The sequence below is a fragment of the Candidatus Acetatifactor stercoripullorum genome (assembly GCF_944382095.1).
Lineage (GTDB): Bacteria > Bacillota > Clostridia > Lachnospirales > Lachnospiraceae > Acetatifactor > Acetatifactor stercoripullorum.
In genome coordinates this window covers 57672-102916 of record NZ_CALWMU010000004.1, presented here as the reverse complement: position 1 = coordinate 102916, position 45245 = coordinate 57672, and the positions used below count along the sequence as shown (strand labels likewise).

General features: G+C 49.4%; 39 protein-coding genes (1 of these 39 only partly in view). 3 read left to right on the top strand and 36 right to left on the bottom strand.

Annotated elements, in window-relative coordinates; translation table 11 throughout:
* Nucleotides 1-135 precede the first annotated feature (135 nt).
* Nucleotides 136-462 (top strand): ThiF family adenylyltransferase, encoded by a 327-nt coding sequence (locus SHK35_RS02335; RefSeq protein WP_318708386.1) that lies wholly within the window; start codon nt 136-138, stop codon nt 460-462.
* Here the strand turns inward: SHK35_RS02335 and SHK35_RS02330 are convergent.
* The 14 genes from SHK35_RS02330 to SHK35_RS02265 all read right to left on the bottom strand — a co-directional run bounded on the left by SHK35_RS02330 (nt 459) and on the right by SHK35_RS02265 (nt 12400).
* Nucleotides 459-818 carry an electron transporter RnfA gene (locus SHK35_RS02330; protein ID WP_318708385.1) on the bottom strand — a complete coding sequence of 120 codons (360 nt, stop codon included), beginning with the start codon at nt 816-818 and terminating at the stop codon, nt 459-461. The two genes, SHK35_RS02335 and SHK35_RS02330, sit on opposite strands and share 4 nt — an antisense overlap.
* Before the next feature lie 279 nt (nt 819-1097).
* Nucleotides 1098-1445: a type II toxin-antitoxin system RelE/ParE family toxin gene (locus SHK35_RS02325; protein WP_318708384.1), complete on the bottom strand. Its 348-nt coding sequence runs from the start codon at nt 1443-1445 to the stop codon at nt 1098-1100.
* A gap of 2 nt (nt 1446-1447) precedes the next feature.
* Nucleotides 1448-1702: a prevent-host-death protein gene (locus SHK35_RS02320; protein WP_318703086.1), complete on the bottom strand. Its 255-nt coding sequence runs from the start codon at nt 1700-1702 to the stop codon at nt 1448-1450.
* Nucleotides 1703-1842: 140 nt separating this feature from the next.
* The gene (locus SHK35_RS02315; protein WP_318703066.1) at nt 1843-2013 is read right to left on the bottom strand and encodes a hypothetical protein; all 171 of its coding nucleotides are present in this window, start codon (nt 2011-2013) and stop codon (nt 1843-1845) included.
* A gap of 290 nt (nt 2014-2303) precedes the next feature.
* Nucleotides 2304-2672, bottom strand: coding sequence for a hypothetical protein (locus SHK35_RS02310; protein WP_318703065.1), 369 nt, complete (start codon nt 2670-2672; stop codon nt 2304-2306).
* A 350-nt stretch (nt 2673-3022) separates the two neighbouring features.
* Nucleotides 3023-3646, bottom strand: coding sequence for a 4Fe-4S binding protein (locus SHK35_RS02305; protein WP_318708380.1), 624 nt, complete (start codon nt 3644-3646; stop codon nt 3023-3025).
* A gap of 115 nt (nt 3647-3761) precedes the next feature.
* Nucleotides 3762-4148 (bottom strand): nuclear transport factor 2 family protein, encoded by a 387-nt coding sequence (locus tag SHK35_RS02300; RefSeq protein ID WP_318708378.1) that lies wholly within the window; start codon nt 4146-4148, stop codon nt 3762-3764.
* Nucleotides 4149-4200: 52 nt separating this feature from the next.
* A complete protein-coding gene (locus SHK35_RS02295) occupies nt 4201-4419 on the bottom strand; it encodes a hypothetical protein (RefSeq protein WP_318703063.1) in 219 nt (72 codons plus the stop codon).
* A 142-nt stretch (nt 4420-4561) separates the two neighbouring features.
* The gene (locus tag SHK35_RS02290) at nt 4562-6583 is read right to left on the bottom strand and encodes a beta-galactosidase (protein ID WP_318708377.1); all 2022 of its coding nucleotides are present in this window, start codon (nt 6581-6583) and stop codon (nt 4562-4564) included.
* The gene (locus SHK35_RS02285; protein ID WP_318708375.1) at nt 6580-7581 is read right to left on the bottom strand and encodes an FAD-dependent oxidoreductase; all 1002 of its coding nucleotides are present in this window, start codon (nt 7579-7581) and stop codon (nt 6580-6582) included. The genes SHK35_RS02290 and SHK35_RS02285 overlap by 4 nt, the downstream gene beginning before the upstream one ends.
* 11 nt (nt 7582-7592) lie before the next feature.
* Nucleotides 7593-9146, bottom strand: a complete 1554-nt coding sequence (locus tag SHK35_RS02280) for an FAD-dependent oxidoreductase (protein ID WP_318703060.1) — start codon at nt 9144-9146, stop codon at nt 7593-7595.
* Nucleotides 9147-9202: 56 nt separating this feature from the next.
* Complete coding sequence (locus SHK35_RS02275; RefSeq protein WP_318703059.1) at nt 9203-10039, bottom strand: carbohydrate ABC transporter permease; 837 nt, start codon at nt 10037-10039, stop codon at nt 9203-9205.
* A gap of 44 nt (nt 10040-10083) precedes the next feature.
* Entirely contained in the window at nt 10084-10962 is an 879-nt protein-coding gene (locus tag SHK35_RS02270) for a carbohydrate ABC transporter permease (RefSeq protein ID WP_318703058.1), read from the bottom strand.
* A 25-nt stretch (nt 10963-10987) separates the two neighbouring features.
* Nucleotides 10988-12400, bottom strand: coding sequence for an ABC transporter substrate-binding protein (locus SHK35_RS02265; protein WP_318703057.1), 1413 nt, complete (start codon nt 12398-12400; stop codon nt 10988-10990).
* Nucleotides 12401-12568: 168 nt separating this feature from the next.
* Between SHK35_RS02265 and SHK35_RS02260 the strand changes: the two genes are divergently transcribed.
* Entirely contained in the window at nt 12569-13324 is a 756-nt protein-coding gene (locus tag SHK35_RS02260; protein WP_318708373.1) for a response regulator transcription factor, read from the top strand.
* Nucleotides 13311-15098, top strand: coding sequence for a cache domain-containing sensor histidine kinase (locus SHK35_RS02255; RefSeq protein WP_318708369.1), 1788 nt, complete (start codon nt 13311-13313; stop codon nt 15096-15098). The genes SHK35_RS02260 and SHK35_RS02255 overlap by 14 nt, the downstream gene beginning before the upstream one ends.
* Before the next feature lie 16 nt (nt 15099-15114).
* On the opposite strand, the gene SHK35_RS02250 is transcribed toward SHK35_RS02255, so the two are convergent.
* From SHK35_RS02250 to SHK35_RS02145, 22 genes are all read right to left on the bottom strand, one after another.
* Complete coding sequence (locus SHK35_RS02250; RefSeq protein WP_318708367.1) at nt 15115-17016, bottom strand: heavy metal translocating P-type ATPase; 1902 nt, start codon at nt 17014-17016, stop codon at nt 15115-15117.
* Nucleotides 17017-17235 (bottom strand): cation transporter, encoded by a 219-nt coding sequence (locus SHK35_RS02245; protein ID WP_318703052.1) that lies wholly within the window; start codon nt 17233-17235, stop codon nt 17017-17019.
* Between the two features lie 243 nt (nt 17236-17478).
* Nucleotides 17479-19002, bottom strand: a complete 1524-nt coding sequence (gene clpX, locus SHK35_RS02240; RefSeq protein WP_318703051.1) for an ATP-dependent Clp protease ATP-binding subunit ClpX — start codon at nt 19000-19002, stop codon at nt 17479-17481.
* 153 nt (nt 19003-19155) lie between these two features.
* Complete coding sequence (locus tag SHK35_RS02235) at nt 19156-20580, bottom strand: S1C family serine protease (protein WP_318708365.1); 1425 nt, start codon at nt 20578-20580, stop codon at nt 19156-19158.
* Nucleotides 20581-20690: 110 nt separating this feature from the next.
* Complete coding sequence (gene glmS, locus SHK35_RS02230) at nt 20691-22517, bottom strand: glutamine--fructose-6-phosphate transaminase (isomerizing) (RefSeq protein ID WP_318708363.1); 1827 nt, start codon at nt 22515-22517, stop codon at nt 20691-20693.
* 74 nt (nt 22518-22591) lie between these two features.
* Entirely contained in the window at nt 22592-23515 is a 924-nt protein-coding gene (locus SHK35_RS02225) for a glycosyltransferase (protein ID WP_318708362.1), read from the bottom strand.
* Nucleotides 23516-23673: 158 nt separating this feature from the next.
* On the bottom strand, nt 23674-24792 hold the full coding sequence (locus tag SHK35_RS02220) for an LCP family protein (protein WP_318703047.1): 1119 nt from the start codon (nt 24790-24792) through the stop codon (nt 23674-23676).
* A 27-nt stretch (nt 24793-24819) separates the two neighbouring features.
* The gene (locus SHK35_RS02215) at nt 24820-26226 is read right to left on the bottom strand and encodes an undecaprenyl-phosphate glucose phosphotransferase (RefSeq protein ID WP_318708361.1); all 1407 of its coding nucleotides are present in this window, start codon (nt 26224-26226) and stop codon (nt 24820-24822) included.
* A 73-nt stretch (nt 26227-26299) separates the two neighbouring features.
* A complete protein-coding gene (locus SHK35_RS02210) occupies nt 26300-27277 on the bottom strand; it encodes a glycosyltransferase family 2 protein (RefSeq protein WP_318708359.1) in 978 nt (325 codons plus the stop codon).
* Complete coding sequence (locus tag SHK35_RS02205) at nt 27274-28632, bottom strand: glycosyltransferase (protein ID WP_318708357.1); 1359 nt, start codon at nt 28630-28632, stop codon at nt 27274-27276. Before SHK35_RS02205 ends, SHK35_RS02210 begins: the two co-directional genes overlap by 4 nt.
* A gap of 31 nt (nt 28633-28663) precedes the next feature.
* Nucleotides 28664-30385 carry a phospho-sugar mutase gene (locus SHK35_RS02200; protein ID WP_318708355.1) on the bottom strand — a complete coding sequence of 574 codons (1722 nt, stop codon included), beginning with the start codon at nt 30383-30385 and terminating at the stop codon, nt 28664-28666.
* A 66-nt stretch (nt 30386-30451) separates the two neighbouring features.
* A complete protein-coding gene (locus SHK35_RS02195) occupies nt 30452-32560 on the bottom strand; it encodes a glycosyltransferase family 2 protein (RefSeq protein WP_318708353.1) in 2109 nt (702 codons plus the stop codon).
* A 20-nt stretch (nt 32561-32580) separates the two neighbouring features.
* Entirely contained in the window at nt 32581-34440 is a 1860-nt protein-coding gene (locus SHK35_RS02190) for a glycosyltransferase family 2 protein (RefSeq protein WP_318708351.1), read from the bottom strand.
* Nucleotides 34441-34462: 22 nt separating this feature from the next.
* Entirely contained in the window at nt 34463-36544 is a 2082-nt protein-coding gene (locus SHK35_RS02185; RefSeq protein ID WP_318708350.1) for a class I SAM-dependent methyltransferase, read from the bottom strand.
* A 15-nt stretch (nt 36545-36559) separates the two neighbouring features.
* Complete coding sequence (locus tag SHK35_RS02180) at nt 36560-37837, bottom strand: ABC transporter ATP-binding protein (protein WP_318703039.1); 1278 nt, start codon at nt 37835-37837, stop codon at nt 36560-36562.
* Nucleotides 37816-39360, bottom strand: coding sequence for a DUF6056 family protein (locus tag SHK35_RS02175; protein WP_318708349.1), 1545 nt, complete (start codon nt 39358-39360; stop codon nt 37816-37818). Before SHK35_RS02175 ends, SHK35_RS02180 begins: the two co-directional genes overlap by 22 nt.
* Before the next feature lie 23 nt (nt 39361-39383).
* Nucleotides 39384-40427: an ABC transporter permease gene (locus SHK35_RS02170; protein ID WP_318703037.1), complete on the bottom strand. Its 1044-nt coding sequence runs from the start codon at nt 40425-40427 to the stop codon at nt 39384-39386.
* A complete protein-coding gene (rfbC, locus tag SHK35_RS02165; RefSeq protein WP_318703036.1) occupies nt 40397-40948 on the bottom strand; it encodes a dTDP-4-dehydrorhamnose 3,5-epimerase in 552 nt (183 codons plus the stop codon). The genes SHK35_RS02170 and rfbC overlap by 31 nt, the downstream gene beginning before the upstream one ends.
* A 166-nt stretch (nt 40949-41114) precedes the next feature.
* Nucleotides 41115-42422 carry a glycoside hydrolase family 25 protein gene (locus tag SHK35_RS02160; protein WP_318708348.1) on the bottom strand — a complete coding sequence of 436 codons (1308 nt, stop codon included), beginning with the start codon at nt 42420-42422 and terminating at the stop codon, nt 41115-41117.
* Nucleotides 42412-43281: a glucose-1-phosphate thymidylyltransferase RfbA gene (gene rfbA / locus SHK35_RS02155; RefSeq protein WP_318703034.1), complete on the bottom strand. Its 870-nt coding sequence runs from the start codon at nt 43279-43281 to the stop codon at nt 42412-42414. Before rfbA ends, SHK35_RS02160 begins: the two co-directional genes overlap by 11 nt.
* A 103-nt stretch (nt 43282-43384) precedes the next feature.
* A complete protein-coding gene (rfbB, locus tag SHK35_RS02150) occupies nt 43385-44467 on the bottom strand; it encodes a dTDP-glucose 4,6-dehydratase (protein ID WP_318703032.1) in 1083 nt (360 codons plus the stop codon).
* An 80-nt stretch (nt 44468-44547) separates the two neighbouring features.
* Nucleotides 44548-45245: the end of a GH25 family lysozyme gene (locus tag SHK35_RS02145; protein WP_318708346.1), read on the bottom strand. Its footprint extends 2326 nt past the window's final position; the window shows 698 of its 3024 coding nt (coding positions 2327-3024); its start codon lies beyond the right edge, outside the window; its stop codon occupies nt 44548-44550.

Below are 45245 nucleotides of genomic sequence, written 5' to 3'. Positions count from 1 at the left end.
AAAAAAAGCAAGGGAAACCTTGCAAAATAAGAAAATATTTTATTTACTATTATTCATCAAGTGGCAAACTCGGGCGGTTTGAAATATATGCGGTTTTAAGCTATAATAGCCCTGAGCTTCGGAATGGAGGAAAAGATGGAAGAAAAATTTGTCAGAACAGGGCTTCTTTTGGGAGAAGACGGAGTGGAGACGCTGGCGCAAAAGCATGTGGCAGTGTTCGGTATCGGGGGCGTCGGCGGATATGTTGTGGAGGCGCTGGTCCGGAGCGGTATCGGGGAGATAACGATTGTAGATAAAGACGAGGTTGCGGAGTCGAACATCAACCCGAATACCATTTCCAAAAGGGCAAGTATCTTATCCCCCAATTTAAAAATATCCACTCAATTCTCACCTCTTTCCATCCATAAAGAGGACAGCATCCACTATCGCTGTCCTCTCTGTTTCGGATACCATTTTTCTTAGAAACCGAGGAATGTAAGAACCGTGGAGATGCCTGCCATCATAACCCCGGCTACAATACCCTTTAAAGCAGAGTTCATGGTAGAAGAATCCTGCTGCTGATAGGCTTGAGCAAACTCCATGACATTCTTTGCAAGGATAATGACGCCCACTGCACCGATAATAGCGATGATAAGGGTTTTTAAGTTATCGAGGGGCTGTGTAATGGCGCTGGTGCTTCCCCCCGCTGCAAATACGGTCACGGGCATGGCGTTCCATGCCATATATCCTGCACCGCAGGCTGCCACAACTGCTCTCTTTACTCTGGATAATCCTTTTGCTTCCTTCTGATTTGCTGTAGCTGCTTCTTTTTTACGCATAAGATATGATCTCCTTTTTTGTTTGGGACAGAAAACGGAGAGAAAGACGGAAAGGAATCTGTATCATTCCAATCCGGCTCATCTCCGAATGGAATGGTACACATCCCTGTCTGTCTTGTTATTTGTTATCTATATAAACGGGATATTCCCGCAAAAATGGTAAACCGGGCTTTCCCCGGTGCGTTTGTGCTTTAACCACCTCCTGAAAGGCACAAAAAAACACCAGGCCTGAACCAGCCTGATGTTGTTTTCTTTCCCGCTATTTTATTTTCATTTCTGTTAATCATCCCAATATTCAAGAGACTCCTGAGATATGGAACGGATACCAAACAGTTTATACATAAAGTCTTCCCTGTCATCGAACATCTCAACGATAATAATCCTGTCCTTCTCTATTCTGTAAAACAAGTAATTATGTCCTACATAAAGGTATCTGTAATCACAGTCAATATCATACATCGAAGATACAGCAACTCCTTTTTCTGCAAAATCTTCAAGCCCTCTTGCTGCATCTGTAATCCGCTTCAATGCTTTTTCTGCCGCTTCTGAACCAAATTCATCTGTCAGCCGCACCCTCAATGCTTTCAGCTTGCGCCTTACAACTTGTGAATATTCAAGTTTTTTCAACCCTATACCCCCAGTTCTGCTTCCAGCTCGTCAGCAGATACCGTTCCTTCCTCACGGATGGAGATTTCCGCCTCATTTAATTTGCTCATTAGCTGAAAAAGGGCTTTCTGTTTGTCAAGCTCATCTAATTCTTTCATATCTATGATAGCGCACTGTCCATGTCCGTTACGGGTTAAATAAACTCTGTTGCCATATGTGACCTCATTTATGACTGCTGTATAATTCCTCAAATCTGAAATAGGTTTAATATTCGGCATATCGATTCCTCCTTTTTCCATAATCATCTGCATTGCTTTATGGTAATTTTATTATACGCATTTACTGCAAATTATTCAATATATTTCATCGTGAATTTACAGCGCATATTTTCATGGGGTCATTTTCATAAGGCAAAACATTACTCCGCTGCTTTATTTTTTACCGCCCGATAAGTCCGTCTGATTTCCCTCATTTTCGCCACATCGGTTTCCGGGTAAAATACCGCCAGAATTCCTGCCTTTGTCATGCCGAGAGCCATCATTTTGTGAAGCTCCTCTTTCTGCTCTTTGGAATACTGCCACTGTGCCATACGGTTCCGGGCGAAAAAAAATAGGACTAAGTCAGCAAATCCAAAGAACAGCAGATACTGCTGCCCATACTTTGGTCGAAAGCTAATTTAGTCCTGTCTAAATTTACAATATTCAGTTTTTCAGGCACAAAATGCCTGCTGCCAAAAATCAAATATACTGCGTGTGAAATAAATGCAAGTTTGTTTTTCTGAATGATAAAATGAGCTCATCCTAACTCAAAATAACCATTGATCTGCCTTTTTTTCGTAGGACTAAATCAGCGGGAACCCTTGATTTTGCCGGGTTCTTACTAACTTGACATTATAATAACACGCTCCCCCGTGTCGATAATACAGACTACCACGCCCCTTCCCGTGAGGCTTAAGGGAGGCCTCTGAACCTGGGTGATGCCGCTTGCGATCAGGCTCCCCGGGTCGAACCCCTCCGCCACCCGTCCCTGCTGCATCAGCCCATAGAGCTTGGGGATGGTCTGATAGTCAAAAAAATATTCCTCGATATCGGGAATTCCGCTTCTGTTTAAATAGACCACATTGTACAATTTTTCGATGTCTGCATAGCAGAAGTCATACACTCTGTCCGTCTCCACCATGCCGATGGAATAATCCGTGATCACATCATAAAAATTATTGGAAAGAATCTTTTCCTTACAGTCCGCCACACTGCTTCTCCTTTTACGGGTCTGAAAACAGGCGATCCCAAAACTCAGATTTGTAAATAATGCTTTTAGTATGCAGCATATTTCATAAACAGACCCTTGCTGACCGCCGGTACTTGGGCTGCGTCCTTTGCAGCCTTAGGTACCGCTGCGGTCAGCTCGGAGCGGAAGCGTGTCTGTGTTGAAACATGCTGCATCCTCCAAAGCATTTTCTAAATCTTCCTTTTGCAGTCGCCTGGCCTTAAGACCCTGACTTTTCTTTTATAATATGCAGGAACAGAAAAAAAACAAACCTTCATTTCCTGCTGCTTTTCGATTTGCAAAATGTCACATACGCCTGTTCCTGCGTCATATCACCGACTCCGTTCAATGGCCCCTGCGGGACAGATTTCAAAGCAATTTCCACAGTGCAGGCAGTGTTCCTGTTGGATGGCAACGGGTTTTTTGGTAATATCAATGCACTTCTGGGGGCATTTGGAATAGCACAGTTTGCACCCAATGCACTTGTCCGTCACAAAGTAGCCGGTTTCCTTTGCCTGTGCGCCACCGAAGGAAATGCCTGCCCGTTCAATCGGCTGTTTGGAAAGGTCAAACCATTCGCCAGTCCCCTCGTAGATTTTGAACACAGTGAGGGCGCTGCGGGAGCGCTCGTCAGGATAAATCTTTGCCATGTAAGGGTTTTTGCGGAACAGATCGGGCAGCCTGTCCGGCCCGATTTCTTTTGCCCTGCCCTGCACCGACAGGGCCACACAGGAAAGAGTATCTTCTCCCTTCATGGCCGTAAAAGCAATGTTTTCATTGGCTTTCAGCCGTTCATAAAAATTCTTGCCCTTTGCGGTCAGAAAATAAAGGCCGCTTTCATCATAGTCCATAATGTCGATGGCGCAGGTAACGGGACGTCCCTCACCGTCCACGGTGGCAAATACGGCAGAGTGAATTTCTTCCACAATATATTTCAAATAATCTCTCCTCTGCATGATGAACCTCCTGCTCCCGCCTGCCCTTTCATATCGGGGCAAGCCGTTTATAAAGCAGCATGGTGACAATGCTGATACCGATTCCTTTTTATTTTGCAGACTGCCACTGCCGTCATTAAAACTTGCCGTTCTGATTCTGCCACGTGGACTCATCAGCGATGGTTTCCATCACATCCCAATGCTCTGCAATCTTGCCATTCTCCACGCGCCACAGGTCATAATAGCTGGTAGGCGCGCCGCCGAAGGTGCCCTCACTGACAGCCAGAACAAAGTTGCCCTGTGCCAGTACCTGATGGGTGGTAGTGTAAATCATCTGGATTCCCTGCTCGGCAAGAGCGGACAGCGCAGCGCCCAGCCCGGAAAGTCCATCGGCAATGCCCGTGTTGTGCTGAATGTAAATATCTCCCTCAAAGTAGTCGGCAGTTTTTTCGGGTCGCTTTCCCTGCATAACATCGTAGAGGAAATTCTTCACCAATTCGCGGTTTTCCTCAGTCTTATCCATATCCTTCAGTTCCTTCGTACCGTCGATCTGCGTCCGGCCAGAAGGATTCGGCTCAGCTTTCGCAGCCATCTTCAAAGGCCCGGATGTTATTAACAGTGGTTTTTACCGGCACAGAAGCCAGATAGGAAACAGAGCAGGCGAAAGCGTCGCGTCCGGTGCCATAGGCCAGGTTGTGCTGAATGTATCCTTCAGCCAGCAGGCTTTTCGCTTTTTCAGTGTCGCCATCAGCGAAGGTGTGAATGAGTTCGAGAGCTTTCCGAATATTTGTCATTTTGGTTTCCTCCTATTGATTGCATGATTGTTTACAATGAGCTTCGGTTCGGCCGCTCTCCTCAGCTCTTGTCTTTATTATAGGCAGGAAAGTTTCTTTCGTAAAATACGCACTTTTTTGTGCTGTAGACACCAAAATGATACTATTGCAGCTTCTGCTTTAAAATCACCGTTTCCAGCGGATCCATGCTTCCCTGTTCTCCCTTTGCTTCTCCTGTGCGCAGCATTTCTTCTCCCTCGGGCATTTCTACTGTGACAGGCTGCCCATTCCAGTTGGTATAAAAAAGATAGCGCTCTTTCTGGCCGCATCTTGTGCACAGAGTCACTCCCTTAGGCAGTCCGCCGGGAATATAGGCAGCGCCCGCTCTCTCAAGCAGCCTGCCGTACAAAAGAAACAAAAAGTCATTCTCCGCCCTTGCCGCCAGATACCAGACCTCCCCCTTTCCTATCCGGCGTCTTGTAAGGGCAGGCATTCCCGCATACCATCCGGAGGTATAGCATGCCTCCACATCCGCCTCTCTGGCGTGAATCACCTCGCAGTAATCCCTGCAGCTCCATCTGCCCTCCCCAGGCAGGCTTTCCCCAGTACAGCAAAAGCCTCCCCTTTCCTGGGGGTATAAAAGATCAAGCTCCTCCGCCCAGACTCCTGCCAATTCCCCAAGAGGGCCCGGAAAGCCTCCCTGAAAGCATAAATCGTTTTCATCTGTAATGCCGCTGAAATAGGTTAAGAGCAAGACCCCTCCCGCCTGCACAAACTGCATAAGCCGTTGCGGAAGCTCCTCCTTTACCAGATAAAGCATGGGAGCGGCAATCAGTCTGTAGCCCTCCAGGGACTGTTCCTCATCTATCACATCCACATTTACCCCATAGCGTCTAAGGGCCCGGTAATGCTCTCGTATGGTTTCTTCATAAAATTTGTCGCATCTGGGCCCTTTGGACCCTTCAATGGCCCATCTGTTGTTCCAATCGTATAAAAGAGCGGTCTGGGAAATGGTTTTGGTTCCTTCTATTTCCCCTAAGTTCTCCAGTATCTCGCCAAGCCTTGCCGTCTCCCGGAACACTCTGGTATGCTCATGGCCGCAGTGCCCTACTACGGCTCCGTGGAATTTTTCATAGCCGCCTCTGCTCTTTCTCCACTGAAAATACTGTACGCTGTCCGAGCCATGGGCGATGGCCTGCAGGCAGCCGGCCACATGGATGCCGGGGGCCTTTGGCTTTCCCACTGCCGGCCAGTTTGTCAAAGAAGGCGTAGTCTCCAGAAGCCAGAAGGGGCTTTTTTTCAGGGAGCGGGTCACATCGTACTCAAAGCCGGCGTCCATAGCGATTTCATAATCCGGGCCGCCGCCCCACTGAGGATAACAGTCCAGGGCCGCCACATCCAGCCAGGGCGCCATTTTGGGATAATCCACCTCGATAAAGCTGCCGATCATGTTAGTGGTCACAGGAACCGAAGGGGCATATGCTCTTACCGTTTCGATTTCCCGGCGCATAAAATCCACGGTCTGTTTTGTCACAAAACGCTTCCAATCAAGAGTCAGCCCCTGCAAGGCCATCTCTCCCCTTGAGGATGGGGATTCTATCTGCTCCCAGTCCGTAAAGGTCTTTGACCAAAAGCCGGTCCACCAGGCTTTGTTTAACGCCTCAAGGGCGCCGTATTTTTCTCTCAAAAATTCTCTGAAGGCATTCTGGCACAGGGGGCAGTGGCATTCCCCGTGGTATTCGTTGGAAATATGCCACGCCTTGAGCGCCGGATGGTTCCCATACCTTTTTGCCAGCCTTTCGTCGATTTCCCGCACCAGCCGTCTGTATGCCGGGGAGGTATAGCAATGATTCATGCGCATGCCGTAGAGATTACGTTTCCTGTCCTCCGAAACCCGAAGCACCTCAGGATACGCCTTTGCAAGCCACGCCGGTCTTGCTCCGCTGGGAGTGGCCAGTATAACGGATATATGATTTTCATAAAGTGTATCCATCATTTGATCCAGCCATGTGAAATCCCACACGCCCTCCTGCGGCTCCAGTGCCGACCAGGCAAAGACCCCCAGGGTCACCGTGTTGATATGCGCAAGCTTCATAAGCCGGATATCCTCCTTGAGAATATCCGGCCTGGAAAGCCATTGCTCCGGGTAATAGTCCGCTCCGTGCATCAGCCCTTTTCTTTTCATTTTCCCTCCTGTTCCTCTTTTTCCAGAAAATCCTGTACCAAGTCTGCACAAGCCACACCAGCCTCAATGGCTTTCTCATTGGTGTACTCCTCAAGACCTATGGAGAAAAGCCTTCCCCGTCTTTTTTCCGCAAACCTTCTTGTGCCATACCATTCTACCTGGGGCGCTATGTGAATAATCGAAGCCTTTTCAAATCCCTGCCTGGTTTTCCGCAAGGTATCCCTAAGCCTGTAAGCGTAACCTCGAAGAGCTATTTCCGCCCGGGACAGCGTAAAAATGGAGAAATCAGGCAGTGTTATGGGTACGCCTGCCATGATGGTTTCCCCGAAATCAGGGCTGTGAAAGCACCTGAAAGCCTCGGTTCCACAGATTATTCCATTCTTTTTCCAGGAAAATTCAGGCTGCAGCATTCCTATGAGAAAGCCCTCCCCGCATATGCTTCCCGGCTCCAGCGCCTCTGCAAGAGCCTGCGTGGGAATACCGTTCCACTTTATGGCGCCATAGGCCTTACTGCTGCCTGGCTGCCAGGGAATACCCGCCATTGCCAAGACAGCTCCATAGGGCTCTGCGTCCACCAGCGCCCTGCTGTGTATCTCCAAAGTTTCTGTCTTGCACTCTGCCAGACACACGATCTCCTCTTCCTCCTGTTTTACCTCAAACGGAAATATATGGCTGAGCACGGTGACGCCGGCCGCCTCTAACATCTGGGCCAGTACCAGCTTACAGCGCTGGTCATGGAATAAGGGTCCTTTTGTTCCCTCCGCTCTTCCCGCCTTTTCCAGCAGTTCTTCCGCATATGCAGCCGCTCTGGGCTCCTTTATCTTTTCACAAAAAAGACTTACCTCAAGCCCGCCTGTGGCCGCTCCGCCCAAAGAGCCTTCTCTCAGCGTAAGCAGTACCTTTCTCCCCGCCTTTGCCAGGGAAGCTGCCGCAATGCAGCCCTCCAGAGAGCCTCCCACAATCAGCACGTCTGTCTCTTGTCTTTCTGTCTGTTTCATTTTCCTTCCTCCTACACAGGGCTGCCTTCGGCAGGTCCCTTTTTCTTTTCCGCAAGTCCAAGCTCTTTTAGTCTTTCTTCCGTTCCCAGATATACGTTTTGGGAGAGCAGTTCCTCTTGGATTCCTTTCATATCCCTTGCAGCCAGCTCTCTTACGGTGACGCCTTCCTTTGCCGCAAGCCCCGCAGCAGCACCTGCCGCCTGTCCCAGGGACATACCCGCAGACTGATAGCGCAGCATGGTCTGGGGCACTGCGGATACACTTTTTCCGCTGGCCACAAGCAGATTATCCACCCCCTCCGGCAGCATAACGCCAAAGGGAATATCCACGGTAGCATTGCTCACAAACTCACCTGTCAGCTTAAAGTTCATCTGCCTTGGCCTGCAGGCGATTACATCCTGCTGATAAATGTCCTCTTCCTCAAAATCCTTTGACTTGGCATATTTTTCATCTCCCGTAAGATTACGAAGTATATTATACTCTATATCCGTGCCGTTTGCCGTAGGATCGTCCGAATGAATTTTTCCTGTTTTCTTTTGCTCATCCTTGTCAAAGGTCACATCACTCTCAATTCCCCTGCTCACCCGTATGGCCAGCTCATCCGATACCTGAGCCACATAGGCGTGCTCAAAGCCGGGAATATTTTTTATCATAAAGTCCGCCACATAATAAACCGCCTCATGAGCCCTTTCCTCTGCGTCAGAGAGTACAAAGGGGTCCAGGGAACGAATCCGCCACATCTGGGAGTTGATCACTGCCGTGTCAGATCCCTTCATCCCTATGATACAGCAGGAGTCCATGGAAAAAATATCTCCGATCTCCTTTTGAAATCGTCCCTCCTTTATGGCATCCTGAAACAAATCCCAATCCTCTCCTCCCGAATGGGGAAAATAAAGCACATCTCTGTTGAGCCATTCCTCCTCAAACTCCTTAAAGTCCTTCATGGCGTCAATCCCTATGGGAAAGGTTTCGGGATGCTTTTTAAAATGCTCATACAGCTCCTCCAGCCTTACGTTGGCAAACTTAAAGGTAAGGGTCGCCATGCCGCAGGCATACCGGGTAGGCGCACCGGCCTTCCAGGCCATGTCGCATTCTCCCGTGGTGTCCACCACCTGCTTTGCCCGGATCAGCGCCTTTCCGTCAGGAGTATTTACCCACACTCCTGTTATTTTTCCATCCTCAACCAGAGGCTTAAGGGCCATGGTGTGAAATAGAACCTCCACCCCGGCGTCCTCCATCATCTCGTCAAAAACCACCTTCATCTGCTCCGGGTCGTGCACCAGTCTTCCGTCAGGATAACGCCACTTGGAGGTGGCAGCTCCTCTTTTCTCCATGCGCTCCATCCACTCCAGGGGCGCTCCCTTCATGACCATCCGCCCGTCCCGGGTAATAAAATGATTGTATAGATTAGAGATCATACTGGAGCTGGCAATGCCTCCCAGAAATCCGTTTCTTTCCAGAAGAATCACCTTTGCTCCCGTCCTTCCGGCTCCCCAGGCCGCGCCGCAGCCCGAGCAGCCTCCGCCGCATACCAGCACATCTGTTTCTATTATTTTTTCGCCCATCTTCTCCTCCGTCCATTTTTTCAGGCTTTTTTCTAAAAAATTTTTTTCCTGCCTTCTCAGCTCTTGATTCCCGTGGTAGCGATTCCCTGTACGAAATATTTCTGCAAGCAGATAAACAAAACAATCACCGGCAGCATACTTACACAGGACATTGCAATGATACTGTTCCAATTTACCACCGAGTCCGCATCTATGGCCAGTCTCAGTCCCAGGGATACCGGATATTTGGTAACTCTGTCTATGTACAAAAGCGGGTTAAAGAAGTCATTCCAGGTCCACACGGTCTGAAACAGCGCCGCAGACACAATAGGAGCCTTGGAAAGCGGCAGAATCACCTTCACCAGAATCTGCCATTTTCCCGCTCCGTCAATATATGCGGCCTCATCCAGGTCCATGGGAATTCCCCGGAAAAACTGAATCAGCAGATAAGTGAAAAAAGGATTCACTGCAAATGCCGCCATGGCATAAAAGGGAATATAGCTGTTGAGCCAGTTAAAATCGTTAAATAAAATATACCTGGGTATCATGACCACTGTGTTTGGCAGCATCATGGTGGACAGCATGGCCATCATCAGTACTTTTCTGCCCTTAAACTCAAATCTGCAAAATCCATAGGCCACCAAAATAGCCGACGCCACTGTGAGAAGCACGGTGGGGATCACCAGCTTGCAGGAGTTGATCAAAAAGGTGGAAAAGGGCACTGCCGCCGTGGATTTCCAGCCGTTGATGAAGCCGTCCAGCGTAAAATTTTCGGGAAACAGCTTCACCGAGGTGAAAATTTCCGCATTTTCCTTGAAGGAAGAAAAAAAGAGCCACAACAGAGGATACCCCACTATTACCGCCGCTGCCGTTATCACAAGGTACAGCGCCGCCGTCTTCCATTTCCGTTTCATTTTTCCTCTCATTCCGCCGTTTCAACGGCCTTGTATTTTTACCTTCATCGCTCGTCACTGTAATACACCCATTTCCCCGACAAGGAAAAAAATACCAGGGTAAAGGTGATAATGATAGAGAACAAAATCCATGAAAGGGCGCTGGCATATCCCACCTTCATATCCCGGAAGGCAGTGTCATACAGATACAGGGAATACAGATAGGTACTCTTTACCGGCCCGCCCTTTGTAACCAGATATGCCGGCGTAAAAATCTGGATGATCTCAATGGTCTGCATGATGGCGTTGAAAAAGATAATGGGCGAAATCATGGGCAAGGTAATCTTCCAGAAGATACGAAAGGGGCCCGCCCCGTCAATTCTTGCAGCCTCCGTCAGGTCTGTGGGAACATTTTTTAACGCCGCCAGAAAAATCACCATAGGCGCCCCCATCTGCCAGAGGGGCAAAAGCATCATAACCGGAAGGGCCAAATCCGGATTTCCCAGCCAGTTCGGCCCCTCTATTCCAATTACGCCCAGAAGCAGATTCACCAGGCCGTCCTTTTTAAAAACGTATTTCCACAAGATTGCCAATGCAACGCTGGAGCCCAGTATGGAGGGAAGATAAAAGACCGTATAAAATACGCCTCTTCCCTTTCTGATTTTATTGAGCATAAGCGCCACCGTAAGCGCCATAGCCAGCTTGAGCGGAACCGACACTACCGTGTACAGCAGGGTTCTCCCCAAAGAATCCATGGCTGTATTGTCCGTGGTAAAAATCTCCATATAATTTTTAAGCCCCACAAAATCCATTTGGAACATATCATAGTCCGTAAAGGAGTATAAAAGAGAAACCACAAAGGGATACAGGGTCAACACAAAAAATCCTATCAGCCATGGCGCAATATAAAGATATCCCAGATATTTCTGCTTCCTGCTTTTCATCTGTCAAACCACCTATCTGCCGTTGTCAGCCGGCGCTTAATTCCTGCAATATTGCATTCAGATCAGTAATCATATTGGCAGAGGCTTCTTCCGGCGTCTCCACTCCGTAGATCACCATTTCCATATAGTCCACAAAGACGGATTTCACTGACGCATTCAGCTCATAGGCGCCATTTTTCAAGGACATTGTGTCATTGGAAATCTGAATGGCCTGTGACATGAGCTCACTTAACATATTGTTGCTTTCCAGTGCCTCCAGAGCGCTTGCGCTGGCAGGAACGCCTCTCTGGGTGCCCAAAATCAGGGACGCTTCCTCACTGTTTAAAAACCACTCCATAAACTCCGCCGCAGCCCTCTGATGGACTTCATCGGAATTTTTATTGATGGCAACCATCAGGGAAGGACAGCATTCCTGTCCGGAAATCTGGGCGTCCTCAAACATAGGCATTGCCGTTACGCCAAAGTCATAGTCCAGGCCTGCAATTTCCGTATCAATATTGGAAAAGAACAGGAAGATACCTCCGATTTTGCCGTTCAGCCACAAAGGATTGTTCTGCATGGAGTCATACAAAACCGCCTCATCATAGGGCTGGGAAACCTCTTCATTAAAAATCTCCAAAAAGCTGTTGAAGGCCTGGGTCATCTGCTCCTCATGAAAGCCCAGGGTGAAATCGTCCTGCACATCGATTTCATTGGTGATCTGCTCCAGCATAGGCTTTAACATATAGCGCAGATAGCCGTCCGTCACCGCTGTTGTCATATAAGCCTCCGGATCCTTTTCATGCAGCTCCTTCCCTATCTGGATAAAATCGTCCCAGGTGGACATCTGCAGATTGCCGTTCTCATCGCACCAGTCCGCCAGGAGCGTTTTGTTGTAAAGGAATACGGTTCCGTTGTAACCAAAGGGCAGTACCTGTACCTCTCCGTTAATGGTACAGTAGTCCGTCATCATGGATTCGGAAATCTGCGTCATATCCAAAATATCCGAATACTGGGACAAATCCGCAAAAGCGTCCCCTCTGGCCGACAGCTCCGCCACCCAGCCCTGATCCACCTGAAAGATGTCCGGGGCGTTGGAGGACGCCAGCTGCGTCACCAGCTTTTCATAGTATCCGGAAAAGCTGGAATATTCCGGTTCAATGGTCACGCCGGGATGGGCTGCCTCATATACCTCAATGGCCTCCAGGGTGGCTTCATGCCTGGAATCTCCTCCCCACCAGGAAAACCGAAGCACAATTTCTTCACCGTCTCCGGCCCCGGCAGTCTCCTGTGATGCCGAATCCGTTTCCGTACTGTCCGCAGATGCAGTTTCCGTTCCAGCAGTTTCCGTCCCAGAAGCCTCCGAAGAGGGCGCCGGCTCTTGCGCCGTCTGGCCACAGGCTGCCAGGCTTGCGGTCATAGCCGCTGCTGTCAGCAATGCAAATAACCTTTTTTTCATACCTTTCCTCCTTTATTTTGTACTTTGTTTGGTTGGTGGTTTGAGTATAGCATCTTAAGGCCAAATCCCATACCTACAGAGATTGACAAAAGCTCTCATCATATGCTAACCTTTTCTCATAGGTATCATTATATGACATATCGTTTCATAAGGAGGCCCAAGAAGAAGATGTATTCCTTGATTATCGTGGAAGATGATGATAGTATACGAAGTGGATTGGTACATTTATTCCCTTGGGAGGACTGCGGCTTTACCATTACCGGAGATTTTTCCAACGCAAGAAGCGCCTGGAATTTTTTAAAGGAGCATTCTTCTGTGAACGCTGTTCTGACGGATATCAGAATGCCCCTGATGGACGGTCTGGAGCTGACACGCAGGGTGTATGAGGAAATGCCTCAAACTTCTGTTTTTCTCATATCGGGATTTCAGGATTTTTCCTATGCCCAGCAGGCGATTCATTACAATGTGAAGGATTTCTTTATTAAGCCTGTGCGCCATCAGAATCTGATGCTCTCCTTTTTAAAGCTGAAGGAGGAGCTTGACCGGCTGAATCTTCCGGATGCCGATCCGGGCCCGGTAAATCAATACTATGATCAGATTCTCCGCATGGTAAAAACCTATGTGACGGATCATTTAAAAACCGCCACTCTGGAGGAAGCCGCCGTTTTGTCCCACTTAAGCGCCGGTTACCTCTCCCGGCTTTTCAAAAGCCAGTGTTCCATGTCCTTTTCAGATTATGTGCTGAAAAAGCGGATGGAGAGAGCCTGCGTGCTGTTAAGTGATCCCAGAAACAAGGTCTATGAAGTTTCCGACGCCGTGGGATATGATAATCCCAAAAATTTTTCCCGGGCATTTCGCAGCTATTTTCATATGTCACCCAAGGAATTTCGAGAAAAGGGCAGTCAAGCTTATGATGAAACATAACCGAATGCAGCAAAAATACTTCTTCCGCCAGTTGATCCGCCACCTTCTGCTGATCACCCTTCCTATTCTCATGCTGGGAATCCTTCTGACCAATCATTTTCGAAACCAGCTGCAAGAGGAGCTCACCGCCTATGCGGAGCGCTCCAAAAACTATATGCTTACCAGCGTTACGGATATTCTCAACACTTTTTCTGAGCAGATGGCCATTTTTTCCACTTCCCCTTCCATGGCCGTTTCCATTTCACGGCTTCTCAACGAACAGTCTCTGGATTACAAAAATAATGTGATGAAATCCATTATTCCCACCATCATCGGAACAACTGTAAATCTCAGTGATTATGTGGATTCTATCTATATTTATTATGATAATCCTCACGGTAATTTCTTCAGCAGCACCGCAGGCTATACCAACATTACCTCCGCAGCCTGTCAGGACAGCGGATGGCTTTCCTCCTATGAGCAGGCTGAGGCTTCGCATCAACAGTGGGTGGAAATCAGAAGCATAAGGAATTATTCCTTTGAGCAGGAACTGGAAACTCTTTCCGTTTTCCGCAGATTTGATTATCTGGACGGGGTTATGGTAATGAATCTGAATCTTTCTGAGATTTCCAAGACCCTGGATGTGAATCAGATTTATCCGGGCTCCTACACTCTGGTAGCTCTTTCGGATGGAAACGTTCTTTTTGGAAGCTCTGATTACAAAATTCTTGAGGCCGATTACAGGGACATTTCTGAAATCATCCAAAGCCCCTCTTCCGGGAACAAAGCCTATGACCACATAGAAATCGACAAGGTCTCCTATGTGTACTATTCCTCCACCATCCCGGAGTACGGGCTGACCATGATTTCCCTTTTGCCTGAGTCCGAGGTATTCCGCACAGTAAACAGCATGGTCATGGCTTTTGCCATAATTATTGTCTTTAGCATCCTGTTGAGCATCACCCTAAGCCTGCGGGGCACCATTCACAATTTCAGGCAGCTTCACCAGCTTCTGGAGCTGTTTTCCTGCGCAGAAGCCGGAAAGGCGCTGCCATCCTCCTTCCGCTCCCAGACCCGCAACGAATACGACCTGATTTTCAACAATATTATATCTACCTTTATATCAAACAACCGGCTCCGGCTTGACCTGGCAGAGGCAAAGGTCCACCAAAAGGACGCACAGCTTGCAGTTTTGCAGCTCCAGTTAAACCCGCATTTTATTTTCAATACCCTGCAGACCGTGGATCTGGAAATTCTCAAATCCCAGCCCCCGGGCAATACCTCCAGCTTTTTAATTCACAACCTGTCGGATATTCTGAAATACTCTCTGGAAAACACCTCCAGGCTTGTACAGTTGAAGGAGGAAATCGCCGTCTGCAAAAAATATGCGGAAATTCAAAAGCTCCGATATACCAATCCCTTTCTTTTATACTGGGAGTATGAGGAGGAGGTTTTGGAAATTCCCATTATCCATCTGGTTCTGCAGCCTCTTTTGGAGAACAGTCTGCATCATGCCATAAAGGAGCTGCCGAGGCAGGGGCTTATCAAGATAAAGCTTTTCATCCAGAACAAAAGGCTTCACTTTTATGTGGTGGACAATGGTCTTGGCATCTCGAAGGATCGGCTGGCAAAGATAAACAGCCGCCTGAAACGCCAGAACCTCACACAGAATTCCCACATCGGCCTGTATAATACCAATATGCGGCTGGTGCTCACCTACGGTCCAGAGGCGGCCGTCTGCGTAAACAGTAAGGATGGACAGGGAACGGTGGTTCATTTCAGCATTCCCGTTTAAAAAAGAAAAGGCGTTTTCACGCCTTTTCTTTTACTCTTAAGCATCTGATGGCATTGAGCACAGCCAGCACCATAACGCCTACATCCGCAAAGATTGCCATCCACATGTTTGCAATACCCACAGCTCCAAGCAGCAGGCACACAGCCTTCACCGCCAGGGCAAATATAATGTTTTCATAGACAATGCGCAGACATTTTCTGGAAATTTGAATTGCCAGTGCAATTTTCTGGGGATTGTCATCCATCAGTACAATATCCGCCGCCTCTATGGCTGCATCTGAGCCCAGGGCTCCCATGGCAATTCCTATATCCGCCCGGGACAGCACCGGAGCATCGTTGATGCCATCTCCCACAAAGGCAAGCTTTTCCTTGGGACGTTTTTCCAAAAGAAGCTTCTCCACCTCTTCCACCTTATCCCCAGGCAGAAGCTCGCTCTTGACCCGGTCAATGCCAAGCTCTGCCGCCACATGCTCCGCCACCGCCCTGCTGTCTCCGGTGAGCATCACCGTGGTTTTCACTCCGGCTCGTTTCAGCGCCCTGACGGCTTCCTTTGACTGCTCCTTTATCACATCCGCAATCAGAATGTATCCCCCGTAGCTGCCCTCCACAGCCACATGGACCACTGTGCCGATTCCGGCGCCTTCCATGCAGGACAGGCCCAATGTTTTCATCAGCTTTCCGTTGCCTGCAGCCACCTGTCTTTCGTCAACCATTGCAGTAACGCCCTGTCCGCCGATCTCCTCTACGCCGCTTACCCTACCCGCGTCGATCTCCTTTCCCCAGGCCTCTTTCAGGCTCTTGCTGATGGGATGATTGGAATAGCTCTCCACATAAGCTGCAAGCTCCAAAAGACCTGCCTGGGCATCCTCATAGGAGCTGTATTTTTCTGCAAAGTCTGCTGCCGGGAAGATTCCCGTCACGGCAAACACACCCTTGGTCAGCGTGCCTGTCTTGTCAAACACCACATATTTTGTCTGGGAAAGAGCCTCCAGATAATTGGAGCCCTTTACTAAAATACCGCAGGCGGACGCCCCTCCGATACCGCCAAAAAAGCTTAAAGGGATGGAAATCACCAATGCGCAGGGACAGCTGATTACCAAAAAGGTCAAGGCTCTGATCACCCATGTGTCAAAGGCCGCCGGATTTCCCACCAGCAGATTGAAAGCGGGCGGAAGCAATGCCAGAACCAGCGCGGCCCCACAGACTGCCGGCGTGTAATATCTGGCAAATTTTGTGATAAAATTTTCCGAGCGGGATTTTTTCATACTGGAATTCTCCACCAGATCCAATATCTTGGACACAGTAGATTCTCCGAATTCCTTTGTGGTCTTTATCCTTAAAAGTCCCGACACGTTGATACAGCCGCTGATCACAGCATCCCCCTCCTTCACTTCTCTCGGGATGCTCTCTCCCGTAAGGGCGCTGGTGTTCAGGGTTGACGTTCCCTGAAGCACTACCCCGTCAATGGGCACCTTTTCCCCCGGCTGTACCAGAATAACGGTTCCCGGCTCCACCTCATCAGGGTCTACCCGGGAAAGCTTACCGTTCTCCCCCTCTATATTGGCATAATCAGGACGGATATCCATCAGTGCGCTGATATTTCTGCGGCTTTTTCCCACAGCCACCGCCTGAAACAATTCCCCGATCTGATAAAACAGCATAACGGCCGCGCCTTCCACATATTCGCCCAAAAGCATGGCTCCCACAGTGGCTGCCGCCATCAGGAAATTTTCATCAAATACCTCTCCGTGGACAATGCCCAGTACGGCCTTCCTCAAAATGTCATAGCCGATAATCAGATAGGGAATCAGATACAAAGCTGCTCTCAAGGGGCCCTCCACGGGGACAAAGGAAAGCACTGCCAGCAAAAAGGCGGACAGAATAATACGATATAAAACTTTTTTCTGTTTCTTTGTCATTTACACATAAACCTCACAGTCTGATTCCACTCTCTTACAAGCCTTTACCACCTGCTTCATAACGGCTGACTCCTCCGTTCCCTCCTCAAATTCCACCTTCATCTTCTGCGTCATAAAGCTTACAGCCGCATCCTTAACGCCCTCCACTTTTTTTGCCGCATCCTCCATCTTCAGAGCGCAGGCTGCACAATCCACTTCGATTTTGTAAGTCTTTTTCATGCCATTCTCCTCCATATTTTGTAGTTGCAAATGAATCGCATTTGCATGTTTCTCTAATCATATGTTCATTTATTCATATGTATATAATACCATACGCCCTGAAATTGTCAATAGAAAATTTAAGTTTTTCCTTATCAGTAATAAAAAGAGAAGGCACTGTAGTACATCCTCTCAGATGCTTTTGCTGTGCCTTCTTTCTTCTTTTTCTCAGACAGTTGTCTTATGGATGCCGTTTTGTCTTCTCTACTCAGCGGCAATCTCCCGCAGACCGCTCACATTTTCCACAAGCTGGTTGCTGCGGATATCTATGACAGGCCCTCCGGTGCCTTCTATATACTCTCTGGTAATGGTCACGCGCCCGATATTATCGTCCTTTGGAATCTCATACATAATATCCAGCATAAATTCCTCGATGATGGAACGCAGGGCTCTGGCTCCGGTATCCCGCTTCATGGCCTTTTCCGCAATGGCCTCCAGCGCCTCGTCCGTAAACTCCAGCTTTACCTCGTCCAGCTCAAGCAGCTTCTGGTACTGCTTTAGAATGGCGTTTTTGGGCTCCTTTAAAACCTTCACCATCATTTCCTTGGACAGGCCCTCCAAGGTAAAAATAATAGGCAGACGTCCGATAAATTCCGGAATCATTCCAAATTTTCGAATGTCCTCCACCGTAACCTTGGAAAGAATGTTCTTATCCTTATCATATTTATCCTTCAGCTCTGCGTTAAAGCCGATAGACGCCGTTTTCGTCAGACGCTCCTTGATAATGTCCTCCAGATCGGGGAAGGCTCCTCCACAGATAAACAGAATATTTCTGGTGTTTACCGTGGCAAGGGGCACCATGGCATTTTTGCTGTTGGCCCCCACAGGCACCTCCACCTCGGCGCCCTCCAGAAGCTTCAGCATCCCCTGCTGTACGCTCTCTCCGCTTACATCCCTGGAGGTAGTGTTTTTCTTTTTGGCAATCTTATCGATCTCGTCAATAAAAATAATGCCTCTCTCCGCCTTTTCCACATCGTTGTCCGCAGCCGCAAGGAGCTTTGACACCACGCTCTCGATATCATCACCGATATAGCCCGCTTCCGTTAGTGAGGTTGCGTCTGCAATGGCCAAAGGTACGTCAAGAAGCCTTGCCAGGGTTTTCACCAGATAGGTCTTGCCGCAGCCGGTGGGGCCGATCATCAGCATATTGGACTTCTCAATTTCGATATCATCCATGGTTCCCGTGGCAACCCGCTTATAATGGTTGTACACCGCCACGGAGATCACCTTCTTGGCATGCTCCTGTCCCACCACATACTCGTCCAGGCTGGCCTTGATCTTATGAGGCGGCGGAATATTCTTGATATTCAACACCGGCTCCTCATTTTCCTTCTTCTTTTTCTTTTTCAGCTTCTGTTTATTGGGAATCCCTCCGTCTCCCTGAAGATCTGCCAGATTCACAAAGCTGATATTGGGGAAGCTTCCCTGCTTATTCAGCCGGTCCAGCTCGCTTTGCAGCTGGGTATTATTCAGCATTCCCTGATAATCAAACTGGCTCACCGTCTCCATGGTCTTGTGCATACAGTCATTGCACACACAGATATTGTTTGGCAGCTTGAACATTTTTCCCGTCTTGCTCTCGGGTCTGCGGCAGATAAAGCATACATCCTCGTACTCGCTGTTATCGCTTTTTCCCGCTCTTGAGGTGTTGGAGGCGTCGGCATGCTTGGAAAGCTGTGCGCTCTCCTCCTTCTCTTTCTCATCGTTTCTATTCAAATCATCTGACATTTCAGTATCCGTATCCTTCCTTTTATTCTGTTAACTGATACATCCCCATTATAACCAATGTTTCTTTGGTGTACAAGTGAAGTTTTTCTAAAAGAAATCCCGGGAAGGCGGAAAACCGCCTGCCCGGGAAAGGCATCTGCTATTACTTTGAAGTTACTGGCTGTCCGCCGGTCTGGTCCCCAGCGTAATCTCCAGATCATACTGTACATACTGGCCGTTTTCCGGTCTCATAACTGTCACTGTTGCGGTGTCGCCTGAAGCATAGTACTGGAGTACATCCTGCAGATCAGAATAGCTGCTGATTCTCTCTCCGTCAAATTCGGTAATGATATCTCCACTCATAATACCTGCACTCTCTGCAGCGGAGCCGTCCTCGGTTTCCACTACATAAACGCCCTGAGGCATATTATACATGGCAGAAATCTGAGAGGTTACCTCCTGAAGACTGATGCCCAGATAACCAACCTCGCTTTCCTCCACCCTGCTTCTGGTCTGACGCTCCATCAAGTCTGCAATAATCGGGCTTGCGGAGCTGATAGGGATGGCATAACCCATGCCTTCCACGGAGCTTCCGCTGATCTTGTTGGAGTTGATGCCAATGACCTCGCCCTTAATATTTAACAGTGCGCCGCCGGAATTACCGTGGTTGATAGCCGTATCTGTCTGAATAAAGGTGCCGGTGGAGCCGTCCTCCAGGGTAATCTCACGATTCAAGGCGCTGACAATACCGCTGGTCACAGACTGTCCATATCCCAGAGCGTTGCCGATGGCAATTACAGGCTCGCCCAGCTTCAGAGAATCGCTGTCACCCAATGTTGCAATGGCAATGCTGTTCTTGGTTTCATCAGAAAGCGAATCCAGAGGAATCGCAATCACTGCAAGGTCCATATCGGAATCCGTTCCCTTAATGCTGGCCTGGGCTTCCGTCTCATCAATGAAGGTCACCGTCAGGGCATCCGCATCCTCTACCACATGATAGTTTGTCACAATCAGCAGTTCTTCCTCGCTCTCCGCCACAATAATGCCGCTGCCGCCTGAGGTCAAGGGCTGGCTGTAGGTCTGTCCGAAAATATTGGTTCCCGTCTCCGTGTAATTATTCACAATGGACACCATTGCCGGCATGACCTCCTCCACCACGGAGGAAATATCGGAATCCACTACAGTGACACTGTTGGTGCTGGTAAGCTGGATTCCTGAGCCAGAGGTATTGTCCTCTGCCACGGCATCTCCTGTCTGGGACCCCACTGTCACATTGCTGTTGGAGGAAAGCTGTGCGGTTCCCTCGTGGACGGCATAAAAGCCTACCCCTGCGAACAGGCCAAAGAGCAGCCCCATGCTCACACTCATCATCACCTTGCGGAAAACCCCTTTTCCTTTGCGCTTGGGCTCTTTCCCTTTTGTACCAGGATTCGGATTCTGTCCCTGGAAGGTATTTCCCGGGCCCGTATGGTATGCGTTATAGCCCTGATACTGAGTGCTGTTATAAATTTGGTCTCTATCTGCGGCATTTCCTCCGCTGTAAACACCGGAGGTATTACTGCCGGCGCCGCTGCCGGAATAAATTTCATTGTCGTACATAAATACTACCTCTTTTCTGGATGTTTTGTTTTCTTTGTTTATGCACTCAGTATAGCCATGATTTGTGACGAAATTGTGATGAAACTATTAAACGCCTGTGAAATCGTTTTTTATTCCACTGTGACAGATTTTGCCAGATTTCTTGGCTTATCCACATCGCAGCCTCTGCCCACAGCCACATAATAGGCAAACAGCTGTAATGGAATAATGGCCAGAGAATTGGTAAAGTAAGGATTGGTCTCCGGAATATAAATCACATAATCCGATGCTTTTTCAATCTCCTTGTTTCCTTCGTTGGTCACTGCCATCACAAAGGCTCCCCTTGCCTTTACCTCTACCATATTGCTGATTGTCTTTTGAAACAGCGCTGGCTGGGTGGCAAGGGCCACCACCAGAGTGCCGTCCTCAATTAAGGAGATGGTTCCATGCTTCAGCTCCCCGGCGGCATATGCCTCGGAATGAATATAGGAAATCTCCTTCAGCTTCAGGGAGCCCTCCAGGGAAATGGCATAATCAATTCCCCTTCCGATAAAGAAAATTTCCCTGGCTCCTACATAGCGGTTTGCAAAGTGCTGTATCTTTTCCTTTTGACCCAAGAGCAGCTCTATCTGATCCGGCAGGCATCTTAAGTCATAAAGCATGTCGTCAAATTGTTTCTTACCAATAACGCCTCTGATTCTTGCAAATTTTATGGCCAGCAGGTACAGCGTCACCAGCTGGGCGCTGTAGGCCTTGGTTGTGGCCACTGCAATTTCCGGTCCTGCCCAGGTATACATCACACTGTCCGCCTCTCTGGCGATGGAGCTTCCCACCACATTCACAATGCCAAGCACCTGAAAGCCTCTTTCCTTGGCCTCCCGTAATGCAGCCAGGCTGTCCGCTGTCTCACCGGACTGGCTGATGACAATCACCATACTGTTTTCCTCCAGAATGGGATTTCTGTACCGGAATTCACTGGCTACGTCTACCTCCACCGGAATCCGGGCCAGCCCCTCCAGCACATATTTTGCCGTTACGCCAGCATGGTATGCAGAGCCGCAGGCCACAATATAAATCTTTTTCAGAGCCTTGATTTCCTCATCCGTCATCTTCAGCTCTTCAATGACAATATCCTTATCCCGGATGCGGGGCGAGATGGTATCCGACACAGTCTTCGGCTGTTCGTACATCTCCTTTAGCATAAAGTGCTCATATCCCGCTTTCTCCGCTGCGTCCGCGTCCCAGTCAATAGAAACCGGCTCCTTGACCAGCTCCTCCTCGTCCACGGAAAAGAACCTGAGACCATCCTTTCTAAGGGCCGCCACCTCCTGGTTGTTCATATAATAAACATTCCGGGTGTATTTTAAGATGGCCGGCACGTCCGAGGCGATAAAGCAGCCATCCCCATTCTGTCCCACAATCAGGGGACTGTCCTTCCTGGCCGCATAAATCTCATCCGGATAGTCCGCAAACAAAATTCCCAGGGCGTAAGAGCCCTCCACCCGATGGAGCACCTTAGTAATAGCCTCCAGAGGGTTTCCTTTATAATAGTAGTCCAGCAGATGAGCCAGCACCTCCGTGTCCGTCTCAGACACGAATTCATACCCCTTATCCATCATTTTTTTCTTCAGGGGGATATAATTTTCTATGATTCCATTGTGCACCACCGCAATGGTTCCACCGTTATTGATGTGGGGATGGGCGTTGATGTCGTTTGGCGCTCCGTGGGTAGCCCACCTGGTATGCCCGATGCCGCTAAAGCCCTTCATGGTAGAGCCTCCCTTGGTCAGGTTCTCCAGCACCTTGAGGCGCCCCTTGGCCTTTTTCGTTTCAATCCGTTCCCCGTCAAATACAGCCATTCCCGCAGAGTCGTAACCCCGGTATTCCAGCCGTGCCAATCCGTCCAAAATAATGGGGGCCGCCTGTTTCTCTCCAATATAACCTACAATGCCGCACATACCTCTCCTCTTTTCTGCGCTGCCCTTTGTATTCCAGGCTTACGGCGGCAGCGCAGCCACAAGCCCTTTATCTGTTATCTTTCCCAATATTCTTTGTTTGAAGTCAGGGCAAGCACCCATCTGCGGGGCAGATTCTCATAATGCTTTCCCAGCAGATAACCTGCATACTTGCAGACACATTGAACCAAAAATCCCGGCATCTGCCAAAACAGGCCCTTTTTTTTCAGCTGCCTGAGCGTCTCAAGCACCAGCTTCTTTCCCTCCGACTCGGAGACAACTTCTGCAAAAACCTCCGGGTGCTGGGCCTGGGATACCCCCAGATCAAAATTTCTCTTAAGCACCCCAAGCTTCGTGTCATTGTGAGAATGAATCACTCTCGCCCCGGCCTCGTATGCGATGCCATAGCCGGCCTTCACTGCACATGCCGCGTAAATCATATCCTCATTAAAAATGGTATGCTTTACAAATCCGCCCAATTCCTCATATATGTCACGTCTGTAAGCGGCACACACATTGGAACAGAAATAGGTTTTAATGCCCAGCTCCGGCAGGTCAGCCGCCGTCTTGATGCGGGACTTTGGCGGGTAGTTAAACAGCCTGGATATTTTTTCCGTTTCCCGGCAGTCCAAAGCCGGAAGCTGCCTGGCATAGGCTGCAGCCACCTGTCCCTTTAAATGGGCTGTCAGCTCCTCAATCAGCCGCTCATCCGCCGGGAGCGCGTCCTGGGTCATCATCACAAAAATATCCCCATCAGACCTGCGCACCCCTCTCCTTCTGGTTCCACCATGGTCGAATTCCTTCTTGGAAAGGTGATAAACCTTCACGTTTGGAAACAGCTCAAAAAATCTTTTCCCATAAATCAGCTGCTCGAAATACTTCTGCTCCGTATTCATCAAAATGATATTCCGCACGGGCACCGTCTGCCCCTTAAGCCCCTCCAGCAGATGAAAAAGCGCTTCTGTAGGCTTATACACAGGAATAATCACGTCAATATTCATAGCTGCAATACTCCCCATTCCTCTCACGCCAGTTCCTGTAAGAGTGTAATCTCTCTGCCATTATACTGGAATCCGAAAATAAATACAAGAAAAACCGCATTGGGCCAAAAAGACCGCCTTCACCGGCTTCATTGCCCAATACGGTTTATTATCTGCCTTTACTGCTTATTGATATAGGGGGAGGTCTCCTCCTCTATCATTCTGCTGTACTCCCGCACACTATCCGTCACGGTATAGGATTCATCTTCAAATAAAAACTGATGCAGCCAGACCACATTGGCCTCCAAATCCATAGGAATGACGCTGCTTCCCTTGGCTCCGATGTTTGCGGTGGTGCGCATGCTCTCCTCAGGGAAGCCTCCCTGATCCACAATGCGGTAATTTGCAATATTTCCTAAGAGATCCAGAATATCTCCGGAATCCAGGCTGGTGTAAATATCGTCAATGGCATCGTTAAACACCTTTGTGAGAGTAGCCAGATCAGTCTTTTTCGCCTGCTCCTCAATGGCCATAATCACCTCACGCTGGCGGGCCGCACGCTTAAAGTCATTTCCTGCGGTATAACGAATACGGCAGTAGGCGGTGGCCTGCAGGCCGTCTAAAAGCTGATAGCCCGTTTCCGTCACAGGCGTGTAGTCGCACTGAAGAACCTCTGAAATTCCGATCTGATAGTTATTGATATGCTTCAGCTCCTCGGAATCCACCTCAATATATACGCCTCCCAATCCGTCGATCACCTCCCGCAGGCCCTTGTAGCCCACCGTAACAAAATTGGTGATATCCAGATCCAGGTTCATGTTCAGCATTTTTACCGCCTGCTCCGCGCCGCCTGCGGCATAAGCATAATTACACTTGCGGTAATAATCCGTTCCCACATTCAGGAAGGTATCCCGGTAAACGCTGACCAGCTTAATGTCTCCGGTATCCATATTGATGCTGGCTATCATGATACTGTCGCTGTTGCTGCCCTTATACAGCTCGCTGTCGGTCTGGGCGTCCACACCGAAAAGAGCGACGTTCATATAGCCCTTCATGGTCTCGTTTGTTTCGACCTCCTCGGGAATCTCCAGCTGCTCCGGCTCAAGCACCGTCACCTTGGGTCCCTCGCTGGCCTGGGTCATCACCACATAAAGGATGGCCACCATAGCCAGAATTACAATAAGCTCCACTGCAAAGATAATGTATTTCTTTCTTTTTCTGGCCCGATACTCCTTCGCCGTCATCTTTCTTCTGGTTCCGGCTCCTGAGGTTCTCTTTTGATTGGAATTTGCTGCCATAATGCTTTTCTCCTTACTTCGCATGGTTTAATATGCGTTTTTGTTGATAAAACCCGTAAAAAAGGTCATAAAAATAATTTTTATATCAAATCCTATGGTCCAGTTTTCTATATAGTAAATATCATACTCAATACGCTTGCGTATGGAAGTGTCGCCGCGCAGTCCGTTTACCTGCGCCCAGCCCGTCAGCCCGGGCCTCACCTGATGCTTTACCATATAGCGGGGAATTTCCTCTCTGAATTTTTCCACAAACAGAGGCCTCTCCGGTCTTGGTCCCACAAGACTCATATCACCTTTTAAAATGTTGAACAGCTGGGGCAGCTCATCTAAGCTGGTGCGTCTTAAGAATCTGCCGATTCCTGTCACCCTTGGATCGTTCTTTACGGTCCATGCCTTTTTCTCCTCCCCGGGAGGCTGCTGCTCCATGCTTCGGAATTTATACATATAGAAGGATTTGTTGTGAAGTCCCACCCTCTCCTGCTTAAAGATAACCGGTCCCGGACTGCCAAGCTTCACTAAAACAGCTGCCGCCAGCATGATAGGAGATGTTAAAATGATCCCCACAAGGGAGCCCACAATATCCATAATCCGCTTTGTGACAATATTTCCCGTATTGGTCAACGGCACATACCGGATATTGATCACAGGAAGCCCCATCAAATCCTCAGTGTAGGGTCTGGTGGGTATCAATTTGTTGTAGTCGGGAATAAATTTTGTGTGCACTCCTGATTTTTCACAGATGCCCACAATGCTCTCTAACAGATCATAATCCTTTAAGGACAGGGTAATCGCAATTTCATCCAGCTTATTCTCCGGCAGAATAATCTCCAGGTTTCCCGTGCTTCCCAAAACCTTGACCCCCTTATAGAGGGTGCCGCTTGGAATATGGTCATCCAGAATGCCGCAGACAACATACCCCCACTGGGGATTGTCCAAAATTCTGTCAATATATTCCTCCGCTGCCCGGGAATACCCCACTAACAGAATATGCTTCAGATTGTAGCCCTTGCTGCGTATGGTTTGAAGGGATTTTCGCAGCACAATCCGGGCCGAAGCCGTCAGAAAAACATTCAGTACATAAAAAAAAGCCATTACGGAACGAGAAAAGTTGATTTCCCGGATAATCATATAAAGTATGATAATCAGAGCGGCTAACCCGATGGTATTTGCCTTTACAATCCCGTAAATCTCGTAGCGTCTTCTGACAGTTCTCTTTGGCGCATAGACGCCGCACCGATAATAAAGAAAAATATATCCCGGCACGATAAAAACCAAAAGCATAATATAATCGCCGATGGGAAGCACGCCCACACCGGGACCATCGTTTAAAATATAAAATTTAATGATGTAGGCGAGTATCAGCGAAACCGCCGTGAGAGCCGCATCCATTATGGTCAGCAGACGATTAAATACCTTCTGGTTATCTTTTATCATAGTTTATGCACCTGAAACTCATTTTACATGAAACTTACAAAAATCTCAACTTAAGAATTTATGAAGCCAATTCTTAAGTTTTCATAATAATTCGAATGAGATTGGCATATAATTGCCATTGTATGGCAAAATAGCTGCCCAGGTTTTCCCTGCGGAAGGGTATTTTTTTTGCTCTGCCTTCCTCTGAAAAAGAAAGCTTTATGCCCCGGCACAGTCCCTTCACATATAGTATGCCCATTCTTTTTTTACAAAAAAAGAGTGTTTTTACCAAAAATCCCAGCAAAAAAAATGGCAGATTCACCATCTGCTGCAGCAAGGGCATATTCTTGGCGATCAAATATACGCTGTTGGCGGAGGCAAGGGTTGTCTTTTTGGCATTATACCTGGAACCTGTGGAGGCGCTGCCATAATGAAGCACCTTTGCCTTTGGCTCATAATAGCTTCTGTAGCCAAAAATCCGGGCCCGGTATCCAATGTCAATATCCTCCAGATAAGCAAAATGATTTTCATCAAACAGACCAATTTTTTCAAGCACCGGCCGGCTGTAGATAGCGGCTCCCCCGCAGGCCGCAAAAATTTCCACCGGCTTTGAGAATTTCTCCGCAGGCTTTCCCTTTCCTCTGCCAAAAGCCCACCCCAAGGCGCAGTATCTGTCTCCCGCGTCGTCCACCAGGTTCGGTTTATCCCACATAAGCATTTGGGCGCTCACAGAAAAGCAGCGTTTTCTTTTGGAAACAGCCTCATAAAGAGACTTCACAAAATCAGGCGCTGCCTTTGTGTCATTGTTTAAAAGAATCACATAAGGGCTGCTGCAGCTTGAGATTCCCACGTTCACCGCATGGCAGAAGCCCGTGTTCTCCTTCAGACGAATAAGCTTCGTCTGGGGAAACCTCCTTTCTATCATTTCAGGACTTTCGTCCGTGGAGCCGTTATCCACCACCAGCACCTCAAAGGGAGGCGTGTCCGCATTCTGCTCATACAGAGCCTGCAAGCAGGCTTCCATATATTGAATGCCGTTGTAATTTGGAATCACAACCGTTATTTTTTTCATTCCTTACCGGCCTCTCTTATTTTTCTACAAAAAGACGGCTGCCACAGGATGCGGAACCCCGCTTCCTTCATAGCCCTTCCAAAGGCCAGGCTGGCCCTTGGGATATCTATATCTCCGGGAAGGGTGGACGCGTCAAAGGTTTCCTCTCCCGGCAGAGAAACATAGGGAACCCCCACTGCCTGCTCAAACAGCTCTCTGCACTCCTTCCTCACCTGAATCAGCCGGATATCCACTCCATAGGCGTCCTGCTGCAGACAGGCTCCATTCAGCCTTCCGCTGTACGCTGCAGGCAGCCCCTCGTAAAGCAGCCGCCCGTCCTCCAAAAGACGGCCCCCGGCGATTCTTCCACGGCTGATGAGCTTCCCCCCCACTGCGCCCACATCCTTTCTCACCTGAAAGATAGGAGCCTGGTATTCCAGATCATAAAAGCCCAAATGCTTTAAATGCACGGCCCGGGCCTGCCAGCCCTGACAATCCACAAAATCCTGTACCGCTCTTTGGCCCGCCTCATAAGCATACTGCTTGCTCCTGGGATTCTGCGCTGTAGAAGCCTCATGGCACCGCCAATGGTAAAGCACCTTGGGGATATGGGCAATCTGGCTCTCGTCTCCAAGCAGCCTTCCCACCGCCCGCAGCACCAGGTCAAAGTCCTGTGCTCCATCATATTCTTTCCGGAATCCCAGCTCTTTTATCAGTCTGCTTTCCATTACCAAAAAATGACAGATGTAATTATTGCTCAAAAGCAAATCCAGATTAAAATCTTCCTTTTGATTTGGCTCAAAATAGCGGGTCTGTTCTCCGTCGCATTTATCCTCGTCGGAGTAAAGAAGCTTAACCTTTCTTCCTCTATTTTCTTCCTCTGCAATTTTCTGCGCCATTTCAAACAAAGCGTCGGGAGACAGCACATCGTCGTGGTCTAAAAGGGCCGTATAGGGAAAACGCACCAGCCCAAGCGCCTGATTGGTGTTTTCGGAAATTCCCCGATTCTGCAAAAGACGCACATAGCGCACCCGTTCATCCCTGTAGTCCTTCACAACCCGGGCCACGCTGTCATCCTCCGTGGCGTCCGCCAAAATCAGCTCCCATTTGGGGTAGCTTTGGTTTTGCACAGAATCCAGCATTGCCCTCAGGTAGGGTTCTCTGGTGCGGTAGGCGGGCACTACAATGCTGAAACGGGCGGAATATTCCTCCGCCCGTTCCCGCTGCCGCCTGAGGGTTTCGCTGTTCACAGAAGAATACACATAGCTTTCCCGCTCCCCCAAGCGCTCGCAGATTGCATAACAAGTGTTTTTAAAACCATTTCTCCTGAGATACCAGAATGCTTTTTTCAGATTGGAGCCATTTATCCTTCCCATCGATCCTCCGCGCACAACAAGCAGCCTCAAATTAAAGCAATGCCTTCAGATCCTCCGTGAGCTTTGCCACCTTTTTGTCCGCATCCTCCAGGCTTGTGCCCTTTACGCCCATATAGAATTTAATCTTGGGCTCAGTGCCCGACGGGCGCGCACAGCACCATGCGTCGTCGGGAAGCTCAAAGTACAAAACATTGGACTTTGGCAGCCCTGTTGTGGTCTCTGCGCCCGTTTCCATATCCACAATGCGATCCGTCTCATAATCCCTGAATTTTAACACCTTCAAGTCCCCAAAGGCCTTGGGCGGATTCTCGCGCAGCTTATCCATGATCTGGGCAATCTGTCTGGAGCCGTCTATGCCTTTTAAGGTGATGGTGTACTGAGTCTCCTTGAAATAGCCGTACTTCTCATACAGATCCAGCATCATATCCCACAGGGTCTTTCCCTGCTTCTTGCAGTATGCAGCCACCTCACACAGACACATTACCGCAACCACCGCATCCTTGTCCCTTGCGTGGGTGCCGGCCAGACAGCCATAGCTTTCCTCTAAGCCAAACACATAATTGTTGCTGCCCGTCTGCTCAAAGAGCTTGATCTGTTCACCGATGAATTTAAAGCCCGTGAGCACCTCGATCAGCTTCACATGATAAGCTTCTGTAATAGGCTTTGTCATGTTGGTGGTCACAATCGTGGTAACCAGAGCCGGATTTTCCGGCATAGTTTTCATAGCGGTTTTCTCACGCAGAATATACTCTGCAATCAGCATACCGGACATATTGCCGGTAAAGGCCACGTATTCTCCAGTCTCCTTGTTCTTTGCATATACGCCCAGACGGTCTGCATCCGGATCGGTAGCCAGCACAATATCCGCATCCTTTTCCTTTGCCAGACGCAGCGCATATGTAAAGGCTTTGGGGTCTTCCGGGTTTGGATAATCCAAAGTGGTAAAGTCGGGGTCCGGCTTTTCCTGCTCAGGCACCACAAACACATGACGGAAGCCAAGTTCGGACAAAATTCTTCTGACAGGCACATTTCCGGTTCCGCACAAAGGAGTATACACAATCCGGATGTGGTCTGCCATCTCCTGAATCACTTCGGGATGAATAATCTGCTTTTTCAGCTCCTCCATGTACTTGTCGTCGATTTCGCTGCCGATCACCTGATACAGCCCGGCCTTCAGCGCAGCTTCCTTGTCCATTGTCTTTACCGTATGGTAATCCTTGATGGCCTGCACCTCTTCAATAATCTCCCGGTCCCTCGGAGCGGTAACCTGGGCGCCGTCCTCCCAGTATACCTTGTATCCGTTATATTCGGGAGGATTATGGCTTGCAGTCACCACAATGCCCGCGGTGCACCCAAGAGTGCGCAGCGCGAAGGAAAGCTCCGGCGTAGGTCTTAAGGACTCGAAAACATAAGCCTTGATGCCGTTTGCCCCAAGGCAGAGTGCCGCCGCATCTGCAAACTCAGGAGACATCCGGCGGGAATCATAAGCGATGGCAACGCCCTTTTTGCCGGTTCCTTGTTTTAAGATATAGTTTGCCAGGCCCTGGGTCGCCTTTCTCACCGTGTACAGGTTCATGCGGTTGGTTCCTGCGCCGATGATGCCCCGCAGCCCTCCGGTGCCAAATTCAAGCTCCTTATAAAACCTTTCCTCGATTTCCTTCTCGTTATCCCGGATCGCCAAAAGCTCGTTTTTGGTGTCCTGATCAAAGTAGTCGTCCTCCAGCCAGAAGTTGAATTCATCCATATAACTCATTTGCGTATCCTCCTCTTCTTTCTACAGAATATTTTATCACATCCATCCCTATTTATCCACAGGATTTTACGCATCCTTCACTTTCAGGGAAAAATCACTGCGGTCCAGAGAAAAGTTGGGATTGTAGTAAGGGTCTCCCTTTGCCAGAACCTCCTTCCATTTCTGCCGGAATCTTTCAGACTCTCTGTCGTAGCGCGCGGCCTTCTCCCCGCTGTCGTCCAGCCCTCTGGAGACGGACTCATAGTGAAACAGCTCTGCAAAGGGTGTAAAAACGTTCAAAAGCCCCTTCTGCCGCAGCTTCAGGCAAAAGTCCACGTCGTTTAAGGATACGGCAAAGCCCTCATCCAGACCTCCAGCCTCCTGATACAGGCTCTTCTTTACCAGCAGGCAGGCTCCCGTCACCGCAGACACATCCTGGGCATAGCAGAGCCGTCCCATATACCCCAGATTCTGCCGATGCTGCTTATAATGGGTATGTCCCGCAGTCCTGTGGGCTCCCAGACCGATGACCACTCCCGCATGCTGTATGGTCTTGTCTCCATAATAAAGCTTTGCTCCTACAGCCCCCACATCCTGGCGCTGGGCATACATGAGCAGCTCCTCCATCCAGTTGACAGTAATGACCTCCGTATCATTATTCAACAAGAGAATATAATCCCCCTCCGCATAAGAGACGCCCAGATTATTCACCGCAGAATAGTTGAATTCCCCGCTGTAGGTGACCACACTGATCTGGGGTGTGTCTGCAGTATGCCCATTCTTTTCCCCATGCAGTATGCCGCCGTCCCGGCCGCACACCGTCATCTTTTTTGCAGTCTCCAGATAAGGATACCCCAAGAGCTCACTGTAGTACTCCCAGGTCTCATTCTCCCTGCTGTTGTTCTCTACAATGATAATCTCATAATTATCATAGGTAGACTTTTCCAAAATGGAGCTTACGCATCTCCTTAAATCTGCCACATGATCTTTGTTGGCGATTATGATGGATATCCTGGGACTGCCAATAATCTGATAGCGTATGCGGAAGATAGTTTCAAAGGCCCTGGTGCTGATGATCTGAAAATGGGAAAAACCATGCTTTCTCAGGTGCTCCGCCACAGCCCCCTTTGCCGCCTCTATAGCGTAGGGCTTTGCCTCAATCCCAGAGGCCACACTGCCAGAATGGCTCCTCCAATAATACATCAGCCTGGGCACATGGACGATTTTTTTGGCATTGTCGGTAAGCCTTAAAATCATATCGTGATCCTGGCTGCCGTCAAACTTGGAGCGGAACAATTCATTTCCATCCAAAAGCTTTCTGGCAAAGACACTGAAATGGCAGATATAATTGTTGGCTCTCAGATTGTCCGGCGCATAATCCGGCTTAAAGTGCATGGTGAGCATCTTATTAATGTCGCCGCTCTTAAAGGTGGTCTCATCGCAATACAGATAGTCGGCCCCCTGTTCGTTCACCGCCTTTGCATATTCATAGAGCACGGAAGGATGGAGAATGTCGTCGTGGTCAAACAGGCCGATATATTCTCCGGTGGCCAGCTTCAGACAGGCGTTGGTATTTCCGGCGATTCCTTCGTTCTTTGGCAGCTTGCTGTACACAATGGTTCCAAGCTTCTTTTCCTGGGCCTGTTTTTTGTATTCCAGGCAGACCTCCCCCACATAGGAATGGTCCCCGTCGGAGCCGTCCGCCAGGCACAGCTCCCAGTTTGTGTAGGTCTGGTTCATCACAGAATCCAGCATCTGGGTCAGAAATTCTCTGGGGGTATTGTACAACGGCACCAGAATGCTGAATTTTATCATTCTGGGAAAAACCGTCTCCCTCTCTTTTGCCGCCTGGGCCTGATCCGGAAAGCTCTCCGTACCAAATTGGCGCATAGCCTTTTTTTCTCTTTTCTTATAATCCAGCTTGTGAAGCACTCCTTTAGGGCCTCCACAGTTGGACAGTCTGTCCTTTTGCCGGATGACCCAGTGCACTGCCTTCCTTGCAGGCTTGCTGGCCTTCCACAGGGGATTCTTCTGAATGCGGTCTATCTTCCAGTTAAGCTCCTCGCATCTGGCCTCCAGATCGGCAATCCGGGCAGCCAAGTCCGCGCATTTTAAATGCTCTCTCTCATAGGCCTCTCTGTAAGAATCCTCCCCCTGGTTTGCTTCCCCTGACATTTTGTTTTCTGCATCTGACATATTCCGTTCCATGCCTTCCTTTATCTATTTTCTCCGCCTTCCCCTATCTCTATCGTGCGAAGACTCCACCAAAGCAATTTGGTTTTTGTGACTGTATTTTTTGCCGCCATTCCAACCCGGTAGATTCCCCGGGGCAGGTTTTCTTCGGAAACCTTAAGCCAGAAGCCGCACAGACCTACCCAGTTCTGATCCGGCATATTTTCCACAAGATCCGGTCTGTACTGTCCCTTCGTCTTTTGGAAAAACAAGGCTCCCTTCTGATCCTCAAACAAAAGATATCTCTCATAGCAGGAATTGTCATCCCCCAGCACCACGCCGTAGCCCTGAAGAATCCCCTGTTCGCAGGATTCTACCCGAAAAAGCAGGCAGGAATCCTCACGAAAGCCCCCAAGCCTTGCCCTTTTCGCCGTTCCCCTTTCCTCCTGCATCTTGTTTCCTGCAGTCTCAAAGGCCGGGCGGATGCGGGTATCTAATCCCTGGCGGCTTAAATGGACGGAATAAAAGGGGTCCTCCCCCAAAAGCGCCGGGTGCATTTCATACAAAAGCGCCCGCTCCTTAAGGAGCCGGTTCAGCTTTTCCTTTGTCTCATCGTCCCCCCGGCTTAAGGATTCGTGATGATAAGCATATAAATCGTTTCGGCACACATTAAAATACCCCAGCTCCCAGAGCTTAAAGCCAAGCTCCACATCGTTGAAGGCCACCTTAAGCCGGGGAGAAAATCCTCCCGCCAGACAGAATTTTTCCCGTTCCACCATCAGGCAGGCCGCCGTCACCGCCAGCACGTTCACAGTTCTTTTGTTCCAGCCAAAATAATAGTCCTGCGTATCCTCAAGAAACTGCAGCTTGTGCACCGGGCCCATGGGAAGGTTGACGATGCCCGCATGCTGGATGCGCACCGAATCAGGGTAATACAGCTTGATTCCAACCGCGCCGACATAAGGCTTTCCTGCGCTGAGAGCCATTTGCCCAAGGCAGTCCTCCCCGCACAGCTCCACATCGTCATTTAAAAAAAGCAGGAATTTTCCCCTTGCCCTTTCTGCACCCAGGTTGCACATGCTGGAAAAATCAAATTCCATGGGCTGATACAGGTAGGTATGCTCTGAAAGCATCTGCTCCAGATACCGCCTGTTCTCAGGGCTGCTGCCGTTGTCCACCACAATCACTTCCAGCTTAGTCCCCGTCCCCGCCCTTTCCAGGGCCTTCAGGCAGCGCCCAAGGAGCTGGGGATGATCCTTGGAGCAGATCACCGCAGAGACAAAAGGCTTTTCGTCTATTGTGCCTGTTGTGTCTGCCCCGTGGAGCGCGTCTTCCTTTCCGGCAGTATCAGGCTCCTTTTGACACTCCAGCATAGCCTCCCTGCTCTCCCAGTGAAACAGCACCTGGGGAATATGTGCTATGGACCTGCAGCCTCTTTCATAGCCTCCCGCCAGCTCCACGCAGGTTTTGACAAGCGTCCTCTCATCCACCGGCTCCCCGCAAAGGGCTGCCGCCTGCTCATAAAGCCTTCTGCGCACGGCAGTCAGACCTCCGAAATAAAAAAGACTGTCAAACAAATCCGGAGACCAGTCCGGCTTGAACCAGGGACTGTGTCTGGGACCCCCGGGGGGCGTCTCCCACACATCCTCGTCGCCGTAAAGCACCTGCGCCTCTGGATGACCTTTAAAATACGCCCCAAGAAGAGCATCAGCACCTTTATCCGGCGTCCCCCCTTCAGAGCAAACAAGCACAAAGGGAGACTCTTCCCCTGAGGTCTCCGGAGAAAAAAATGTCTGCCCTTCACACCACTGCTCATAGGTCATACGCCTTTTTGCCAGGAGACGCTCATATTTTTTATTTTCCCGTTTTGTCAGCATATTCTTTGCCAGACTCTTTATGCTCAAATCCTCGCTCCTTTGCCCCGGACTATAGCAGCCGCTTTACTGCCCCCGCCAGATCAGAGGCCATCTGCCTCGAAAGCCGCACAATCTCCATACGCACGGAAAGCAGATTCTCCTCCCCGGCCTCCAAAGCGCTTACTCGAATGTTGATATTGGGATCGGTGGTGGGAAATACAATGCAAGGACCCTGATCCTTATCCTCCCTGTCTGCCGGCTTTGCAATCCGTCCGTTGACAACAAGCACCCCCCGGCGCTCTAAGGGCACCCGCTGCCCGTTAAAGGTCATGCCCATAATCTTAACCATACAGTAATCCATAGCCGGATCGATGCGCAGCATCTTCACGTCTTTGCTTACCGGGATGGAAAACTCGATCAGGTTTTCTCCCTGATAGGCCTCTCTCACAAAGTAGGAATCCTCCTCGCGATAGCCTGTTCCCTTATCTTCATAAATCTGCACCCGGTTTACCGCCTCAGAATCCTGATACCGGTCTATCCACTTCTGGGGCACCATGATGCGCCGTCCCATCAGCTCCCGCAGCTTGGCCATGGAAGCGCGCTTTCCTGTGACAAAGCTCTGGAAATCCATTTCCTGACGCTTTAAGTCCTCCGCCTCCTCCTCTGTGATGTGAAGCAGCTGCAGGACTCTGGATATATCCAGCTTTTCCCTCCTTTTATCCTCTAAAAGATAGCAGTACACAGCCCGGAAGGCCAGCTCTCTGGCAGGAATTGGCTTCCCAAAGGTCCACTCATAGTCGATCAGCGTCCACGTATCCCCATTTACCAATATATTGGAAAATACCAGATCAAAATCCGACACCGGATATTCACTGTGGTAGCCGATCCGATCCAGATATTCCAAAAAGCATTCATAAAATCCCTCCAGATCGTCCCGCTCCAGATATTTGTCCATATGCTCTGAGAGCGGCACCCCGTCCACAAAGGCAAATTCCGCGCAAAGCTCCCCATCCTCCTTCAGAGTACATTCATTGATGGAAAGTTTTCCGCCCTCATAGCGCTTCGTCAGGCTTTCACAGGCCGCCGCCATTCCCCGCACATGCTCCGCCGCCCTTTGGCTTAAGGGATACTTCCGCACTGCCTTCTCTCCCCTGCTGCGGCTGATCTGGGTTTTTACAGCATACTCCGGTGCCCGGTCATTGGAATATTTTACATATTTCACAGAGATCTCCGGGCCGATCACTACCTCATAGGAATTGGAAAACACGGAAAACAGTCCGTCCTCCACAATACCGTCAAAGGCGTCCTTCTCCTGAAACAGCAGCATCCTGTCTCTGTCAAAATTACGCAGATTATTGCACAGCTCTCCCTTGCCCGGCAGATATGCGTCACTGTAGAGAGCGGTCATGAATTTATAGTCGGGATAGGGATAGTAAAAATGAGCCTCCTTTACGCCGCAGCGTCTAAAAATCTGCTCCAGCCCCCGTCTGCTGAAGGTGCGCACCCCGCCGCCCTGGGAATAATTTTCAATGCCGGAAAAATAGGTTCCCAGATGGTCCTCCCTGCAGCCCGCAAAATATTTAAGCCCATATTTATTCTCTATGGCAATGACAATTCTGCCCCCTTTGGCCAGATGAGGCATGAGAATCCGCAGAAAATCCTCGTAGGGCGTTTCCGTTCCCATATAGCTTTGTCCGTATTCAAACACTCCGATCAGGAAGATATAATCATAATCCCCCGGCAGGTCTGGCTCTATATCCTTAAAATTCCCCACATGGATGGTGACGTTTTCGCATTCCTTATGCCGGTATGCGTTGATCAGACTTCGCTTTTTAGACAAATCCACACAGGTCACATGGCCGCATTTGCGGGCAAGGGCTCCGGTAACGGCGCCGCAGCCGCTTCCCACCTCCAGCACCTTTGCATTCTCATCCATTGGGAGCCAGTCCACAATATTCTCCCGCAGAGGAGAAAGGTGGTAGAGAATCGGCCAGCTCTTTTTCTCCTCAATCTTCGCTCCGTATTCCTCAGGCGGGAAATTCTGCACAATGGAGAGCAGTTCATCCTCCACCGCGCCGTCACAGTACAGGTCCTCCCCTGTATATCTGCTGTAATCCAATGTAATCCTTCCGATCTGTTCTGTCTTTTCCAAACTCAAATCCTCTTCCTACTCCTCACTGTCCGTTACCGCAACCTTAGAATCCATATCATAAAAGCCCACCGTGTTCTTATCGGATACCACTGTCACATTCAGGGCGTCATACAGTCTGTGATAGACCTCAAAGACATCCTTATTGTACCCGGTCACTCCCAGGGACAAGAGATACTCCCCTCCCTGCAGGCTCATTTTCTGGGTAAAGGAGACCTCCTTCACCGCTCCCGCCTCCACACTGTCTAAAAAGGACTTCTCGATCATGGAATTGGTGCCGGTGATCTCCGTGCCCGTAACATTTTTAAAAGAAAAAGCAAAAATGGGCGCCGGGATCGCATCCCTGAATTTTACCTTCATGTGCAGCGTAAACGTCGTTCCCTTGATCACAGCCGTTGTCCGCACACCCTGGTCGTCTGTAATATAGTATTCCACAATTTCGGCCTGCTTTGTGCCATATTCCAGCAGATGGGGATTTTCTCCCCTGGAAGCAGCCTGGGCCGCCCTCCTTACGTCGTCATCCTCCAAAAGCTCCTGATTTTTCTCCACCGCCTCATACTGGCCCACAAGCACCCGTTTGTAAGCGTCGATCATCTCCTTGGGCGACCCCTCTCCCAAGAGGCTTCCCCTGTTTAAGAGAAATACTCTGTCACAGTACTTGCTGATACTGCTTAAATCATGGCTCACAAACACGATGGTCTTGCCCATCTCCTTAAATTCTTCAAACTTGTGGTAGCACTTGGCCTGGAAAAATACATCCCCTACGGAAAGAGCCTCGTCCACGATCAGTATCTCCGGATCAATGTTGATAGCCACCGCAAAGGCCAGCCGCACAAACATTCCGCTGGAATAGGTTTTCACCGGCTGATAGACATAATCCCCGATATCTGCAAATTCCAGTATTCCCGGAAGCTTCTCATCAATTTCCTTCTCGGAAAAGCCCATCATGGTGCCGTTTAAGTACACATTTTCAATGCCGTTATACTCCATGTTAAACCCGGCCCCCAGCTCCAGAAGGGCCGATATCCGCCCGTTTACCTGAACCTGTCCTTGGGTAGGGTTTAACACCCCGGTAATGATTTTCAGGATGGTAGATTTTCCGGAGCCGTTGGTGCCGATAATCCCCACGGTCTCCCCTCTGTAGATGTTAAGGCTCACGCCGTTTAGGGCATAGTGCAGCTTGTGAATCTTCTTTTTTCCAAAGCCAAAGGCTTCCTTCATCCGGTCCTGGGGCTTGTCGTAAAGCTTATATATCTTTTTGACATCCCTGACCTCTATGGCAACATTCTGTTCCATGCGCTCGCTCCTTTTGTATCCTTCACCACAACGGAGGATTTTCCATACCAGTTCGCCACGGCCCGGTTCGCCTCATTGTCCGGATCGTCGGACAAATCCCCCATGCACAGCAGCCACGGCCTGTAATGATAGGGAGAAAGCACCACATCCGGTTCACTGCTTTTTAGAATTTCCACCCGCTTTAGATATTCCTGATAAAAATTATAGGCCTCTCCCGTATGCACGTAATAATAGGCCCCGAAAGAAGAATAATTTCCCGCCTGATTCGGTGAAACGGAAAAAATTGCCAGCATAACCGCCCCTAAGATGGGATAAAACCACCAACAGGGAAGACTGCCAAATCCCTTCTTTCTTTTTTCCAGACAGCCCGAAAGCCACCCAAGAATATATACCTCGTTTAAAATCAAAAGAAGCTGCCAGGTGATCTTCACCGCATTTAACGTTCTGGAAAGCCCCGCATGGCCCAGCGAATACAGACTGGACGTAAATCCGGTGGCATACAGGCAAAGGGACCAGACTGCCACCAGCCCCGGCAGATGAAAGGAAATCCTGCATTTTTTTACCATCTGCCAGATCACCGGCAGGAGCAGAACCATAACCGCAAGGGTGATAAAGCCTGTAAACTCCCACATATGGCCAAAGGCCTCCAGAAAGGAATGCCACACAGCGGACAAAGGGGAAAGCCCCCAGCCCACATAGCTGCGGGCCCTGACTTGATTGCCCGGAGCGGCTGCATTTTTGTAAAATCCCACCGCATATACACAGACAGCCGGCAGTAAAAGAAGAGTCCGCTTGGGCTTTTTATACCAAAAAATGCCTGCGGCGCCAACACTTAACAGCAAAAGGCCTCCCTGCAAGGCTGTCACATAGTTGCTGCCTGCCACAAGAAGGGCCAGAAGCATGCTTAAGATCACAAGGGCAATCCGCTTAAGCCTTCCCGAAACCAGAAGAAGCTTGATCACGCAGGCGGTAAACAGCAAGCAAAAGGCGTGCATCCCTACATAATGAATTCCCGCATTATACCAGAAAAACCCGGCCTGGGAGGAATAGATCAGCACAATCACCACCGCTGCGGTCACCGACTGCAGAACCACACAGGAGGCCCCGTCTCCTCCTGCCACATCCATCACCAGAACCTTTACCAAAACAAAGATTCCGGTAAGCAGCAGGGCAAAGAGAAATAAGGGCCCGAGAAAATACTTGTCCTCTCCCCATATGCCCGGCATCAACGCCATAAAAAAAATGGAGGAATAGGTTCCCTGCCAGGCATACCACTGGGTTTTCACACAGGAAAGGGCGCCCTTTAAGCCCCCCCAGGGGGAATCCGTCATTTCCATCCACGCTTTGGCAAAGCTTCCATAATTGTAATCATCATACCAAGGCACCGCATAAAAGGAAATGCGCACTAAGGGCACCAGCAAAAGCGCCAGTGCAAGCAAAGCGAAAACAGCAGTCAGCCTCACAGAGGGCTTCCAGAAAAAAATTTTTTTCAGCTTTTTAGAAAAATTTCCCATATCCGTCATCAAGCCTCTTCCAAACCACAAAGCTACAGCACATCTGCAAAGTGTACCTTGAGCCGCTTAAACACCAGGGCTCCTATTCCAAACAGTACCACCGTCACAATCCAAAAATACATGGTGGAGAAGAAATCCTGGAAAAACCATTCTTTTTCATAGATGGCGCTGCGGTAGCCATTTACAATGTACACAAGAGGATTCAGCTTCAAAACCTGCACCCAGTCCTGATGAATAGAGTTGATATCCCATAAAATCGGGGTGGCCCACATGCCGATCTGCAATGCAATGTTGATAATCTGGGACAAATCCTTGAAAAAGACCACAACTGCACAGGTTGTATAGCTTAAAGCCAGAACAAAAATAAACAGACAGGCACTGTAGTAGAACAGCTGCAGCGTGTACACGCTTGGATAATAGCCATAGGCGATTGCCACAATCAAAAGAATTCCCACAAAGAACACATGGATGAAGGTTGCCGCAATCACCTTGATGATGGGAAGAATGCTGATCTTAAACACCACCTTCTTCACCAGATAATTATATTCCAAAAGCGCATTAGTGCCATTGTTCAATGCCTCGCTGAAATAAAACCAGGGCACCAGACCCGCTGTCAGAAACAGCACAAAGGGAACCTCCACGCCGCTTCGAAGCACAGGGCCGCTGCTGCCAAATATTTTATCAAACACCACATAATACATCAGCACCGTCACCACAGGCTGGGCCATGGCCCACACCGCTCCCAGATAGGAGCCTGCGTAACGCTTTTTAAAGTCATTTTTTGCAAGCTTCCAGATCAGATGCCTGTTTTGAAACAGCTCCACCGGCAAGGAGGTGAATTTGTCATACCATTTAGAAAAAATAATGCAGGAGGCCAAAATGACAACACAGGATATGATCTTTTTCAGAAGCTCCTCCTGCCTGTCCGCTCCCGGATTATAATGAATCACAATCATCATTGCCATGGCAAACCCCGCCAGGTTAAAAATAGTGATTCCGGCTTTTTTGCTTATCTTCATGTTGCACTGCCCATCCTCTTTCAAATTTACCGGCGAAGCTGTGAAATACCTCCCCATTTTGTGTCCTTCTGGGAGAGAATCAGCTCCATCCCCTCCGGGATGGGCCATTCCACGCCGATGTCAGGATCATTATAAAGAATTCCTCCCTCATCGTCAGGATGATAAAAATCCGTGCATTTATAACAAAATTCCGCATAGTCAGACAGCACCAAAAAGCCGTGGGCGAAATTTTCAGGAATAAAAAACTGCTTTTTATTCTCCTCGGAAAGCAAAACGCCATGCCACCTTCCATAGGTGGCGGAACCTGGCCTGATATCCACAGCCACATCGAAAACCTGGCCTTTTATGACCCGCACCAGCTTGGCCTGTGGAAACTGCTTCTGAAAATGCAGTCCCCGTAATACCCCTTTCCTGGAGGCTGACTGGTTGTCCTGCACAAACACCCGGTCAATGCCAGCCGCCTTGTAATCCTCATAATGATAGGTTTCCATAAAATACCCTCTCTCGTCGCCGAACACTGTAGGGGTAATAATTTTCAGCCCTTCAATCTCACAGGCCTCCACTGTAATTTTTCCCATTCCATGCCTCCTATTTCCACTCGTATATCTGCATTTGCAAAATTTATTTTAAGACCAAATTGCGGCCGCCATATCTTTCATAAGCAGACCCTGTCTGGCCGCCGGCACTTAGGCTGCGTCCTTTGCAGCCTTATGTACCGCTGCGGTCAGACCGGAGCGAAAGCAATTATTCATCAATTCCCAGATAGCTTACATTCATATCCACATTTCCCTGGATACCGTCGATACGGCCCTTAGAGGTGTACTGCCACATTTGATAATAGCCCTGATAAATGGGGATGCTTCTGTACTCCGCAAGCCAGATGCAGTAATTTTCCAGGCGCGCCGTCTCCAGATAGCTGTTATACCAGTTGCGGCTGCCGTATACGCCCGCCCGGTATCCGGCATTTTCTATGGTGCGGCAGAAAGCCTCGCAGACCAAGGTTCTGGTTTCCACATCCAGCCCGTCCGCTCTTCCGTTTCCTCCCGCACTCTCTGTATCAATAAAAATAGGGTAATCAATTTTGTATTCCCGGACAAGATTGAGCACAGCGGACGCTTCCTCAACAGCCTCCACCTCATTTACAGCCTGGGTAAAGAAATACACGCCCACCGGAATCCCGCTTGCAGCCGCACCCTTCATATTCGTTTCAAAATAGGGGTCCTCCACAAGGCTTCCCGTCACAGAGCCACGGTAGCCTGCCCGCACGATGGCAAACTCCACCCCTGCGTTTTTCACCTTGTCCCAGTCAATATCGCCGTTCCATTTTGACACATCAATCCCCACTTTTGAATTTCCGGTGGCTGTCTGCAGCTTCCTGATCTCGGTGCTGTCCGCATCCTCTATGGCATCCTGAACACCGGAGTCCTCCGCCTGTGCATCAATTTCATCCTCGGTCTTGATCAAAAGGGAGATGTCCTCAATGGCCAGATATTCCACCTTATCCTTCACCCGGACTCTGGTCTCGTTTGTGGGAACCTTATAGCCCTCTATGGGGAGCAGCTCTACATAGTATTCCCCCGCAGAGAGTCCTCCTATGTAAATCACGCCGTCCTGATCCAGATCCTTATACTCCTCTGAATCGTCCAGCCGCACGTAAAAGCTCTCTCCTGAAACCAGCTCTCCCGCCATGTCCACAATCTGTATCCTAAGGTCCTTCTCCACGGAGGTCACCATCAGAGACAATCGGTTTTCCTGATTTCTGGCCGCCTCCAGCACAGGATTGATTTCCCTGTCAAAAAAGGTTTCATCCTCCAGAAATGCGGACAGGTCGTCCCCGATCTGTCCGCCGGGAGCACTTTGCGCCTGGGGAGCGTCCTGGCCCCCCTGGATGCTCTGCACTGTCTGGCTGCTCTGCACTGTCTGGCCATCCTGCAAAGTTTCCCGTCCTCCGGCAGAAAAGCTTTCCCTGTTGGCGTACAATACCAGCACAGATATCAGCAGAATCGCTCCCATCGATACTAAAATAGCCATCCGACGCAGCTTAGAGTCCATTTGCCACCTCAACTAAATATTGGCCATAATTGGTCTTCATCAAAGGCTCCGCCAGCAAAAGAAGCTGTTCCTTGTCAATAAAGCCTCTTTTATAAGCAATCTCCTCTATGCAGGAGATATACAATCCCTGACGCTTCTGGAAAGCCGCCACGAAATCCGCCGCATCCAAAAGGGCATCATGATTTCCCGTATCCAGCCATGCAAAGCCTCTCCCCAGCGTCTCCACATAGAGGCTTCCCCGCTCCAGATACGTATTGTTGATGCTGGTGATCTCAATTTCTCCTCTGGCGGAGGGCTTTACATTTTTGGCGATCTCCACCACATCGTTGTCATAAAAATACAGCCCCGGCACTGCGTAATTGCTCTTTGGATGCTCCGGCTTTTCCTCGATAGAAATTGCCTTCCCCTTTTCGTCAAACTCCACCACGCCGTATTCCTTAGGGTCTCTCACATAATAGCCGAAGATTGTGGCTCCCTTCTCTCTGGCGGCCACTTCCCGCAGAACCTTGGTAAAGCTTTGTCCATAAAAAATATTGTCCCCCAAAACCAGGGCGACTCTGTCGTTTCCGATAAAATCTGCGCCAATAATAAATGCGTCCGCAAGCCCTCTTGGCTGTTCCTGCACTGCGTAAGAAAATTCCATGCCCAGCTGGCTTCCGTCCTTTAACAGCTCCTGGAACACAGGCAAATCCCTGGGAGTGGAGATAATCAAAATTTCTCTGATGCCTGCCAGCATCAGGGTTGACAGGGGATAATAAATCATCGGCTTGTCATATACGGGCATAATCTGCTTGGATATTGCCTTTGTGAGCGGATAAAGTCTGGTTCCCGAGCCTCCCGCCAAAATAATTCCTTTCATGGGTTTTCCTCCTTCTTGTTTACGGAAATCGCGCTGTTTTCACAGGCTTTGTAAACGCGCCAAATGGGAACGAGAGGCTCGTCCCCATTTTTTGATCTCCTGTTTACTTTCCGTACATCTCCGTGTAATATTTCTGGTAGTCGCCGCTTGTTACATTCTTCATCCAATCCTCATGCTCAAAAAACCACTGTATGGTCTTTTTTATGCCCTCCTTAAACATGGTTTCCGGTTCCCAGCCGATCTCTTTTCTGATCTTGTCCGGCGCAATGGCATATCTGCGGTCATGTCCCTTTCTGTCCTCCACATAGGTGATCAGGTCTCTGCTCACCAGCGCCTTTCTGGGGTCCTCATCAGACAGCATTTCCTGCAGAGTGTCAATAATGATATGGATAATCTCAATGTTCTGCTTCTCGTTGTGTCCCCCGATATTGTAGGTCTCAAAAAGCCTTCCCTTCTCCTGCACCATATCAATGGCCTTTGCATGATCCTCCACATACAGCCAGTCACGCACATTTTTGCCATCCCCGTACACAGGGAGCTTTTTCCCCTGCAGCGCATTGTTGATGATCAGGGGAATCAGCTTTTCCGGAAACTGATAGGGGCCGTAATTGTTGGAGCAGTTTGTGATATTGGCCGGGAAGCGGTAGGTATCCATATATGCCTTTACCAGCAGATCCGACCCGGCCTTGCTGGCCGAGTAGGGGCTGTGGGGATCATAGGGCGTTGTCTCATAGAAAAAGGCGTTGTCGTCATCCGGCAGAGAACCGTACACCTCATCCGTAGACACATGCAGAAACTTTTTGTCCTCCTTAAAGCTTCCGTCAGGCAGCTCCCATGCCGCCTTTGCACAGTTGAGCATAACAGCGGTTCCCAGCACATTTGTGCGCACAAACACCTCCGGGTCCCGGATGCTCCTGTCCACATGGCTCTCTGCGGCAAAATGCACCACTCTGTCGATCTCATTCTCCGCAAAGATTCTGCCGATAGCCTCCTTGTCACAGATGTCGGCTTTCACAAAGGTATAGTTTGGCCGTCCCTCCACGTCTCTTAAATTTTCCAGATTTCCCGCATAAGTCAGGGCGTCCACATTGATAATCCGGATAGCTTCCCCGTATTTGCGGAACATATAATGGATATAATTGGAGCCGATAAAGCCTGCTCCTCCGGTCACAAGATAAGTCCTCATATTGTTCTCCTTGTCCCTCTTTTTGTCTTTTCCTTATTTTACCACAGCCCTTGCTGCCGTGGCTACTAAAATCTCACTTCTTAGTATCCCAGATAACTGAGATTTAAATCCACATTTCCACTGATTCCGCTGACCCTTCCTGTGGATTTATACTGCCATAGGTCATACCTGCCCTCATAGGTGGGCTTTGCGGCATACTGGGCCAGCCAGATTTTATATGCGCTCAAGGCAGAAGTATCTATCTTGCTTGTCAGCCAGGTTTTGTTTGCATAAATCCCCGCCGTGTATCCCGCGTTTTGTATGGTCTGGCAGAAGGCCTTGCACACCTCGGTTCTGGTCTGTTTGTCAATGCCGTCGGCCCGGCCTCCGCTGCTCTCCACATCCAGGAAAATAGGATAGGAAATCTTATAATTTTTTACAAGCTCCAGCACCATGGAGGCTTCCTCCACTGCTTCCACAGCATCCACCGCCTGGGTAAAGAAGTAAACTCCTACCTTCAGCCCTGCCGCCGTGGCGCCCTTAATATTGGCAGCGTATTTGGGATCCTCTATCAGACTGCCCTGGGAAGAGCCCCTGTATCCGCAGCGGATAATTACGTAGGATACCCCTGAATTCTTTACCGCCTCCCAATCTATGGTGCCATTCCATTTTGATACATCAATTCCCATGGTGCCTGAGCCCGTCACAAGTGAACCATCGCTGGCAAAATTGTATTTTGCCCCCTGGATCACCTGCTCTCCCGTCACCTTATTGCCGGAGGCGTCAAAGAAATATACCT

Excerpts from the sequence above, each read along its gene's own strand:
- SHK35_RS02335 (WP_318708386.1), top strand. The coding sequence starts at position 136 with ATGGAAGAAAAATTTGTCAGAACAGGGCTTCTTTTGGGAGAAGACGGA.
- SHK35_RS02330 (WP_318708385.1), bottom strand. The coding sequence starts at position 818 with ATGCGTAAAAAAGAAGCAGCTACAGCAAATCAGAAGGAAGCAAAAGGA.
- SHK35_RS02320 (WP_318703086.1), bottom strand. The coding sequence starts at position 1,702 with ATGCCGAATATTAAACCTATTTCAGATTTGAGGAATTATACAGCAGTC.
- SHK35_RS02315 (WP_318703066.1), bottom strand. The coding sequence starts at position 2,013 with ATGGCACAGTGGCAGTATTCCAAAGAGCAGAAAGAGGAGCTTCACAAA.
- SHK35_RS02305 (WP_318708380.1), bottom strand. The coding sequence starts at position 3,646 with ATGCAGAGGAGAGATTATTTGAAATATATTGTGGAAGAAATTCACTCT.
- SHK35_RS02300 (WP_318708378.1), bottom strand. The coding sequence starts at position 4,148 with ATGGATAAGACTGAGGAAAACCGCGAATTGGTGAAGAATTTCCTCTAC.
- SHK35_RS02295 (WP_318703063.1), bottom strand. The coding sequence starts at position 4,419 with ATGACAAATATTCGGAAAGCTCTCGAACTCATTCACACCTTCGCTGAT.
- SHK35_RS02290 (WP_318708377.1), bottom strand. The coding sequence starts at position 6,583 with ATGAAAAGAAAAGGGCTGATGCACGGAGCGGACTATTACCCGGAGCAA.
- SHK35_RS02285 (WP_318708375.1), bottom strand. The coding sequence starts at position 7,581 with ATGAAACAGACAGAAAGACAAGAGACAGACGTGCTGATTGTGGGAGGC.
- SHK35_RS02280 (WP_318703060.1), bottom strand. The coding sequence starts at position 9,146 with ATGGGCGAAAAAATAATAGAAACAGATGTGCTGGTATGCGGCGGAGGC.
- SHK35_RS02275 (WP_318703059.1), bottom strand. The coding sequence starts at position 10,039 with ATGAAACGGAAATGGAAGACGGCGGCGCTGTACCTTGTGATAACGGCA.
- SHK35_RS02270 (WP_318703058.1), bottom strand. The coding sequence starts at position 10,962 with ATGAAAAGCAGGAAGCAGAAATATCTGGGATATCTTTATATTGCGCCA.
- SHK35_RS02265 (WP_318703057.1), bottom strand. The coding sequence starts at position 12,400 with ATGAAAAAAAGGTTATTTGCATTGCTGACAGCAGCGGCTATGACCGCA.
- SHK35_RS02260 (WP_318708373.1), top strand. The coding sequence starts at position 12,569 with ATGTATTCCTTGATTATCGTGGAAGATGATGATAGTATACGAAGTGGA.
- SHK35_RS02255 (WP_318708369.1), top strand. The coding sequence starts at position 13,311 with ATGATGAAACATAACCGAATGCAGCAAAAATACTTCTTCCGCCAGTTG.
- SHK35_RS02250 (WP_318708367.1), bottom strand. The coding sequence starts at position 17,016 with ATGACAAAGAAACAGAAAAAAGTTTTATATCGTATTATTCTGTCCGCC.
- SHK35_RS02245 (WP_318703052.1), bottom strand. The coding sequence starts at position 17,235 with ATGAAAAAGACTTACAAAATCGAAGTGGATTGTGCAGCCTGCGCTCTG.
- clpX (WP_318703051.1), bottom strand. The coding sequence starts at position 19,002 with ATGTCAGATGATTTGAATAGAAACGATGAGAAAGAGAAGGAGGAGAGC.
- SHK35_RS02235 (WP_318708365.1), bottom strand. The coding sequence starts at position 20,580 with ATGTACGACAATGAAATTTATTCCGGCAGCGGCGCCGGCAGTAATACC.
- glmS (WP_318708363.1), bottom strand. The coding sequence starts at position 22,517 with ATGTGCGGCATTGTAGGTTATATTGGAGAGAAACAGGCGGCCCCCATT.
- SHK35_RS02225 (WP_318708362.1), bottom strand. The coding sequence starts at position 23,515 with ATGAATATTGACGTGATTATTCCTGTGTATAAGCCTACAGAAGCGCTT.
- SHK35_RS02220 (WP_318703047.1), bottom strand. The coding sequence starts at position 24,792 with ATGGCAGCAAATTCCAATCAAAAGAGAACCTCAGGAGCCGGAACCAGA.
- SHK35_RS02215 (WP_318708361.1), bottom strand. The coding sequence starts at position 26,226 with ATGATAAAAGATAACCAGAAGGTATTTAATCGTCTGCTGACCATAATG.
- SHK35_RS02210 (WP_318708359.1), bottom strand. The coding sequence starts at position 27,277 with ATGAAAAAAATAACGGTTGTGATTCCAAATTACAACGGCATTCAATAT.
- SHK35_RS02205 (WP_318708357.1), bottom strand. The coding sequence starts at position 28,632 with ATGGGAAGGATAAATGGCTCCAATCTGAAAAAAGCATTCTGGTATCTC.
- SHK35_RS02200 (WP_318708355.1), bottom strand. The coding sequence starts at position 30,385 with ATGAGTTATATGGATGAATTCAACTTCTGGCTGGAGGACGACTACTTT.
- SHK35_RS02195 (WP_318708353.1), bottom strand. The coding sequence starts at position 32,560 with ATGTCAGATGCAGAAAACAAAATGTCAGGGGAAGCAAACCAGGGGGAG.
- SHK35_RS02180 (WP_318703039.1), bottom strand. The coding sequence starts at position 37,837 with ATGGAACAGAATGTTGCCATAGAGGTCAGGGATGTCAAAAAGATATAT.
- SHK35_RS02175 (WP_318708349.1), bottom strand. The coding sequence starts at position 39,360 with ATGACGGATATGGGAAATTTTTCTAAAAAGCTGAAAAAAATTTTTTTC.
- SHK35_RS02170 (WP_318703037.1), bottom strand. The coding sequence starts at position 40,427 with ATGGGGAGGTATTTCACAGCTTCGCCGGTAAATTTGAAAGAGGATGGG.
- rfbC (WP_318703036.1), bottom strand. The coding sequence starts at position 40,948 with ATGGGAAAAATTACAGTGGAGGCCTGTGAGATTGAAGGGCTGAAAATT.
- SHK35_RS02160 (WP_318708348.1), bottom strand. The coding sequence starts at position 42,422 with ATGGACTCTAAGCTGCGTCGGATGGCTATTTTAGTATCGATGGGAGCG.
- rfbA (WP_318703034.1), bottom strand. The coding sequence starts at position 43,281 with ATGAAAGGAATTATTTTGGCGGGAGGCTCGGGAACCAGACTTTATCCG.
- rfbB (WP_318703032.1), bottom strand. The coding sequence starts at position 44,467 with ATGAGGACTTATCTTGTGACCGGAGGAGCAGGCTTTATCGGCTCCAAT.